General features: G+C 47.8%; 48 protein-coding genes, 1 pseudogene and 1 other annotated feature (2 of these 50 running past the window's edge). Of the genes and pseudogenes, 11 read left to right on the top strand and 38 right to left on the bottom strand.

Going from position 1 to position 57671, the window contains the following annotated elements:
• The 4 genes from C0Q44_RS12460 to C0Q44_RS12445 form a co-directional block, all read right to left on the bottom strand.
• Positions 1-1644: the 5' portion of a ComEC/Rec2 family competence protein gene (locus tag C0Q44_RS12460; protein ID WP_105407516.1), read on the bottom strand. It extends 537 nt beyond the left edge of the window; 1644 of the gene's 2181 nt are visible here — the first part of the coding sequence; it begins with the start codon at positions 1642-1644; the stop codon falls past the left edge of the window.
• Positions 1641-2327, bottom strand: a complete 687-nt coding sequence (locus C0Q44_RS12455) for a ComEC/Rec2 family competence protein (protein WP_181150963.1) — start codon at positions 2325-2327, stop codon at positions 1641-1643. The genes C0Q44_RS12460 and C0Q44_RS12455 overlap by 4 nt, the downstream gene beginning before the upstream one ends.
• 107 nt (positions 2328-2434) lie before the next feature.
• The gene (locus tag C0Q44_RS12450) at positions 2435-2956 is read right to left on the bottom strand and encodes a deoxycytidylate deaminase (RefSeq protein WP_105407514.1); all 522 of its coding nucleotides are present in this window, start codon (positions 2954-2956) and stop codon (positions 2435-2437) included.
• A 39-nt stretch (positions 2957-2995) separates the two neighbouring features.
• Entirely contained in the window at positions 2996-3577 is a 582-nt protein-coding gene (locus tag C0Q44_RS12445; protein WP_258166259.1) for a ComEA family DNA-binding protein, read from the bottom strand.
• 185 nt (positions 3578-3762) lie between these two features.
• Between C0Q44_RS12445 and comER the strand changes: the two genes are divergently transcribed.
• Entirely contained in the window at positions 3763-4608 is an 846-nt protein-coding gene (gene comER, locus C0Q44_RS12440) for a late competence protein ComER (RefSeq protein ID WP_105407513.1), read from the top strand.
• On the opposite strand, the gene leuS is transcribed toward comER, so the two are convergent.
• The 17 genes and pseudogenes from leuS to spoVAC form a co-directional block, all read right to left on the bottom strand.
• Positions 4589-7033, bottom strand: coding sequence for a leucine--tRNA ligase (gene leuS / locus C0Q44_RS12435; protein WP_105407512.1), 2445 nt, complete (start codon positions 7031-7033; stop codon positions 4589-4591). The two genes, comER and leuS, sit on opposite strands and share 20 nt — an antisense overlap.
• Positions 7034-7114: 81 nt before the next feature.
• Positions 7115-7383: a binding site (T-box leader), on the bottom strand.
• A gap of 111 nt (positions 7384-7494) precedes the next feature.
• Positions 7495-8451 (bottom strand): phosphotransferase family protein, encoded by a 957-nt coding sequence (locus C0Q44_RS12430; protein WP_105407511.1) that lies wholly within the window; start codon positions 8449-8451, stop codon positions 7495-7497.
• Between the two features lie 200 nt (positions 8452-8651).
• Positions 8652-9421: pseudogene (locus C0Q44_RS12425) on the bottom strand (class I SAM-dependent DNA methyltransferase).
• Between the two features lie 320 nt (positions 9422-9741).
• Entirely contained in the window at positions 9742-10647 is a 906-nt protein-coding gene (locus C0Q44_RS12420; protein WP_105407510.1) for a CvfB family protein, read from the bottom strand.
• Positions 10644-10991 carry a ribosome silencing factor gene (rsfS, locus tag C0Q44_RS12415; RefSeq protein WP_024628517.1) on the bottom strand — a complete coding sequence of 116 codons (348 nt, stop codon included), beginning with the start codon at positions 10989-10991 and terminating at the stop codon, positions 10644-10646. Before rsfS ends, C0Q44_RS12420 begins: the two co-directional genes overlap by 4 nt.
• A gap of 17 nt (positions 10992-11008) precedes the next feature.
• Positions 11009-11575, bottom strand: a complete 567-nt coding sequence (gene yqeK / locus C0Q44_RS12410) for a bis(5'-nucleosyl)-tetraphosphatase (symmetrical) YqeK (RefSeq protein WP_105407509.1) — start codon at positions 11573-11575, stop codon at positions 11009-11011.
• Positions 11559-12149, bottom strand: a complete 591-nt coding sequence (locus C0Q44_RS12405; protein WP_105407508.1) for a nicotinate-nucleotide adenylyltransferase — start codon at positions 12147-12149, stop codon at positions 11559-11561. The genes yqeK and C0Q44_RS12405 overlap by 17 nt, the downstream gene beginning before the upstream one ends.
• Before the next feature lie 15 nt (positions 12150-12164).
• The gene (gene yhbY, locus C0Q44_RS12400; RefSeq protein WP_105407507.1) at positions 12165-12458 is read right to left on the bottom strand and encodes a ribosome assembly RNA-binding protein YhbY; all 294 of its coding nucleotides are present in this window, start codon (positions 12456-12458) and stop codon (positions 12165-12167) included.
• Between the two features lie 84 nt (positions 12459-12542).
• Positions 12543-13412, bottom strand: coding sequence for a shikimate dehydrogenase (gene aroE / locus C0Q44_RS12395; protein WP_105407506.1), 870 nt, complete (start codon positions 13410-13412; stop codon positions 12543-12545).
• A gap of 45 nt (positions 13413-13457) precedes the next feature.
• Positions 13458-14585, bottom strand: a complete 1128-nt coding sequence (gene yqeH / locus C0Q44_RS12390; RefSeq protein WP_105407505.1) for a ribosome biogenesis GTPase YqeH — start codon at positions 14583-14585, stop codon at positions 13458-13460.
• Positions 14582-15109: a YqeG family HAD IIIA-type phosphatase gene (locus tag C0Q44_RS12385; protein WP_105407504.1), complete on the bottom strand. Its 528-nt coding sequence runs from the start codon at positions 15107-15109 to the stop codon at positions 14582-14584. The genes yqeH and C0Q44_RS12385 overlap by 4 nt, the downstream gene beginning before the upstream one ends.
• A 110-nt stretch (positions 15110-15219) precedes the next feature.
• A complete protein-coding gene (locus C0Q44_RS12380; RefSeq protein ID WP_105407503.1) occupies positions 15220-17433 on the bottom strand; it encodes a DUF4129 domain-containing transglutaminase family protein in 2214 nt (737 codons plus the stop codon).
• On the bottom strand, positions 17430-18677 hold the full coding sequence (locus C0Q44_RS12375; protein WP_181150962.1) for a DUF58 domain-containing protein: 1248 nt from the start codon (positions 18675-18677) through the stop codon (positions 17430-17432). Before C0Q44_RS12375 ends, C0Q44_RS12380 begins: the two co-directional genes overlap by 4 nt.
• Positions 18678-18680: 3 nt before the next feature.
• Positions 18681-19637, bottom strand: a complete 957-nt coding sequence (locus C0Q44_RS12370; RefSeq protein WP_105407502.1) for an AAA family ATPase — start codon at positions 19635-19637, stop codon at positions 18681-18683.
• Between the two features lie 205 nt (positions 19638-19842).
• Positions 19843-20193 carry a stage V sporulation protein AE gene (gene spoVAE, locus C0Q44_RS12365; protein WP_105407501.1) on the bottom strand — a complete coding sequence of 117 codons (351 nt, stop codon included), beginning with the start codon at positions 20191-20193 and terminating at the stop codon, positions 19843-19845.
• 4 nt (positions 20194-20197) lie between these two features.
• Positions 20198-21214, bottom strand: coding sequence for a stage V sporulation protein AD (spoVAD, locus tag C0Q44_RS12360; protein WP_105407500.1), 1017 nt, complete (start codon positions 21212-21214; stop codon positions 20198-20200).
• Positions 21211-21714, bottom strand: a complete 504-nt coding sequence (gene spoVAC, locus C0Q44_RS12355; RefSeq protein ID WP_105407499.1) for a stage V sporulation protein AC — start codon at positions 21712-21714, stop codon at positions 21211-21213. Before spoVAC ends, spoVAD begins: the two co-directional genes overlap by 4 nt.
• On the opposite strand from spoVAC, the gene C0Q44_RS30195 reads away from it, so the two are divergent.
• From C0Q44_RS30195 to C0Q44_RS12345, 3 genes are all read left to right on the top strand, one after another.
• Positions 21703-21897 (top strand): hypothetical protein, encoded by a 195-nt coding sequence (locus C0Q44_RS30195; RefSeq protein ID WP_181150961.1) that lies wholly within the window; start codon positions 21703-21705, stop codon positions 21895-21897. The two genes, spoVAC and C0Q44_RS30195, sit on opposite strands and share 12 nt — an antisense overlap.
• A 645-nt stretch (positions 21898-22542) precedes the next feature.
• Positions 22543-23616, top strand: a complete 1074-nt coding sequence (locus C0Q44_RS12350) for a M42 family metallopeptidase (RefSeq protein ID WP_105407498.1) — start codon at positions 22543-22545, stop codon at positions 23614-23616.
• Between the two features lie 237 nt (positions 23617-23853).
• A complete protein-coding gene (locus tag C0Q44_RS12345) occupies positions 23854-24174 on the top strand; it encodes a hypothetical protein (RefSeq protein ID WP_105407497.1) in 321 nt (106 codons plus the stop codon).
• 229 nt (positions 24175-24403) lie between these two features.
• Here C0Q44_RS12345 and C0Q44_RS12340 read toward each other — a convergent pair whose 3' ends face one another.
• On the bottom strand, positions 24404-25111 hold the full coding sequence (locus C0Q44_RS12340) for a metal-dependent hydrolase (RefSeq protein ID WP_105407496.1): 708 nt from the start codon (positions 25109-25111) through the stop codon (positions 24404-24406).
• A 275-nt stretch (positions 25112-25386) separates the two neighbouring features.
• Here C0Q44_RS12340 and nirB point away from each other — a divergent pair, with 275 nt between their 5' ends.
• The 4 genes from nirB to C0Q44_RS12320 all read left to right on the top strand — a co-directional run bounded on the left by nirB (position 25387) and on the right by C0Q44_RS12320 (position 29947).
• Entirely contained in the window at positions 25387-27816 is a 2430-nt protein-coding gene (gene nirB / locus C0Q44_RS12335; protein ID WP_105407495.1) for a nitrite reductase large subunit NirB, read from the top strand.
• A gap of 57 nt (positions 27817-27873) precedes the next feature.
• Positions 27874-28200, top strand: a complete 327-nt coding sequence (nirD, locus tag C0Q44_RS12330) for a nitrite reductase small subunit NirD (RefSeq protein ID WP_105407494.1) — start codon at positions 27874-27876, stop codon at positions 28198-28200.
• A 48-nt stretch (positions 28201-28248) separates the two neighbouring features.
• Positions 28249-29031 (top strand): formate/nitrite transporter family protein, encoded by a 783-nt coding sequence (locus C0Q44_RS12325; protein WP_105407493.1) that lies wholly within the window; start codon positions 28249-28251, stop codon positions 29029-29031.
• 286 nt (positions 29032-29317) lie between these two features.
• Positions 29318-29947 carry a YfbR-like 5'-deoxynucleotidase gene (locus C0Q44_RS12320; protein WP_105407492.1) on the top strand — a complete coding sequence of 210 codons (630 nt, stop codon included), beginning with the start codon at positions 29318-29320 and terminating at the stop codon, positions 29945-29947.
• Here the strand turns inward: C0Q44_RS12320 and C0Q44_RS12315 are convergent, their stop codons facing one another.
• Entirely contained in the window at positions 29948-30757 is an 810-nt protein-coding gene (locus C0Q44_RS12315) for a response regulator transcription factor (protein ID WP_105407491.1), read from the bottom strand. It abuts the gene before it with no gap.
• Positions 30758-30761: 4 nt separating this feature from the next.
• Positions 30762-32651: a cache domain-containing sensor histidine kinase gene (locus tag C0Q44_RS12310; RefSeq protein WP_258166297.1), complete on the bottom strand. Its 1890-nt coding sequence runs from the start codon at positions 32649-32651 to the stop codon at positions 30762-30764.
• Between the two features lie 171 nt (positions 32652-32822).
• On the opposite strand from C0Q44_RS12310, the gene C0Q44_RS12305 reads away from it, so the two are divergent.
• The 3 genes from C0Q44_RS12305 to C0Q44_RS12295 all read left to right on the top strand — a co-directional run bounded on the left by C0Q44_RS12305 (position 32823) and on the right by C0Q44_RS12295 (position 35924).
• Positions 32823-34124: an ABC transporter substrate-binding protein gene (locus C0Q44_RS12305; RefSeq protein ID WP_105407489.1), complete on the top strand. Its 1302-nt coding sequence runs from the start codon at positions 32823-32825 to the stop codon at positions 34122-34124.
• Positions 34125-34225: 101 nt separating this feature from the next.
• Positions 34226-35098, top strand: coding sequence for a carbohydrate ABC transporter permease (locus C0Q44_RS12300; protein ID WP_105407488.1), 873 nt, complete (start codon positions 34226-34228; stop codon positions 35096-35098).
• 1 nt (position 35099) lies between these two features.
• Positions 35100-35924 (top strand): carbohydrate ABC transporter permease, encoded by an 825-nt coding sequence (locus C0Q44_RS12295; RefSeq protein WP_105407487.1) that lies wholly within the window; start codon positions 35100-35102, stop codon positions 35922-35924.
• Positions 35925-36098: 174 nt separating this feature from the next.
• Here C0Q44_RS12295 and C0Q44_RS12290 read toward each other — a convergent pair whose 3' ends face one another.
• The 14 genes from C0Q44_RS12290 to C0Q44_RS12225 all read right to left on the bottom strand — a co-directional run.
• A complete protein-coding gene (locus C0Q44_RS12290) occupies positions 36099-37427 on the bottom strand; it encodes an MFS transporter (protein ID WP_105407486.1) in 1329 nt (442 codons plus the stop codon).
• A gap of 20 nt (positions 37428-37447) precedes the next feature.
• Complete coding sequence (locus C0Q44_RS12285) at positions 37448-38083, bottom strand: TetR/AcrR family transcriptional regulator (RefSeq protein ID WP_105407485.1); 636 nt, start codon at positions 38081-38083, stop codon at positions 37448-37450.
• A 60-nt stretch (positions 38084-38143) separates the two neighbouring features.
• Positions 38144-38911, bottom strand: a complete 768-nt coding sequence (locus C0Q44_RS12280) for an ABC transporter ATP-binding protein (RefSeq protein WP_105407484.1) — start codon at positions 38909-38911, stop codon at positions 38144-38146.
• A 12-nt stretch (positions 38912-38923) separates the two neighbouring features.
• A complete protein-coding gene (locus tag C0Q44_RS12275) occupies positions 38924-41257 on the bottom strand; it encodes an ABC transporter permease (RefSeq protein WP_105407483.1) in 2334 nt (777 codons plus the stop codon).
• Positions 41258-41292: 35 nt separating this feature from the next.
• Positions 41293-42042 (bottom strand): thioesterase II family protein, encoded by a 750-nt coding sequence (locus C0Q44_RS12270; RefSeq protein WP_105407482.1) that lies wholly within the window; start codon positions 42040-42042, stop codon positions 41293-41295.
• Between the two features lie 24 nt (positions 42043-42066).
• Positions 42067-42951, bottom strand: a complete 885-nt coding sequence (locus tag C0Q44_RS30190; RefSeq protein ID WP_181150960.1) for a hypothetical protein — start codon at positions 42949-42951, stop codon at positions 42067-42069.
• A complete protein-coding gene (locus tag C0Q44_RS12260) occupies positions 42948-43211 on the bottom strand; it encodes an acyl carrier protein (RefSeq protein ID WP_105407481.1) in 264 nt (87 codons plus the stop codon). Before C0Q44_RS12260 ends, C0Q44_RS30190 begins: the two co-directional genes overlap by 4 nt.
• 105 nt (positions 43212-43316) lie before the next feature.
• Positions 43317-44168, bottom strand: coding sequence for a 3-hydroxyacyl-CoA dehydrogenase family protein (locus tag C0Q44_RS12255; RefSeq protein ID WP_105407480.1), 852 nt, complete (start codon positions 44166-44168; stop codon positions 43317-43319).
• Between the two features lie 28 nt (positions 44169-44196).
• The gene (locus tag C0Q44_RS12250) at positions 44197-45516 is read right to left on the bottom strand and encodes an aspartate aminotransferase family protein (protein ID WP_105407479.1); all 1320 of its coding nucleotides are present in this window, start codon (positions 45514-45516) and stop codon (positions 44197-44199) included.
• Positions 45513-46493, bottom strand: coding sequence for an ACP S-malonyltransferase (locus C0Q44_RS12245; protein ID WP_105407478.1), 981 nt, complete (start codon positions 46491-46493; stop codon positions 45513-45515). The genes C0Q44_RS12250 and C0Q44_RS12245 overlap by 4 nt, the downstream gene beginning before the upstream one ends.
• Positions 46490-47641: an acyl-CoA dehydrogenase family protein gene (locus C0Q44_RS12240; RefSeq protein ID WP_105407477.1), complete on the bottom strand. Its 1152-nt coding sequence runs from the start codon at positions 47639-47641 to the stop codon at positions 46490-46492. Before C0Q44_RS12240 ends, C0Q44_RS12245 begins: the two co-directional genes overlap by 4 nt.
• On the bottom strand, positions 47638-47895 hold the full coding sequence (locus C0Q44_RS12235) for an acyl carrier protein (RefSeq protein ID WP_105407476.1): 258 nt from the start codon (positions 47893-47895) through the stop codon (positions 47638-47640). Before C0Q44_RS12235 ends, C0Q44_RS12240 begins: the two co-directional genes overlap by 4 nt.
• Positions 47892-51815: a beta-ketoacyl synthase N-terminal-like domain-containing protein gene (locus C0Q44_RS12230; RefSeq protein WP_105407475.1), complete on the bottom strand. Its 3924-nt coding sequence runs from the start codon at positions 51813-51815 to the stop codon at positions 47892-47894. The genes C0Q44_RS12235 and C0Q44_RS12230 overlap by 4 nt, the downstream gene beginning before the upstream one ends.
• Positions 51816-52073: 258 nt before the next feature.
• Positions 52074-57671, bottom strand: the final stretch of a protein-coding gene (locus C0Q44_RS12225) for a hybrid non-ribosomal peptide synthetase/type I polyketide synthase (protein WP_105407474.1). 11100 nt of this gene lie beyond the right edge of the window; the window shows 5598 of its 16698 coding nt (coding positions 11101-16698); its start codon lies off the right edge, out of view; it ends in the stop codon at positions 52074-52076.

Here is a 57671-nt window from a genome sequence, read left to right as displayed (position 1 = left end):
ATCCGGCGAAATAAAATGCAGCGTTGTCTCCCGATCTGCCTTATATGACATACCCTGCTTAATAGCATATAATGGGATTTTCCGTGCGATAGCAGTATCTACTAATTTATCAAAGTTATCTTTTCCACTGGTTGTACCATTAAACATGAATCGTTTAACAGGGATCTGTTCCAGTACGGCCTGCAACCCTCCAGCATGATCTTGGTCAGCATGCGTCACAATGACAGCATCCAGTTGATGGATACCTCTTTTTTTCAGTAAAGGAACGACGACCTTTGCACCTACTTCATAGGGGTCGCGCCTTGCTTTCCATGATTGTTCGATATTGCCAAAGTTAACCGTTCCTCCGCCGTCCACCAGAATATGTTTACCTTCCGGCGTTGTAATTAATGTGCTGTCGCCTTGTCCAATGTCCAAAAATTGTACGATACCGGTTCCCGCAGACTGGGGAGTCTGGTATGCCCACCACAATCCAGCCAAAAAGCTGAACGCGAGCAACCCGCACAACCATCGCTGGATTTTACTCAGTCGCGGATTGGCATAGTATCCGGCACCTCTTGCAGTGAATGCACTGGTATACTCCGGCCAGGCTATGCTGGCTCCTAATGTTGTTAACGATGTTTCTTTTCCTCCTGAACGAGGGTCACCCTGACGCTGTGTTACAGTTGACATTGAAGCACCAATGCCCATAATCCCCATCGCAACGGAAGGTTGTCGTCGGACAAGAGGAGCCGTATCTTCCTCTACCAACCCTGATTCTCTTTGTGCACCATTGCCCCGATTCAACAGGTGAAGTAAGGCATATAACACTGCATAATATGAAGCAATCCATAACAAACTAGGTGTCGCCCAGATCATTACAAAACCTGGCAGGCTGTTCATCCATTCCACGCTTACAAATGTCAGTTGATTCAGTTGAATCGCAATCCACGCGAGGGGTTTTGCCAAGGGAATCCACACGAATGACAACAGCATGGCGACCGTCCCCACAGGTAATACTATGGCACTAATCAACGATACGAGCAGAAAGTTGGCTACAAAAGAGAGCAACGAAAACTGGTTGAAATACAGAATAGTCACCGGAAAAGAAATTAACTGTGCGGTCACCGTAACGGATGCGGTTGCGGCCAGAGATTTGGGCCAGCTGCTAAACAATCGGTTAATTAGAGGCATATAGATCATCAAACCTGCGGTCACCAGAAAAGATAACTGAAAGCTGACGCTCAGCAAAAAGTACGGGTCCCACCACATCATCAGCAATGCTGCTGCACTGATCATCTGAAGACCATCTCTGGCAAGGCCACGACGTGCTAGGTATAAACCAATCATAGACATGATCCCTGCTCGAATCACGGATGGTGAACCACCGGATAGCAGTACATAAGCTGGCACCAGTACCAGGACAATCGTAAGTGCCGTCTCTCTCGTAAGTCTTAACCAGGATAGAAGAAGGAGTAGCGATGCCACATAGACTGCCACATGGGTTCCGGAGATTGCCAGAATATGCGTTAAACCCAGTTGTGAGAACTGACCATAGGTACCCGGATCGATATCCTTTGCCATACCGATAATAAGCCCTTTCATATAACCTGCATGAGGTTCGGGAAATAATCGCTCAACCGTTGAACCCAACGTATGTCTCATCCAGTCAGTCCACCGAAGAATGCCGAATTGCCCAAGCCCTTCTGGGGAGCGGCCGTTACCGAGCTGGCTCCCTTCACTTTGAACAGCCAATGGATATGCAATGTCCGCAAATAACTGCGATAGTCAAACCCACCAAAGTTTCTAGCCTCACCAGGAGAGGCAAATGAACCCTTGAGCGTGATTGCATCTCCCCTCTTCCAGCCTGCGGCCACCTGTTGTTCTTCTTCCTCCACCAATCTGACTTGTACCATCAGAGTTTCACTACCATTAAACAAAGATACAGCTGCCGTCTCGGTATCTGTGGGTGAATCCGAAATCGGCAGTAACGAGGACATCTGTATCTTAAAGTCCGCCCGATCTCCATCAATGCGTACATCTGACATAAGCTCACCCTGAATTTCGGCAGCCATTCCGTCCATCTCATCAGCAGCAATATGGATGGTCTCAGGCAAACTACTATGATTGCGTATGTCATTCCACTCCCAATGTACAGTGCCTCCAACAAAGGCAGCGAGTAAAAATAAGATAGACCATCCACGTACATCCATGAAACGCAGTAGAAGTGGCAGACATGCCAGCGCTCCCACCATCCCCCAGATTAACGTCCAGCCTGTTAAAGCACATGCCAAGCCGCTACCGCATAACCAGCAGATCGTAAAACTTAGCAAAGGTCTGCCTTTCATTTGTATTCCTCCTTCATTTCCACCCATTGAACACAGAAAAACCCCCGGAAAGCCGTTTCAGGCTTGCCGGAGGTTCTTCCCCGCTCATTCTTTGGAACATATTCATATTAGTTACTCACAGTCATCATCGTTTCCCGCGGGGGCTGGTAACTCTCCAGCCTACGGAACGTTATGCCCTTCTGTTGCATCATGTTGGTAACCTTGCCAGTATCTTTGGGATAAGAACGATGAAAGACGATTTCTGTAATACCACTATTTGCGAGCATATTGGCACATGTCCAGCAAGGTTCGTCGGTCACATACACAGACGAACCTTCGCGGTCAATTCGATCGGTGAATAAAAGCAAATTTTGCTCCGCATGGATTGTGCGAATGCAGCGTTGCTTTTTGACCATATCTTCTTGTCCATCGGTTACGACCAACTCATACTCTTCCGATATCATGCAACCTGCTTCAGAACAGTCCGGGACGCCTGAGGGTGCACCATTATAGGCTGTCCCCAGCAGTTTCTTTCCCTGAACTAGCACGGCACCCACATGACGACGCGAACAGCGAGAACGGGTTGAGACCATATATGCGATGTCCATAAAATACGTGTCCCAGTCCTTGCGTACCTCTACTGTACTCATGCTGCTTTCCTCCCGCTCAACACAATTTTCATTCTAATATTACCGGATCTGCACATACGGTGCCATCTTCTCCAGCATCTTCATCCCGATTCCTTTGACCTTCGTCAGATCGCTAACTTTGGCAAAAGGACCATGTGCATTCCGATAGTCCACAATAGCCTGAGCTTTCTTCTCCCCGATTCCGGGAAGCTCTGTAAGCTTGGAGACAGGTGCGGTATTCACATCAATCTTGCCATTGTCACTAGCTTCCTCACGAACTACAGATGCATTCCTGCTTGATGCTGTCTCGGAGGTAACGGAAGGATTGGAATTCGTACCTTGCACGACCGGCTCAATCGAAGTTGATGAAACCCCAACGCTCGAAAGCTCTTTAGACTCTCCTGCCTTTGCATCATTCCCCGTCTGCTCGGCCCTTGCATCCGTTGCGGAAGTTGCTCCTATATTGCCCTGAACCGAATTAGCCGACTGTACAGCAGGAAGTTCCTGCTCTATCGTCGGCTTCTCGGTGCCGAGCTGCATGGATTCCCAGCCACTAGGTGGCTGTTCACTTTTGCCCGACCATAATATGAGTATACTCCCAACCACCGCAGCAGCAATGGTCATGCCCTTATTCCATCTCATTCTTCCACACCTCTCCCTGAATTCAAAATCATTCATTTCGAACACGGGCGGTGCTTCCGAACCGTTGAATATCTCTGATAAAACAAGTTGTGCATTTTTCATGTCATGTGAAACAGGTCCTTACGCATAGAATAGAGGGAATGAACTGCGCCAGTACCGTAAAGCATGAAAGGAGGCCTGAAACAATGAAGGTTGGATTTATCGGAACCGGCAGCATGGGCAGCCTGCTGATCTATGCCCTGATCCAATCGGGTGCACTCGAGCCCCGGCAGATCGCTGCAAGCAATAGAACCCCGTCCAAAGTACGTCAGTTATCCCTCCGTTACCCTGGTCTACATGAATCCCAGAGCAATCGGGAAACGGTTATCCGAAGCAATATCATCTTCCTGTGCGTGAAGCCGCTTGAATTCAAACATGTCATTGACGACATCCTGCCTGTCGTGAATCCCAATCATATGATTGTATCGATCACCAGTCCCGTGCAGCTGCGCCATCTGGAATCTTCACTTCCTTGCAAAGTCTCCAAGGTTATTCCCAGCGTCACACACCAGGTCGGCAGTGGAGCGTCCCTGTGCATACACGGCGAACGCATGACTACCGAAGACCGCGCTGTGCTGGAAGATCTGCTCAGCCATATAAGCAAACCATACCAAGTGGATGAAGCCTGTACCCGGATCACATCCGACTTCTCCAGCTGCGGACCTGCATTCATATCGTTCTTTTTGGAGCAATGGATTGAAAGTGCCGTGAAGCTTACAGGTATCAAACGGGCAGATGCCTGCGCTCTGGCTGGCGAAATGCTCCTTGGAACAGGCAAGTTGCTTACCGAAGGAGGATACACTCCGCAAGAGCTTCAGGCTCGCGTCGCTGTACCCGGCGGTATTACCGCTCAGGCACTTGCACTGCTAAAGGTTAGTCTGAATGGAGTGTTCGACAGCCTGATCCACACGACACATGACAAATATGATGAAGATTTGTTGAAACTGGATGAACTATTCCGAGCTAGTGAGATTAACCGGCAACAATATTAACCAGTTTGCCTGGAACGGCAATGACCTTGCGAATGGTCTTGCCTTCCAGCGCCTGCTTAACAGGATCCAGTTCCATCGTATAGTCCTGCATCCCCTGCGCATCCAGATCCTTCGCGATCGTAGCACGAGTTACAATTTTACCGTTGACCTGAACAACAATTTCCACTTCAGCGTCCACTGTCATGGACTCATCATATTCAGGCCAAGCCACGTAAGAGATTCCACCTTCATGACCCAGACGACTCCACAATTCCTCTGCCATATGCGGTGCCAGCGGTGACAACAGCTGTACAAAGTTCTCCATGGCTTCACGAGGCAATGTATCCGCTTTGTATGCATCATTGATGAAGATCATCAGCTGGCTGATGGATGTATTGAAACGCAGATGCTCCAGATCATCCGTAACTTTTTTGATCGTTTTGTGAGCAGTCCGCTTGAACTCGTCCGTTCCACCGTCCACCGTAATCTTGTCATTGATTGCTCCTGTGTCTTCGTTGATGAAGAGACGCCATACGCGTGAAAGGAAACGATGCATGCCTTCAACTCCGTTAGCGTTCCACGGTTTGGTCGCTTCCAATGGCCCCATGAACATCTCGTACAGACGTAATGTATCTGCACCGAATTCATTGACGATTACATCCGGATTAATGACATTACCACGGGATTTACTCATTTTTTCATTATTGGTACCCAGGATCATCCCTTGGTTTACCAGTTTGTGGAAAGGCTCTTTGGTATGCACAACACCCAGATCATACAGCACTTTGTGCCAGAAACGAGCGTACAGCAAGTGAAGCACCGCGTGCTCTGCTCCTCCAATGTACAGATCAACGGGCAGCCACTGCTGCTGTTTCTCCTTAGAGATCAGTTCCTTGTCATTGTGCGGATCGATAAAGCGCAGGTAATACCAGCAGCTCCCCGCCCATTGTGGCATGGTGTTGGTCTCACGACGTGCCTTCATTCCCGTTTCCGGATCTACCGTATTCACCCACTCTGTAACATTCGCAAGTGGCGATTCTCCAGTACCTGAAGGTTTGATCTGGTCGATATCAGGCAGCAACAGCGGAAGTTGATCCTCCGGCACCGTCTTCATCGTTCCGTCTTCCAGATGCAGAATCGGGATTGGCTCACCCCAATAACGCTGACGGCTGAACAGCCAATCGCGCAGACGATAGGTTACTTTTCCTTGTCCCTTGCCGTTCTCTTCCAGCCAAGCAATCATCTTGGCAACCGATTCTTCATTGTTCAGTCCGTTCAGGAAATCAGAATTCACATGTGCGCCATCACCCGAGTACGCCTCTTGTGTAATGTCTCCACCTTGAATAACTTCGATGATATCCAGACCGAACTGCTTCGCAAATTCCCAGTCACGTGCATCATGACCCGGAACAGCCATAACCGCACCTGTACCGTAGCCGGCCAGGACATAATCGGCAATCCAGATTGGCAACTTCGCGCCATTCACCGGATTAATGGCATAGGTTCCAGTGAATACACCTGTTTTGTCTTTGGCCAGATCCGTACGTTCCAGATCACTCTTACGTGCAGCCTGCTCCTGATAAGCTTTGATCGCTTCACGTTGGTCATCGGTTGTAATCGCTGCTACCAATTCATGCTCGGGAGCAAGAACTGCAAAGCTAGCACCGAACAATGTGTCTGCACGGGTTGTGAACACCTTGATGACTTCTTCACGACCTTCAATGGCAAAAACAACTTCTGCTCCTGTCGATTTACCGATCCAGTTGCGTTGCATATCCTTAATGCTCTCAGACCAATCCAGCTCTTCCAGGTCTTCCAACAGACGCTCCGCATACTCAGTAATTCTCAGTACCCACTGGCGCATCGGTTTGCGCACAACCGGATGTCCACCACGTTCACTCTTACCATCAATAACTTCTTCGTTAGCCAATACCGTTCCAAGTGCTTCACACCAGTTGACTGCCACTTCATCAACATAAGCCAAGCCTTTATTGTACAGTTGGATAAAGATCCACTGCGTCCATTTATAATAATCCGGGTCCGTTGTGCTGATCTCACGATCCCAGTCATATGAGAATCCGAGCGATTTGATCTGGCGACGGAAATTGTCAATATTGCGGAATGTAATGTGCCGTGGATGCTCACCCGTATCCAGTGCATGCTGCTCCGCAGGCAGACCGAAAGCATCCCAGCCCATCGGATGCAATACATTATAACCACGCATACGTTTGTAACGGGAGATGATATCCGTAGCCGTATATCCTTCCGGGTGGCCTACATGCAGACCTGAACCGGACGGATAAGGGAACATATCCAATGCATAAAACTTCGGTTTAACCGGGTCCTCACCTGTTTTAAACGTTTTATTTGCATCCCAATATTGCTGCCAACTTTTTTCCATGACTTGTGGCTGATAGCCGTGTTTCGGCTGATGGTTCTCACTCATCTATGTTCCTCCTCAAGATTAATCGCTTTTATTCGCTTTAATTGCAACAAAAAAACCTCAGCATCCCGTAGCGTTTGCAGCGCTAGGGACGAGAGGTTGAATTCCCGTGGTACCACCCTAGTTAGCGGACGAACGTGCTTCGTCATCCACTCCCTTTGGACCTGTAACGGCGGTTAACCGATGCGGATTTCCATGCCCTTACCCATAGTTTGTACAAGCGAGTTAAGAGGATGGTGTAATCACCGCATTTCTCCAAGGCGAGTTCGTGAACTACTGTCAATCGGCTTGCACCAACCGCCGACTCTCTGTCATGTACAGAAATCACTACTGATCCTTATCATCGAAATATGTATACAATATTGGAAACATTATATTAGAAAGCACGCTCAAAGTCAATATGACGCATGGTAATCACCCTTTTGATACATAAGGTTCTTACCTTCTATAACACCCCTTGCTGTTCAGGATAATCTGAAACGTTCGATGCCTTCCTCCAAATTATGAATTGTCCGATTCACATGTTCCTGATTATCATATTGGCGATAAGCGCACTCAATGCGCAGCACCAGATCAAAATACAAGTCATAAAGGCTTCTTCTTCTCAGCTCACTTGGGGTGGTAATCGAATGCCCATAACCTTCCACAAAACCGGGTGTATAGTTAAAATGACTAAAGTAATGCTCCATTAAAGGGTCTGCCCACAGAGATCGTTCAAAGTCAATAATAGCCGTGATGCGACCCGCATCCACTAAAACATTGCCATCCCACAAATCCCAACTGACAAGAACCGGTTCTTTTACATCATCCAGCACTTCCGATTTCTCTGCAATCAAACGTCTCAGTTCTGCGTATCCGATTGTGAATTCAATACCAACTTCTTGCCCATCGATAAGAATATCATCCATCAGATTCATAAATGCTTCTTTCCATGAGGAGTAATGCTGTTTTTTCTCTGAGAAATATCCGAACTTTTCTCCCTTAATTTCGTTAATCCGGCGATTGTAACGACCCAACTCATGTTCAATGTTTGCCTGCTCTTCCGCAGCGTATTGATCCTTGACCTGATTATAAGGTGTCCCAGACATGTACTCCATGACAAAATAACGTGCAGGCGCAATGGTTAAGGAATCATCATACGCCAGCACACGGGGCACGGGAACATCCTGCAATTCCGCGATGAGGCGCAGTGCCTCGACCTCGGCAAGCATAAGATCCTGTTCACAGCGCATCAGATTTGTTGAAGCCGAAGGAGCAATTTTGAGTACAACCCGCTGTGCGTCACTTAGTGTAATCAGATATGCTTGATTGGCCCATCCATCCACCATTTCCTTGTAGTCCTGTATACTTGCAGAGAAGTGCTGATCTATTATGGCATTCAACTGTTCTGACGAGAGTCTTGTTTTATATGTACTTTCCACTTCTGCACCTCACCTTGGCATTTTATCTTCTTAGAAAACGCTTTCTATCCAACCATTATGGCCTCCTTTACTTGAACTGGCAATACTTTTTGTCACGTCAATATGTATTTCTCCCCTCTTATAGCTGTTTGTCATCCCCCTTGAAAAATACGCAAAAAACTGCCCTTATGCACCATAAGGACAGTTCTCATCATTCGCTCCTACTTCACAGCAACGTAGAACAAGCGCTGTGCGCTGTCTCCCGCCTCTTTCCACTCAAAATCCGCATATACCTTCACATCTCGAAAGCCTGCCTTGGACAACTCCAGCTTCATCCAGTCCGGGTCATATGCACGCTGCACATGAACTTCTTCAAATCGCTGGTACATATCCTTGCTACCATCATCCACACGCGAAAAGATACTGAGATGATGCTCGATCTCACACCGATCCTGATCCAGACCACAAGTCCAAATATAGGATACGGAACGTTCATCCAGCACAAAGGGTTGCTCATCATCATAACGAATAAGGGTATCGGGATGATGAACATCAAACAGGAACGTCCCCCCGGTTTCAGCATCTCATATGTGCGCAGGAATGTTCGAATGACATCTTCCTGTTCCAGCAGATAATTGACACAGTCACAGAAAGAGATCACCGAATCCACAGGCTCCGGCACTCGCCAGTCCCGCATATCCTGCTGCACCCAACGGACGCTGCCTTCCCGGTACAAACGATGGCCCTGAGGCGTAGCCTCCATCTTGCTGCGTGCAACCGACAGCATATCTGCAGAGAGGTCAATGCCTGTAACTTCGAAGCCGGAGTTCACGAGCGGAATCGTAATGGAGCCCGTTCCACAGCCAAGTTCAGCGACACTTTTGGGCATTCCATGCTGTTCCCACGCTGTTCTTGCAAACCTTATCCAGTCCGGATAAGGCATATCTTCCATTAATTCATCATAGACATAGGCAAATTTCCGGTAAGACATGTCAGGCACCGCACTTTCAATTTCATTTTCCAATCTGGATCTAATCAAAGAAAAAGCAGGGGCATCCGGTGTTTACCCAGTCTGGCCCTGCTTTATCCGAGTTCTATATAAGTTCAACTAAAGAATATTTACACTTGCCACTCCGATGACAGAATAACCTTCCGATCGCTGTTAGCCCCAGATTTTTTTGATTCCCTTCTTCAGAAGGAAAAATCCGGGGATAAAGGCGAACGCTTCGCTTCTTCACGTTATTTCTGTCCTCTACGTTCTCGTGTAAAAAGTTTAGTTGAACCTATATATATTACATGCATTTGGTTCAATTAGTTACCTTCAGTCTGATCCGCAGGCGCAGACTCGGACAGATACGTCCAGCTTTCTTTTTGCACAACCAGTCCGTCTTTCATCAGCTTGCCCAAAGCACGCTTGAAGGCAGATTTACTGATGCCAAAACGCTGCTTAATGATATCCGGTGGAGTTGCATCCGAGTATGGCATGCCGCCCATCGGACGCTCTTTCATGAATGCAAGCAGCTTGTCTGCGTCTTCGTTACGTCCGACTTCTTTTAATTGAGTCATGGCCAGGTTGACACGTCCGTCTTCACGTACCAGCGTCACCCGACATTTAACTTTCTCACCGAGACGCAGCATATGGCTACGTTCGGATGAATGAATCATACCAATCGCACCAAAGCCCAGTACACCGCCCTCTACAAGGACAAAAGTACCCATCTGCAATGGCTTGTATACCGTCGCTTCAACCCATTCGTTCAACCATGAAGATGGGGCATGGAAAGACAAAGGTGAAAGTTCACGTTCCCCGGCCAACTTGGCACGCAGACGTCCTTGCTTGTCATGTTCCATCATCACAAAGACTTCATCCCCAACTTGGGGACGCAGCTCAGCCAGTTCAGGCAATTCACGAATAGGAAGCAACAATTGCCGTCCAAGTCCCATCTCCAGGAAACAGCCCAGGCGTGGATGGACATCAGCCACAACCAGTCGTGCCATTTCGCCCAACATGAGATAAGGCTTTTTCATCGTTACAGCCAGACGATCTTCTGTATCAAAGAATACAAAGACTTCCAACGTCTCGCCGATTTTGACATCCCGCGTTAGCTCGGTATAGTGAAGCAGTACATCTTCCGATCCTGTCGTCAAAAAATAACCAAACGGAGACACTTCACGTGAAACCGGTAGAGAGACGACTGTTCCAGCGATCAAACTCATACCGTTTCCACCACTTTAGCATCAGACCATAGACGCTCAATGTTGTAGTATTCACGCTCGTCGCGGTGGAAGATATGAACAACTACATCGCCCATGTCCATCAGTACCCAACGTGCAGAATCCATGCCTTCAATACCTTTAATATTCACACCGGCTGCGTGAGCCTGTTTGCGAATTTCAGTGGCAATCGCCTGTACCTGTGTATCGGAATTACCGTGACAGATAACAAAATAGTCCGCCACCAAGGAAATGTTAATTAGATCCAAAGCTACAATATTGGATGCCTTTTTGTCGTCAGCGGCAGCAACTGCCATATTCATAAGTTCTTTCGATGATACTGTCATGAACCAACCTCCATAATCTATATTTGTGCAATCAAGTCATTCCGGGCCAACATGGTCAAAGGATAAATGACACGGCGCTGCGAGATCAGCAAGCTGATCGTCGAGTCGAATCCGGCAATTAAACCTTCCTCCAGACTATGTTCAGCCTGTTCGCGAATGTGATCCACTCCCGGAAAATCTCGTCCCGGTTCGATGTAATCGGCAAGACATACCACTTTGTCCAGCAAGCTCATGCCCACCCGACCCGAGGTATGCCACCGGATGGCATTCATAATTTCGGAATCGTCTACACCGTAATCACGCTGGGCTACAAAAGCACCGACTTCGGAATGCCAGAGCTGCTTGTCATGCTGCAGAAGTTCCTGATTCAATCCGTTATCACGGATGACCGCTTTCATCTCTGCAACGGGCCAATACTTCGCCACATCATGCAATATTGCTGCCAAATCTGCTTTCACAGGATCAGCACCGTATTTACCAGCCAAAATTACTGCCGATTCCATCACGCCCAGTGTATGCTTCCAGCGCTTCTCCGGCATTTGCCCGGATACAGCTTGAATCAGTTCCTCACGGCTTAGTCCCATATAAACCGCTCCTTACAATGTATTGGTGCACCTCATCAGGAATCATGAAGCGGACCGAATGTCCCTTGGCCAGACGTCTACGTATGGCTGTCGATGAAATATCCACCAGGGGCATCTCGGCCAACAGCACCCGATCCTGTAACTCGTCCGGCAGATCATCCAGATGTAACTGGAAGCCCGGACGACCAACCCCGATAAAAATTAAACGTTCCGCAAGTTCCTCAATCTGCTCCCATTTGGGAAGATAGTTCACCATATCCGCTCCGATAATGAAATAGAACTCATGTTCAGGATGGCGACGCCACAGTTCCTTCATGGTGTCAATTGTATAGGACACTCCGCCAAGTTCCATCTCGATATCGAGCACCTCATATTGCTGCACACCCTTCACAGCCGCTTCCGTCATGTCGAGACGTTGCTGTCCCGAAGCTCCGGCACCGCGTTTGTGAGGTGGAACATGGGAAGGCATGAACCAGATTTCATCCAGTGCATGCGAATCCCTTGCCGTTTCGGCTGCAAGGAGGTGCCCCATGTGGATCGGATCAAACGTACCACCCATGATGCCGATCTTCACCTGCGTCACGCTCCCTTATCTAGGTAGTTCGATTTGTTTGTTATCGCGCGATTCTTTGTACAGGATGATCGTGTTACCGATGACTTGCACAAGTTCGCTTTTCGTTTCACGGGCAACTTCTTCTGCCATCTCTTTTCTGTCATCATCATTGTTGTTCAACACTTGCACTTTCATCAATTCGCGTTTCTCAATCGCATCTTCGATGTGACGGAACAGGTGCTCATTCGTTCCACCTTTACCAATCTGAAATACAGGGGTCAGATGATGTGCCTGTGACCGCAAAAAGCGCTTTTGTTTACCGTTTAACATGAATACTCCATACTCCTTATATTGAGCAGGTCCTAATCGACAGTTCAAAGAATGTCTGGACCTGACCATTCAATTATTGTTTTTTCACACTTTAAAACTGTTTAATACCGCACGTCTCATGGTGTCCACAGGAGCCGGAATGCCGAGCCAATGTTCGAAGGCTACAGCCCCTTGGTATACAAACATCCCCAGACCACCATGCACAATGCATCCGCGTAACCGCGACTCACGAAGCAGACGGGTCTCCAGCGGATTGTAGATCAGATCACTCACAGCAGTTCCTTCACGAATCAGTGCAGGATCAACAGGTACGTCATGCATATGAGGATGCATTCCGGCAGCCGTTGTATTAATGACAATATCAGCCGTTGCCAGAACTGCCGCAGCTTCTTCCATGCCACTGCCTGAGATTTCACCCAGACCATGGCTCCGCAGATCGGAAGCAAGTGCACTAGCCCTGTCTGCTGTGCGATTCAGAATGCTGATTCGCTCCGGCTTCTCCAGTGCAAGCGCATATATGACACCTCTAGCTGCTCCGCCCGCTCCAAGTACAGCTATACGTTTGCCCGCAAGCTCCGGCACAGCCTCTTCCCTCAGCGATCGAACATAACCGATACCATCCGTGTTGTACCCTGTCAGTGTTCCACTTTCATTGACGATGGTATTCACCGCACCAATCAGGCGAGCACTTTCATCGATGACATCGAGGTACTGCATCACCTGCTCTTTGTGCGGGATGGTGACATTAACACCACGATAGCCCAGTGCCACAATTCCCCGAACCGCCGCATCTAATTGATTCGGATGAACGTGCAGTGGCATATACATTCCGTTCACTCCGGCAGCCTGCAGAGCCGCATTGTGCATTGCCGGTGACTTGGAATGAGCAATAGGGTCACCCATAACGCCAAGCAACACGGGGAGTGATGGGTTGATTTTTTTCTGCTCAGACATAGGTCCGCCTCCGATCCGATCTGATGTACAGGTGCTAAGTTTACACTAGATCAAAGATGGACGGATCTGTACACGAATGCCTTTTGGAGCATGGATAGCAACCAGGGCACCGTTATTGCCATTCACTTTAATCCAGCCCAGACCAGAGATGAACACATCCGATTGACTGCCACGTTTGATGCGGAACTCATGTCTGGTCCATTCAGCCATCTCTGCTGCGTCCTCACGGGTTGGAGGAGATAATAATTCTCCCAGGTGGTCACGATACAGATCATCTGCACGCTCCAGCTTCGTCCGGTGAATATCCAGTGCCGTGCTGATGAAGCAAGTGAACGACTGACGGTCACCTTCGACAAAATCAAATCGAGCCATGCCGCCGAAGAACAGCGTCTGACCAGAATTCAACTGATAAACAGCCGGTTTAAGCGGCTTGTCCGGCATAATGGCAGCGAGATCCTTACGGGATACAATCTCGCTGAAACGCCATGGATATACGATTCCAGGCGTATCAATAATATATTTGCCATCATCTAGCGGGATGTTCACCATATCCAGAGTGGTTCCCGGATAACGGGATGTGGTCAGTTCCTGCTCCAGATCGCTGTAATCCCGGATCAAACGGTTAATCAGTGTGGATTTACCCACATTGGTCCCGCCAACCACATATACGTCACGATCTTCGCGATAGGTTCCGACAAGCTCAAGCAGTCGGTCAAAGCCCTGATTTTGCTTCGCACTGCACAAAACCACATCCACGGTGCGCAAACCTTGTTCTTTGGCTTGCATCTGCACCCAATTGCGAATCTTGTTCCAGTTCGTTACTTTTGGAAGCAAGTCTGTTTTGTTCACAGCAAGCAATACCGGATTATTGCCTACAAACCGTTGCAGACCCGAGATAATGCTGCCATCAAAGTCAAACAAATCAACGATATGGATGACAAGTGCATCCTTATCCCCGATTTTGCTTAGCAGAGCCAGGAATTCGTCCTGATCCACCGTAACGGATGATGACTCATTGTAGTTTTTGATCCGGAAACAACGCTGGCAGATGACCGGTTCACGATCGAGTGCCTTTTCGGGAATAAACCCTGGTATTTCCGAATTTTCTGTTTGCAGATGCACGCCGCATCCGCTGCACCTTACGGCAAGGTTGCCGTTATGCGTTTCTGTCATTTCTTCTTTTCCTCCTCAAGCCATAAGCCTTTCTTGCGCAAACTCGTTAGAGCAATCCGTTCCACGCGTCGATTGAAGCGGGTCATGAATCCTTCGTCCCTAATGGAGATCGGCAGTACCAGAACGGTATATAGACCCATTCGGTTCCCTCCATAGACGTCCGTAAGCATCTGATCACCTACTACAATCGTTTTATCCGGAGATAACTCCAACATTTTCATTGCTCTACGAAACGGTACATTCGATGGTTTGCGTGCACTATGCACAAACTGGATATCCAGCGGGGTCGCAAACAGGGATACACGATTCAAATTGTTATTGGACACAATCATCAGCTTGAAACCGGCCGCTTTCACACGTGCAAACCATTCAATCAGTTCGGGCGTAGCGTCAGGGGCTTTGGCTCCAACGAGTGTGTTGTCCAGATCAGTTATAATTCCACGGTAGCCTTGAGCGTACAGCTCTTCCAGATTAATGTCAAAAACCGTGTCTACACGCAGCTTGGGCATTAACATTTTAAACAAAGAAGTCACCTCAGTTTCATACGACACACTATATCACAAATCCGTCTTTCCTGAAAATGCATACAGCGCCTGATGGCATCGAAAAAAAGGAAAAACGGGACGGGCAGCAACTATGCCCGTTCCGCTTTGAGTTCCTTCCGCAGCTTCAAGGCTGTCTGATAGACACCCTTCCAGTCGTCGGCAGTTACGGACGCCGGACTGTAGCGAGTCTGTTCGAACTTCGTGAGAAGCTCATGCAATGTGCCTTCTGCAGAAGGATTTACCTGGCTCCAGCGGGTGACCGATTCACGAAGTGTCTCGTCTCCGCTCCGGGTCAGACCTTTGCGTTTCACATAACGTATCCAACGCTCGGTCTCCGCCACCACTTTCTGTTCAGGGGTAAGCGGTCCTCCTGTTCGCAGTCGAAGCAGGAAAAATCTCAGGGAGAAGCGATTACGCCAGAACATGTACGCTATCCACAATACGATGATCGCTCCTGCAGCCCAGATGACAAAAGTCGGGATTACGGAAGAAGTCTGCTCAGGTGAAGGAGTCTGCTCTTCCTCTTGTACCGGCTCCTCTTCAGGCTGGTCTTCGGGTTGATCTACAGGCTGTACATCCGGCTGTTCTGTAAGCAGGGGCATATCAAAGCCCGGAGTCGCTTCAACGGGAATCCAGCCATACTCACCAAAGTAGACCTCTGCCCAGGAGTGTGCATCTGCATTTGTAACCGTGTAGGTCGTCTCAATCTCCGCACCAGGTTGACGTGGAGCCTGCATGTCCGAATTCAGCGACATCTGTCCAGGGGCATAACCTTTAACCCATCTTGCAGGAATGCCTTCCGAACGCGCCATCATCACGAGTGCAGTAGAGAAGTAATCACAGTAGCCTTCCATAACATCAAACAGGAAGCCTTCCACAAAGTCACTGCTTGCTTTTCGGGATAAATCGGGATTGTTCGTGTATTCGAAATTGGTTTGTAAATAGTTTTGTAGTAATGCCACTTTTTCATACGGCGTATTTGCAGATGCCGTTATCTCGGCGGCCAGATCTGTGACCCGATCAGGGAAACGGGATGGTAACTGCAAATACATATCGTCTGCCGGATTACTGTTATACAGATCTTCAAAAGACTTCGTGCGAAGCTCATCTTCCACAATCACAGGTGCTTCAGATACAATGGTGTATGTCTTGGGATACTGTGGTTGCTGACGGTCTGTCACCACATGAAGTTCAGCCTGTTCCGCATTCCACAGCATGCGTTCCGTACTGGCCTCACCATTAATCGTACTCACTTCCGAGATCGAGTAAGCACCAAAGAGAATGGGATAGACATTGTCATTCAGCATCGTTACGTTCTGAGTCACTTGCTTGGTATTCACGTTACCGGATTCGTCATTCTCCAGAGACTGTCCTGCTTCAACGTTCTCCGTCGCACCGCGTCCACGATCATCCCAGCCTGTGCCTGTGTACTCCGCACGTGTCTCACCCCGCCAGTAACTTCGCTCATTCGTGGTGACAGACATCACCGGTGTATAGTCGAAGTTGAATCCTCCGCCAAGCTGGTTGTCTTCCCTGCTGTACCCCGATTCGGTAGCCGCAGGAATGTCCAGGTTACCGTTCCCTGCCTGAGTTGTGGAAGTTCCGGTGTAGTTACGCCACGCCGTGTAGGGGTCGGTCAACGTTGGCGGAATCTCCGGCATGTTCACACTGGCTACAATAATCAAAGAAAAGATAATGGCAATATTGGCCAGGATTTTATAAGGATACCGGATGATTCGTTTCCAACCTTGTGGATACTGTAGCTGATAATTGCGAAAATGCTGACACACGAGCCATCCCATACCCGCAAACATAACCCACGCAATCTCAATCCAGAGTGGAATCTGGGTAAAGGAGTCAAGAATGCCCATCGATATGATGTTGATACCCAGAAAAACAAGAATGCGACGTGTAGTGGTTACGAGGCGAAGGGCAGCCTCAAGCATCACCCATGCACACAGGGAGAACCAGATGTACGGCGTCATATGCAGTATGAATTGCTCTGCTCGCTCCGTTAACGTGCCATAAGGGATATAGACCGAATAATCAATCAGGGTTTTATGCAAAATGTAACCAATGACACCCGCCTTAACAAGGGTACGGTATATCATCTTGAAGGGCAGAATGACCTCCAGAATACTAACTGCTGCAATTGTCCATAACACCAAAGAAGTCGTCTCTGTGTACCACGATTCCTGCGTAAATGAGATCCATTGCATCCCTATCAGGAAAATCCAGAGCAAGGATGCTGCATGATACCAGGATCTTTTGCCCACAACACTCTCATTTACTTTGATACTCATACAGAACCTCCCCCCATCACTGTTGGAAGCTCCTGCAGATGAGAAGCGGTGAATGCTCTGGTGCCTCTTCCACGCAACATGGCATTCCATTCCGTACTCCGGCGGGATTCACTGGTATCAATCAGTATATGGCACGGAGTCATGCCCCGCGTATCGGCCCAGCGCAGCAGTTCCAATATGCGCTCGTCCTTCTGTGGAGATATGACAACAAAGTATGCACCCTGCGGCAATTGACGCGCTATTCTCTCAACACCGGGCAATAGCGAGGAATCCTGCCCGTTATACTGAATATCTACCAGATGGTGCATCATCTTCTGCCGTTCCATCAAGCTTTCACTTGGAGCCATGTAGGTTGTCTTCTCAGACAATGTTAACAACCCCATCCCCATCCGTTCCCTTGTACCATATTCCAGCAAAGATGCAGCAGTCGAAACGGCCAGTTCAAACGCTTCTCCGTGTTCAAAACTTGCTGCCAGCCCGTCAAGAACGAGAATGGTTTTGGGTACAGACTCATGTTCAAATTCCTTGGATTTCCAGGTCCCCGTCTTCGCCGTTGCATTCCAGTGAATGCGGGAAAGTCGATCTCCATATACGTAATCACGTACACCATTAATCTGGGTGGTTTCTCTCCGGGTGCGGGTTAGAGCCGTCTGCGGACCAGACAACCGGGATTTGCGGTCATAGAGCTGCCAATATGGAATAAATACCGTTCTTGGCAGTACTCGAAACTCGCCCTTGGCCTTAAACGTTCCCCGATGTTCAATCAATCCAAATATGTCCTCACTGGCACATTCCGTTTCCGAAAAGACATACTTCCCCCGCTCAAGTGGCGGTGTTTGGAAAGACAGTTCACCATTTCCTCGCAGATTCGGAATCAAACTTTCCTTGAATGACCAGGATTCCCCGTTATGACGATGCAACATTTCGCGCACAACAACATACGGGAGCGGGAGAAATCCCGGAATCGTCAGACTCAATTGCACTTGAACCTGGTCACCCGCATGCAACAATTCTTCGTGATCCTGCCCGGAAGATAGCCTCCGTACTCCCTGGGTTCGCCTTACTCCGCTAAATCCAGCAATGGCAAGATACACACAGAGCAGGGTCACCATCGATAACAGCATGAGGGACGTTTTCCCGCCTTGGAACAAAACATAAGCCAAACAGCACATCCACACCATTGCGATGCTCCATACGCGGGGGTGGCGAAGTCCTCGATTAATTGTACTCAAAAGCGGCTTCATGAACTATTGCCCCATGGAGACAGGCACGCGTACCTGTTGGAGCACGGCATTCAGGACAGCCTCGGAACTCATGCTGTCCAGTCTGGATTCGGGACGAAGCACGATACGATGTGAGATCACATAGGGGGCCATCGTCTTCACATCATCAGGAAGCACATAATCACGTTCCTGCAAGAAAGCAAAGGCCTTCACGGCCATCATGAAGGATATGGCTGCCCGTGGGCTGGCACCGAGCAATACAGATGGATGGGAGCGGGTTTGACGAACAATATCCAGCAGATAGTCCATGACCGGATCACCGATAAAGACTTCCTTGATCTCCTGCTGTATGATCGAGATCTGATCGATATGGGTTACAGATTCAAGACGATCCACAGGCTGACCCAACTGATGCTGTTTCAGCAAGATTTTCTCGATCTCCTTGTCTGGATAACCCAGACTTATTTTCAACATAAACCGGTCAAGCTGTGCTTCCGGCAATGTGTACGTACCTTCAAAATCAATCGGATTCTGGGTTGCACATAGCATAAACGGATGCGGCAGATCATACGTATCGCCATCAACGGTTACACTGCGCTCCTCCATAACTTCGAGCAAAGCAGACTGCGTTTTCGTTGTTGCCCGGTTGATCTCGTCTGCTAACAAAATGTTGGTCATCACTGGACCTGGGCGGAAATAAAAACGCTCTTCCTTAGGATGGAACACGGATACGCCCGTAATATCACTTGGTAAAATATCAGGATTACATTGAATGCGTCGGTATTCTCCGCGCATGGATTTCGATAACGCTTTAATCAACTGCGTCTTGCCTGTTCCCGGTACATCTTCAATCAGAACGTGTCCGCCTGCAAGCAAAGCTGTAAGTAAAAGTTGAATTTCAAAGGATTTCCCCATGATGCAGGATTCCAGATTCGAACGAACTGCGGATATGATTTGGATCGACTCTTTGCGCACAGGCATGTGGTCTAACCTCCTAAAAAAGCATACAGATTTCCTTTTATTGTACATGATCCAGGGTCGCGAGTACACTCGAAGGAACTCACAATTTGTTTCCAGCCGTCAGATTTACCGCAGTTCACGCATGAAGACGACAAAAAGGCCCGGATAGAAGTTATCCGAAGCCTTTGCTGAATCACACGATGTTCAATGGCTCTGCCATGCCATGTTATCCTTTGGGCCTTACCACCAATGCTGCGAGAAAAGAAAAGATGATCGCTGACGAGATTCCCGCCGCAGTCAGATCAAAAATCCCTGTAATTACACCGATCCATCCCTCTTTCTCCAATTCAGTTAATGCCCCATGTACCAAAGAGTTACCGAAACTTGTAATGGGTACAGAAGCACCAGCACCTGCGAACTTAACCAATGGATCATACAGGCCAAACGCATCTGCAACTGCACCTGCGACAACAAGCGTGCTCATTGTATGTGCCGGGGTCAGTTTGACACCATCCATTAATAATTGCCCTACAACACAGATCAAACCGCCAACGATAAATGCCCATAAGAACTGCATGGCTTTACCCCTCCCTTTCTATGGCTACCGCATGAGCAATACAGGGAATACTTTCACCTTGCTGGTACGAGAGCGGAGAGAGCAGTGCTCCGGTAGCCACAACGAGCACCCTTTTCAGGTCACCCTGCTGCATCCGATTCAGAATATGACCATACGTAACAGTTGCAGAACATCCACATCCACTTCCCCCGGCCACAACGTAGGGCTGTTTCTCACGATCATAGATCATCAGCCCGCAGTCATTAAAAACAGTCTGTTCCATCGGAATGCCTTCTTTTTGCAGAAGCTCTTTCGTAATCGGCAAACCAACGGAAGCCAGATCTCCGGTAACAATAAGATCATAATAACCAGGCTCGCGCCCCGTATCCCTGAAATGCGAGATCAGCGTATCGGCTGCGGCTGGCGCCATAGCTGAACCCATGTTAAAGGGGTCTTTGATTCCCAAATCCATAATGCGTCCAATCGTTGCTGTGGTGACGACCGGACCATCACCGGTACGGGAGACCACACCACACCCTGAACCCGTGACGGTATACTGTGCATAAGGCGGCTTCTGAGAACCATACTCTGTCGGATAACGAAACTGTTTCTCCACCGTACAATTGTGACTTACAGTCCCTGCAAGGACATAATCACCAGCTCCCGAGTCAACAATCATGGAAGCTAAAGCTAACGTTTCCATTGATGTAGAGCATGCTCCAAAAACACCGAGGTAAGGTACACCCAGTTTGCGCGCCGAAAAGGAACTGCTGATAATCTGGTTCATTAGATCTCCACCAACAAAAAAATGAAGTTCTTCCTTGGTAATATTCGCATTGACCAATGCGAGTTGGGATGCCTGTTCGAGCAGTTTTCGTTCTGCCTTCTCCCACGTTTTCTCGCCAATCTCAAGGTTGTCATAGATGTAATCAAAATCAGATGATAAGGGGCCTTTCCCTTCATCAGGTCCACCGACTGCCGCCTTGCCGATAATTCGCGGACGATTCTCGAACTGCCACGTCTGGCGACCCAGTCGCTTCATAGATGTCCACCTCCGAATCCCAAAAAGGCGTAAACGATGCCCACAACAAAAGCAGCAACGACCCCAAATACGATGACAGAACCCGCAAGTTTGAACATGTTCGCCCCTACACCGAGCACCAAACCTTCAGAACGGTGTTCCAATGCAGCTGAACACATGGAATTGGCGAATCCGGTAACGGGCACAGCAGTCCCTGCTCCTGCCCACTGGGCCATTTTATCGTAAACGCCGAGACAGGTCAGAATAACCGATATAAGAATCATGACAGCCACCGTTGGACTGGAGGCCTCCTTCGAAGTCATGTCGAACCCGGCCATGAAAGCCTCCTGAATAGCCTGTCCGATCAAGCAGACAGTTCCACCAACCAGAAAAGCCTTGAGGCAATTTTTCAGGATTGGCCTGGGTGGCTCATGTTTTTTGGCGACTTTTTTATACTCCTTTTCATTTATGGACAGAGAAGATGATTTTTTTTCATTTCCGGATGCAGAATGAGCTGGCAAAATACAAGACCTCCTTTATGTGAAAATGAGTCAACAGCTTCAGCTGAATGCCAATGGTGTGTAATCCTCTATTCATTGTTTGTCAATGATCGGAAGGTTATGTATCCGGCGACAGACAGCATATGTTTCCAACAGCATGAAGCCGTGGAAGCAGGATTGAATTACGCCGGATTTGCAGACTAATTTAAGTACGTCTTATAAATAAAGAAGTACGATCACGAGCAAGATAAAAAGAACGATAAACAGTACTTTTTCGGTTCCCTCTTCCGGAGGCTTCATCGGATATACCGGCTCCTTTCTGTGAACAGACGAGTGAAGAATGAGCATGAAGAACCTGAAAAATGACGACATCTCCTCCGTATATTCATATTCACTGGAGCGGGATCAGGATTGCGACTACAGCGGACAAAACGATAAAAATCGAATAGGATACAAGCCCAAAACATGCCTTATATACGTGACATAAACATGGACAATCACTTGCGCAAGGTTCATACTGTAATGTGACCAGTGGTTAAATAACAAGTCCTCAGCATTTTAAAGTACGTGTTCAAAAAGTCTGGTTTTCAGTACCGAGAAGATGAGATGAAGATAGAAATGGAGTAGCGGAGCGTAGGAAAACTATGTGAGCAACTACAATGTTTCCGAAGGAAACATACCTCGTAAGCGTCTGCTTATTCGGCTGAATTTCATATTCGATGCTGATCATGCCGCTAGGCATGATTCGTAATCAAAAGTGACTTTTTGAACTACATCTTAAAGGACAAACAGGCGGGTAGCCGTTCTACTGTGACCTGGGTATACATAAAACAGAGGAGTTGTTCATACATGAATGAAAAAACAATCGAAATGTTCCGCACATTAACGGAATTTCCTTCCGCATCCGGTTTTGAACGTGAGCTTCGCGGCTGGATGAAAGAGCAACTTTCCGCTTATACCGATGAATTCGTTCAGGATCGTCTGGGAAGTCTTTTTGGCGTATTGCGCGGGGAGGAATCCGGTCCCAAAGTTATGGTAGCCGGACACTTTGACGAAGTCGGTTTCATGACAACAGGCATCACGGAAACAGGCATGATCAAATTCCGCCCACTGGGCGGATGGTGGAGTCAGGCTGTACTATCTCAACGTCTTGAAATTATCACACCTGATCGACGGATTACCGGGGTTGTAGGTTCTACACCTACTCATTTGCTGGAAGAATCACAGCGGAACAAACCTGTTGATCTGAATTCCATGTATCTTGATATTGGAGCGGACAACAAGGCGGAGGCAGAATCCTGGGGCATTCATCCGGGCATGCAGATCGTGCCAATCTGTGAATTCACACCGATGGCAAACCCGAAGAAAATCATGGCAAAAGCATGGGATAACCGTTACGGGGTAGGTCTTGCACTCGAACTTGTTGAAGCGCTGCACAAAGAAAAACTGCCCAATACGCTCTATGCTGGTGCAACGGTTCAGGAAGAACTGGGGCTTCGAGGTGCACGTACTGCTGCCAATCTGATCCAACCTGATATCTTCTTTGCACTCGACTGTAGCGCAGCGAATGATATGACAGGGGACAAACAATCCTTCGGACATATTGGACAAGGAGCATTACTTCGTATATTTGACCCGGGCATGTTCACTCATCGCGGAATGGTGGAATATGTTCAAGATACAGCTTCCTCCAACCAGATCAAAATGCAATATTTCATCTCGCCAGGCGGTACGGATGCAGGTCAAGTTCACTTGAGTGGAATTGGTGTACCGTCAACCGTAATTGGCATCTGTGCCCGTTATATCCACACCTCTTCTTCCATCATTCACACAGACGACTATGATGCAGCCAAGGAACTGATTGTGAAGCTGGTTAAAGGTCTGGATCGGACAACAATGAATACAATGATCAATAACGCTTAATATCTGAATGGATCTTCAAATGGACTAGAGACCTCCTGACTATATCAGGAGGTCTCTTTTTCTATATGCACGACTATATCCGTTGAACTATACAATTACACGAGAACGTAGAGGACAGAAATAGGTTGCGATGCGTAGTTCCACATAAATAGATTAATAGGTCGAACATTATAAGGAGTAATACATAAGATACAATAACGGAAGATGAATTAAACACCACGCAGCGGAGGACCTGTTATGGCAGTGAGAAGGAATGGAAAATCGAATAAAGGTTCCAAAAAACCAAATGCTGCAAACACCCTTCTCAATGGCAACCTTAAAGGAAGAAATTTGGAACTTATCGTTGCAGCATTACTGGTGAGCGGAAAGTTACGAGTGGATGCGGTTACGTTGTTTCGCGAAGCTACACTGGTCGTTGAATTAGTTGGACAATATAAAACACTCCAAAAAATCACACCGTCGAATCAAGACAAACTGGTTCAATTCCTGGATGAGATGGGCGATGATATGACTTTAAATGACGTTATAGGTGCCTTCCAGCAGAGAATAAATTCCTAGATCGGATGAAATGAGGTTGGAATGATGTCTGACTTTGATGGAATAGGCTTCGCTGAACTGTTGATTGTGGCGATCCTGGTATTATTGTTTGTATTTGGTTCAACGGACATAGAAGGTTTGTCCAGTACGCCAACAACGAGTTAAAGCACATAATCCTTCACGTTGAACATAGCCATAATTAAAATAAGGAAATACCAGTCCTCATGCAGGACTGGCGTTTTTTTTGAAATTACAGAAATAACGGTGAGAACGCAAACCAGGCCAAAATAAGAGTAAGCACTATGCAGACATTCTCCACAACAGCTCCACGCTTGGTTCCTGTACTCATCAGATTGACCCGTATGCGCCACTTGAACGGCGGTAACGGACGGATACCCCGATTGGTCAGAGAATCAGCCAATAGATGCATGGCATATGCTGTACCTCCCGCTACCCAAATCTCAGGTCCCTGCTGCTGGCTCGTGCTATAGAGCAAGCCAGTCCATATGGCAGTTCCATATAGGGTGTGTGTCAATCCCCTATGAGTTAGCGTAGTGCAAAGCATCAACAAACTGCCTGCGATCAGATTCCATGGTGCAAACGCATGACCATAGAAGACAAGCCCCAACCCAATCACAAACATCAGCACTTTGCGAAGTGAGCGTGAGGGCAGAAAGGATACCAGACCAATCAGAACGGCGAGCAACAGATTCCAGGGCTTGACCGGAACATAGAAATAAACAAACACAGCTGTTGGTAACAGAATTGTCTGTAACAGCCTGATCAGACTGTTCGGCAAGGCCTTGGATACCAGTAATGAATTAGGCTCATCGATATCCGGTAGCAAAGAACCAATCAATGCCACAGTAACTGCTGGTGCAGTGACGGGTATACCCGCCAACTGAAGAACAGAGAGCGATACGCCTGTCCCAATAATCAGGTGGGATCTTCCCATCATGATGCCAAAACTTCCTTTCGAAGACATAGGGAATATAAACGCCTACTTCCGATATTACAACGAAAATAAAACAAGAACAATAGTTCGTATTTCTTATTTGTATATAAATATAATTTATATTCAGTGATGGGTATCACACTAATTTATTTATAACTACACTATCGTTATTAGTGAAATAAATCACATAAATAGTTAGTAACTACTTGTATAATTTCAAATATAAACTACTAAAATTGTTGGTAATGTACAGCGTCTATCCAAGGAGGCATACACACATGAACGGAAAAAAAGAGAAACTCGTTATCATTGGTAATGGTATGGCAGGAATCAGTACAGTTGAACAAATTTTGAAATTAACTTCGCGATTTGATATTACCGTTTTTGGCACAGAGCCCTACCCTAACTACAACCGCATTATGTTGTCCTATGTACTGGAAGGTAGCAAAACACTGGATGACATCGTGCTTAATGATCTTCACTGGTATAAGGATTATGGTATCACTCTCCATACAAGCACGACTGTATCCCGAATTGATGCGGATACCCGTGAAGTCGTGACAGAGGATGGAAATCGCTTCCCTTATGACAAAATCATCATTGCAACCGGCTCCAACTCCTTCATTCTCCCGGTACCGGGACATGACAAAGAGGGTGTCGTCGGTTTCCGGGATATCGCCGATTGCAATATCATGCTGGAGGCTGCAAAAGAGTACAAAAAGGCAGCTGTCATTGGAGGCGGGCTTCTTGGCCTTGAAGCTGCCAAAGGGCTGGTACAACTCGGCATGGAAGTTACCGTAGTGCATCTGATGGAGGATCTGATGGAGCGCCAGCTTGATCCGCAGGCATCAGCTATGTTAAAAACCGAGTTGAAACGTCAGGGCATCCGATTCAAAATGGGTGCACAGACAGCCGAATTGCTTGGCGGCGAACGGGTTGAAGGCATTCGTTTTGCCGATGACACCGTGCTGCATGTCGATTTTGTTGTCATGGCTGTGGGGATCAAACCCAATACGGCTGTAGCGCGTGAAAGCGGTATGGAAGTTAATCGGGGTATTGTCGTGGATGACTACATGCAGACTTCACTGGAGAATGTGTATTCAGTCGGTGAATGTACAGAACATCGCGGGGTATGTTACGGCCTCGTTGCCCCATTGTTTGAGCAAGGCATGATTCTGGCGAAACATATCTGCGGTGTCGAGACAGCTCCTTATGAAGGCTCGGTTGTATCCACGAAATTGAAAATTTCGGGTGTGGACGTCTTTTCAACAGGTGAATTCATCGACAGTCCAGATCATTCGGTCATCTCCCAGAAGGACGACTGGAAACGGACATACAAAAAAATTCTGCTTCGCGACAATAAAATGGTCGGTGCCGTTCTCTTTGGAGACATTACGGACTCGGCTGAACTGCAGAAGCTTATTAAACAGCAAACCGAAATGACGGATGAACTGTACGGATCACTCATGGGAACAGGCTGTGGTGGTCATAAAAAAACAACATCTGTAGAGACGATGTCCGAGGACGAAATTGTCTGTGGGTGTAACGGCGTAACCAAAGGAACCATTGTGGATGTCATTACGAATCAGGGGCTCACAAGCGTAGATGAAATCAAAGCCTGCACCGGTGCAACCCGCTCTTGTGGCGGATGTAAGCCGGTTGTGGAACAAATCCTGCAATATGTACTTGGTGACAATTTCACCAGTGGAGCCAAACAGGGAATATGCGGTTGTACTCCTCTCAGCCGGGATGAGATCGTAGCTGAGATTAGACAAAAAGGAATGCAGACGACTAAAGAGGTCATGAATGTACTTGGATGGAGTCAGCCTGAAGGTTGTTCCAAATGTCGTCCGGCAATCAACTATTACCTTGGCATGATTGCCCCGGACACTCATGAGGATGAGAAAGAATCCCGTTTTGTAAATGAACGTATGAACGCGAATATTCAAAAAGATGGAACCTACACGGTTGTACCTCGGATGTATGGCGGGGTGACGACACCAGCGGACCTCAAACGAATTGCTGATGTTTCGGTCAAATATGATGTTAAAGCCGTCAAAGTTACGGGCGGTCAACGACTGGACTTGATCGGCGTCAAAAAAGAAGACCTGCCTAAAGTGTGGGCTGAGCTGGATATGCCTTCAGGTTACGCATACGCCAAATCGCTGCGGACAGTTAAAACCTGTGTTGGTTCCCAATTCTGTCGATTCGGCACACAGGATTCCATGGCTATGGGCGCCCTGCTCGAACGTAAATTTGAACGTCTCGATCTGCCTGCCAAATTCAAATACGCGGTGAACGGCTGTCCACGTAACTGTGCAGAGGCATGTACCAAAGATATCGGTATCGTAGGCAACGACGGTGGCTGGGAGATCTTTATTGGCGGCAACGGTGGTATTAAGGCACGACTGGCTGACCCTCTCTGCAAGGTGAAGACAGACGAAGAATTAATCGAGCTATGCGGCGCCATCATGCAATATTATCGGGAGACAGGTAACTACCTTGAACGGACTTCCGAATGGGTGGAACGTATGGGTCTGGAGCATATCAAGTCGGTTGTAGTAGACAATCTGGAGGAACGCAAAGCACTTATGACACGAATTGAGTTCGCACTCGGGCACCTGGAAGAACCTTGGAAAAAAGCGCTTCGTGATGAAGAAGGCGAAAGCAAACTGTTCCGTGGGATCGAAGTATCGGCTCGTCCATAAGTAAGCTCGCAAGACCAAATACAGGATGAATGTTCAATAGATAAGGAGTGGTTTAAGATGACGACCAAACAATCAGGTACCTACTTCCCTGCCGGAGTAGTTGAAGAATTCCTGCCACGAATCGGAAGAGTAGTTGAGATCCAAGGCCATCAGTTAGCTGTATTTCGGGCATCGGATGGCACCATCTTCGCGGCGGATAATCGTAGCCCCCACCCCAAGGGTGGGCCGCTGGCTGAAGGAATCGTGTCCGGACATTATCTGTACGATCCGCTGTATGATTGGAAAATTGACCTGACAACCGGTCTGGTGCAAGCACCGGATACCGGTCAGGTGCAGATGTATCCGGTGAAGGTCGAGAATGCCCAGGTCTGGATCGCTATGTAGCTTGATTGCAACTTTAAAGATCGATGTTAAATAATGGGGGAAACCGTGATGTATACACCAAGTGTTGAGGGAATTATTGAAGCTGCGGTTAAAAAACGGGATCAGATGAATTCAAGCCTGCCACGATATATGGTTGCTGCTCTGATGGCTGGTGCCTATGTAGGACTGGGTATCATTCTGATCTTCAGTATTGGTGCTCCGCTCCTGGCGGCACAGTCGCCATTGCAAACCATGTTGATGGGCATGTCCTTCGGGCTCGCCCTCACCCTGGTCATCTTTGCCGGATCGGAACTGTTCACAGGTAACAATATGTTTTTCACTATGAGCACGCTCGCAGGCCGGACCACGGTTAAAGATACACTGAAAAACTGGGGACTTGTTTTCCTCGGCAACTTGCTCGGTGCGATCCTGCTCAGCCTACTTATTGTCGGCAGCGGCCTGTTCAAAACGGCTGCACCCGAACATCTGTTATTCGTTGCTTCTGCCAAAAAGATGGCCGCTCCCGTGTCTGAGTTGTTCTTCCGCGGCATTCTCTGTAACTGGCTTGTCTGTCTGGCGATCTGGATGGCAGCTCGCACGAAAGAGGATATCGCCAAAATTGCTCTCATCTGGTGGTGTCTGTACGCTTTTATCGCAAGTGGGTATGAGCATAGTGTCGCCAATATGACCTTGCTGTCCTTATCCTGGCTATTGCCGAACCACCCGGATACAATTACGCTGGCAGGCTGGTTCCATAACATGATTCCGGTGACGCTTGGTAACATCATTGGCGGTGCCCTATTTGTTGGTATGGCTTACTGGTACACTTCATCGGTACGCAAAAAAGCGTAATTCTTGATCCAACTGCACTTATGTACGTTAGGTAGCACAACATCTACACAACTAATCCACGATGGATGCCGAACTCACGTTCAGTCATACATCGTGGATTTTTTAATAATTGTCGATTCGTTGCGCACTTTCTCCAACGCCTCTCTTTGCTCCTCTCGTCCTTCGGAAGAGAATAAAAATTCATTTTACCTTCGTCGCTATCCGCGTTAATCCACAGTTGACATAACTGGCGTATAGTCGATGGATACTCACACTTATACTCAACCAGCAAAGGATGAACGCTTATATGGGAATTCACACGTACTTCAGGTCACTAAACGATCTTGAACGTATTATTCGTACACCTGGCAAATTCAAATTCGAAGAACACAGCGTATCCGCCCATTCCTGGAAAGTGGTACAGTACGCCAAAACGCTCGCAGATATTGAGGAGCAACATGGAGTCACCATCGATTGGAAGAAGTTATACGAAATCACCAGCAGTCATGATTATGGCGAAATCTTTATCGGTGATATCAAAACACCCGTCAAACATTATTCACTGGAGCTGCGTTCGATGCTGCAAAAGGTGGAAGAAGGCATGGTTGAACATTTTATTAATGAAAATATTCCTGAAGAGTTCCAGCCTATTTTCCGCAGACAGCTGCGTGAGGGAAAAGACCTATCGGTTGAAGGACTGATTCTCGAAGTCGCAGACAAGATGGATCAGGTATATGAAGCCTTTGCTGAGCTCCAACGTGGCAATACGGAGAAAGAATTTATCGTTATGTACCGTTATGCCTTGGTCAAAATCAAAAATATCGACCTCCACTGTGTGCAGTATTTCCTGGAACAGATTCTCCCCGACATGATCGAAGAAGGTATCCGCTCCCCGTTTGATATTCGCAAAATAACAGAAGAAGCTCTGGCCCAGTAATCAGCTCAAGTCAACATGGTTCTCATCATCCATGGACAGGGCTTTTTTTCGTTCCTGCAATTGCAGTCGGTACTCGCTAGGGTACATGCCCGTTTTGTTTTTGAAGATCCGGCTGAAATAGTGGGAATCACTATACCCTACTGCTCCACCAATGGTCTTGATATCCATATTCTCATGAGTAACGAGCATGCGTTTTGCTTCATTAATCCGCAGACCTGTCATATATTTCAGTGGAGTCTCACCCGTTACTTTCTTAAAGCACTTTCCCAGATAGTCCACACTAAAATGCATCTGTCCCGCCATGTCCTGGAGTGTAATCTCATGCATGTAATTCTGCTTCAAATACAACTTAACGGCCTCTGCGATATCCTCCGGCTTCACCTGCTCATCCAGCACAGCACTGACATGCGCAAGCGAATCCACAGCGCTCCCAAGCTTCAATTCCATCGCATCCAGCAGTGTACGAAGCTGTTCTTCCGATAATGGTTTGAGCAGATAATCCTCAACCTTGTAACTGATCGCCTGCCGTGCATATTCGAATTCATGATAACCACTCAGAATGACAATTTTCACATGCGGATAGGCAAAATACAGATGTTTGGCGAGTTCCAATCCACTCATTACCGGCATCTGTATATCAGTTACAACCAGATCAGGTACGGAATGTTCGATCAGCTGTAACGCTTCCTGACCGTTCCTCGCCTCACCGATCACCTCGAACCGGGTGTCCAACTCTCTGAATTTGCGCGAGACATTCCGGCGAATCAGGGCTTCATCTTCCACAATAATCGTTCTATATTTGATTGTCATGGGTTCAGTCATGCTCCTTTCGAATGGAACCACCTATGGTAATCTGGACACCGCCGGAAGGCTTGTTCGTAATCTGCATGTGGGCTGCTGTGCCATACCATAATTTCAATCGGACCCATATATTCTTGAGTCCCATGCCGTTAATTTCGAGGTCGGGCATACGCTCCCACTCCTGTGACTGTTCAATGTAATGCATGATCTTGGCAAGTGCCTCGGGTTCCATGCCTGGTCCGTTGTCTTCCACGTGGATCTGCCAGGTCTGCTGTACCGCATCCAACTCTCCAGTAATATTCAGTTTCCATGGAGGGGTATCACCCAGTCCATATTTCATGGCATTTTCCAGTAGTGGTTGTACCATCAGCATCGGAACCTGGATATACTTCATCTCTTCCGGAATATGAAACTCGTAGTGTAGATCATCCTCAAACCGGATCTTCATACACTCCAGATACCGCTCACAATAATCCAGTTCTTGAGACAATGGAACCCCGTTTTTACCCGGAGTAGAGATATAACGGAGCATGGATGCAATATTGGCGCAGAACGCGACAATCTGCTCATTCATGCCTTCTTCCGCCATGATGCTAATATTAGTGATGTTGTTATAGAGAAAATGCGGGTTCATCTGGGATTGCAGCGCCAGTAATCTCGCTTCTGTCTCCTGAGATTTCATCGCCAGCCTATCCTGAAACGATTGCACAAGCTGTTGATTCAACCGGATAAACGTATCATTCAGCTCATCCATCTCCCGGATGGAACCGGGATGTTCCAGCTTGAACAACAACTGGCCTGAATCCGGATTCGTTACCAGGTCGTTCTCTCCCGTTTTCTGTATAATCCGTTGGAGACGGTGCAGGGGCAAGGTGACTCTTTTCGAGATCAGATACGAGAGAATCAGAATGAGCATCAGGGTGGCCAATGTCGCACCGATAAACATCAGAGCCAACCGGTTCAGGTTAGCAAAAAGCGACTGCTTGGACTGCATCACAACAACGGTCCATCCGGTCTCCTGCGAAGTCATGTACGTCATCATTTGCTTCGATTTCATGAGGGGATCGGTAACTTCCTGCATGGTTTCAGATGGGAACGCACGATGTACAATCACATCCATGACTTCGGAATGGTCCATTCTGGAACCAGATTTAGCCGAAGTAAGCGGATATAACAATGTATTGCGTTCATCCATCACATAGATGCGAAGGTCCTCGTTGCTCGCCTGCAACTCATTCAAATGCTGGAACAGATCTGTGGCACTTTGCAAAATCTCAACCACGCCCTGACTGACGTAATTGCCGTCTTTATATACCCGGGTAAGAGAAATGTAGGGTTGATCCGACTTCCCCTCCCCTGTTGGCATGGGCAAAGCTCCGCCCTCCAGCAGACGGATCACGCGCCAGCCACTCCGCTCCCACGTTTCCTGATACCAGGGACGCTCCTTCAGGTTCACTGACCGTTGACCGTTGAATGCGCCCGCTCCAAGCATCTTGCCGTTCACATCATAGATATTCGCTTGCTTCGCCGTATTGGAGCTGCTGATAATCGCCAGAATGACGTCAATCAGTGTCGTGGTATCCTTGTACAATGTCGGATCATTGCTCAGTGCCTGTTCATTGCCCTCCGCAGGTGCCAAGTAGTGACTGAAGTGTTCCTTGACCAGATTGGAATACACGATGTTCATGGAAAAATTGTTCATTTTCACCACTTCCTGATCCAGATTGCCAACGATCGATACCCCCAGTTGTCTCTGCTGTTCTTCACTTCGATTACGAATATCACTCGCGAGAAAGGCATACAGAAGCCCAGCCACAATGAGCGAAAAGATAATAAATACCGCAGAGTAATAGGCAAATAAACTTTGCTGAAGTGTTCCAAACCGATACCGCAATCCCCACACACCTCGTCCTGTGTTGATATCTGTGACACTCTTCGAAAATGTCCACCCAATAGAACGCTTTTGTCTATTGAGCACATCCGTTGTTCACAGTAAAGTTATCCACATAAGAATACGCTTACATGAAGCGTTTCGGCAAGTAAGAATATGATTGATATTTCGGGAGGTTCAATGATGGGAAAACGATTTCTATTTGGCTTGGCAAGTGTACTAGTGCTCTCCACCCTGCTGCTTGCCGGATGCAACTCCGGTGACAGTGCTTCAGGCACGGGCAAGGTAACACTCACTTTTGGAACAAGTCAGTCCGGTATTCCGCGTACAGGCATCATGCAGACCATGGCCAAGGAATATGAGCAGGAGACCGGTGTGAAAATTGACTTTCAAGTCGTACCTGACGCACAGTGGCGTGACCTGATCAAGGTGAAGCTGGCGTCTGGCGAAGCACCTGACATTTTCAATGTCGATGTGGACCCTCTCAGCATGCCGGCCAACGTTAGACCGGAAGAAAATGCAATCGACCTGACCAATGAAGAATTCACGGACCGAATGTCGGAAGAGATTCTACCAACCGTCAGTCACAATGACAAGGTGTACGGGGTTTCTTTTGCCCCTTCGAAAATCTGGTATGTGTACTATAACAAACGGATCTTCGCAGAACTCGGCATAGCACCTCCTACATCCTATGCAGAATTCAAGGCGATCAGCCAGAAAATCAAGAATAAGGACATCATTCCGTTCTATCAGGCTCCTGCCAGCGGATGGTATCAGGTTCTGCCCCTGTTCGAAACGGGACCTAACTATGAGCAAACGACGGCAGGTACCTATGAGAAACTGAACAACAATGAGATGAAAGTCGCAGATATGACGCAGTTGAAGTCCGTCATTGAACAGTTGAAGGAATTCGCGGATCTTGGCTATTTCGGTAAAGACTTCTTATCCAACACGGTAGAAGCGGGAATCGAAGCCTTTGGTCAGGAGAAAGCAGCCATGCTATTACGGGTTCCAGGTACGGAAAAAGAAGTGTCCGAAGCATATCCAGCCATGGAAGACAATATGGGATTCTTCGTTATGCCTTGGGCAGACAATCAGACGATTGGTGTAAATCCGGGCGGTTCAGCTGCGATGTTCGGCAACAAAAACAGTAAACACCCCGAAGAAGTTCTGAAATTCTTCCGCTGGATTACGGAGCATGATCATCTGCAACGGGTGTTCGATGAAGGTGAGGGTAATCTGACGATCTGCTGGCCAGAGATCGAACCTAAGCTGACGCAAGATTATATCGATTATGAGAAAAATCATGAAAAAGGTACGGTCATGCAGGCCGCTGTGAAATATATTGATCCACAATGGATGGATATCGGGAAGGACTTGTCGGGCATGTTCGCCGGGGCAATGACACCGGATCAGATTCTGCAAAACATTGACAAACGCCGGGCTGAACAAGCCAAAGTGCTGAAGGATGAGGCGTGGAAGTAAAAGTGGATCGTTTAAGGTACACATAAACGCTAAACAGCGTTACATGCAGCGGGCATTTGCCCGCTCATGTATTTTGGCAGGAAGGACAGGTGTTACGGGTTATGAATGCGAACAAAATCTATCCCTGGTATTTCTCATCCGGAGCGATTGTGCTGTATATGCTGTTCATCGTCGCTCCCGCCCTGCTGGGCATCTATTACTCCTTCACCGACTGGAACAGTTATAGTTCGGAGAAGAATTTTATTGGATTGGAGCACTTCCGTACCATTCTGGCGGGTGATCCGACCTATCTGCTTTTTATCAAAAATACAGTACTCTTCACCCTGGTTACATCCATCGCCAAGACTGTTCTGGGCTTGTTCCTGGCCCTGCTTCTGGTCAGCGGTGTGAAAGCCGCCAATCTGCATCGAATGATCATCTTCTCTCCACAGGTGTTATCCTTCCTGATTGTTGGGCTTGTGTTCAAAAGTCTGCTTGATCCGAATAACGGATTCGTCAACGTAACCCTGCGTTCATTGGGACTGGACGTTCTCGCCCAGAACTGGCTGGGCTCCCTAACTTGGGCTATGCCATCCATTATGGCGGTGGATACGTGGAAAGGCATGGGGTACATCATGGTGCTGTTCATCGCCGGATTGCTCGCTATCCCTCGCGATTATTACGAGGCAGCTTCCATTGACGGCGCCGGATTCGGGCAGAAGCTATTCCGAATCACGCTTCCGATGCTGATGCCTACGATCACCATCGCCACGGTGCTGAACATTACCTACGGCCTAAGAGTATTCGATGCCGTATACGTGCTGACGAATGGTGGGCCCGGCAACGCCACGGACGTGATTAACACCGCGGTATATTCCTCCTTTGCCAAAGGGTACTGGGGACTCGGCAGTGCGCTATCCACCATTTTGTTTGTCATCATGGCGATTATCTCCTTCTTCATCATTCGCTTGATGAACCGAAAGGTGGAATACTAACATGCGACTGAGAAAAAGACTGGCTTCCATCGGGTTAAATGCCCTCGCCTGGCTGCTTAGCCTGGTTGTCCTGATTCCTTTTGTGGTCATTGTCCTGAATTCATTCAAGTCCGATGCCGAAGCCAAAGTGCTGAAACTGACGCTGCCTGAGAAGTTTATCTTTGAAAATTACAAAATCGTCTATGAGCAGGGACATTTGGGAAGTTCCTTTTTCAATAGTCTGCTGCACTCCGGGACCTCTTCTCTGTTGCTCGTATTTGTGGTGGCCTTCTCGGCCTTCACGTTATCACGCAACCATTCGAGGCTCAGCAAGTTCCTGTACTTCTTCCTGATTCTTGGCATTACGCTTCCGCTCAACTATATTCCGCTGATGGAAGTGATGAAATCGATGGGCATGATCAATTCACATCTCGGTATGATCCTGCTCTATACGGCCATGGGCATTCCGATCTCCCTGTTCATTACGTATGCGTTCGTATCCAACATCCCGAAGGAGCTGGATGAAGCGGCCATCATGGACGGATGCAACGGGATCAAGTTGTTCCTGCGAATTATCGTTCCTTTGTTAACTTCGGTGCTGGTGACGGTATTTGTCCTGAATTTCCTGAGTGTCTGGAATGAATTTACCGCACCGCTCTACATGTTGAATACGGTGGAGATGTGGCCGATGACCCTTGCTGTATACAATTTCTTCGGACAATTCAGCGCCCAGTGGAATCTGGTCAGTGCCGATATTGTGCTTACGTCCTTGCCTGTATTAATCGTGTTCCTGATTGGGCAGAAGTATATTGTAGGCGGTCTGACTTCTGGGGCCGTGAAAGGGTAATCCCCCGAAGACTTCACAGCCCAAAAGCCCTTGTCTGCAAATCATGCAAATGGCTCTTCGTACAGAACCGTTCACATGCTGCGAACAAGGGCTTTCTCTATTGGCACATCGGTCTATGACCTATATCCACATCTCGTACCAAGGAAGATGACTGTCTTGTGGCTCATCCTTTGATTAATCGTGGGCGAGCCCGCCAACATCGGGAGGTGTTGCGATATCAGAACTTTCCTCCAGCGCTTTTATCATTTTCAGACGGGATGTGATAATGGCGATCAGAATAACGAATAGACCGGCAATAATGAACAGCAGGGCAATCCCTCTTCCCGGTCCCGTTCCAATGATCTGACCCACCGAAGATGCCAGCGCTCCACCCTCCATCATCATCGGGTTAAACACATGGTCGGCCAGAAATCCTGCCAGGCTGTATGCAATGATGAAACCGAGCTGTGACAGAATTCCAATGATGCCCCATACCCTGCCCTGCTTTTCGTTGGCAATATTGTTTCGAACCAGTACATCTGCGCTCATATTGACAAACGGCAGCGATGACAGGAACAGGAAGCCTGCGAAGATGATAAAATAAATATTGGTGGATACCCCCAGCAGCGAGAAGGATAGTCCACACAAAATCAATCCCATGACCAGCACACTTGCGTATTTCTTCGTCATTGTAAATATACCGATGCACAAGCTGCTGATCAGCATACCAATGGCGCTAACGGACTGGAACGTCCCGAGTGTCTTCGCATCCGTGAAGGACAAGAGCATTGGGCCAATCAGCGTCTCCAGGAATCCCAGATAGAAGGTGACCAAGGAAATAATAATAACCAACAGCAGTACTCCCTTGTTCGTTACAACTTCCCTCCATCCCTCCTGAATATCGGTCATCCAGTTTTTGTCTTCTTTATCCTCTCGTTCCACCTTCATGCTCTTCCGAATAACCAGCACAGCCAGAATGGCAACCAGGAAGGTCGCAATATTAATGACCAGGATAATTTCGATGGTTGTAATACTGAGCAGAATGCCCGCTATAATCGGTGAAAATAAAAATTTGGATGATTCAGCCAATTGCACGAGTCCGCTTCCTTTGGAGAATTGATCTTTATCCAGCAAATCTGTGGCAGAAGCCTTATATGCCGGACTTTGCAATGCCGAAAAAACGGAGCTGAATGACACTCCCACGTAGATATGCCATAACTGGATATCCCCCGTGAGCATGATGAACAAGATGAAAATCAGACCAGCTGCAGAACCCAGATCACCGATGATCATCATCGTTCGACGGTCGAATCGGTCCGCCAGTACGCCTCCAATAGGTCGAAGCAGAATGTTCGGCAGGAAAGTAAACAGGGTAATGAGGGCAACACTTGTTGCCGTATTGGTTTTCTCGAAGGCATATACCCCCAGTGAGAAAGCGGTAAGCCCAATTCCGATCATGGAGATCAGCTGACCGAACCATACAACCAGAAACTTGCCAAATGATTTTTGAACCGTGTGTTCCATGGATACTACTCCTTTCTCGTTCAGAATTGATGTGGAAAATACAGACGAATTACGTAGGCGAAGCTACCTGCTTCCGCTCCCAGGACACGTTCCATGATACGAGTGAAAGCTTCAACCTTCTTGAGAAGCTCTTCCTCTTTCCATTCAAAGATGCCTCGATCCAGTAAAAATTGAGAGGATACGAGCAAAAATTCGATGGCTTCCTGGGGATCAGGTGTATCAAATACTCCCTCCTGAATCCCCTGCTCTACCACTTCAGCCAAGATGGGGCTTAACCGGAGGACCGTCTCGACAAGGCTCTTTTGGTGCATCTCGACATTGTGCACACTGTGCAATTGCTCAATCAGACCGAGCTTTCTGTCTTCAGGCTGATTCTGCGCCATCATGATTTGGAGAATTTTATCATGGGCACTCCGTTTGGGATCGGACAGCACACGCTTGGCGGATGCTTCCCCGTTCAGAATAAAGCGCATGACAATGGCGTTCATAACCTCTTCCTTGGACTGAAAATAATAATAAAATGTACCCTTGGCAATGTTACATGCCTGAAGGATATCCATGACCGTCGCTTTCGTATATCCCTTTGTCACGAACAGAATTTCGGCTGCATCCAAAATCTCGTTTCTGCGTTCTTCCGGATTTTTCATTAATCTCATATTCTGTTCTCCGATCCGTTAGACCGACTGTCGGTCTATTCTAGTCATGAAGTTCTCTTTTTAGAACCCCATTTCAGTTAACCATTGCCCCAGATGGCTTTCCCTGTTTTTCAGATCCTGACGTTCGCTCACATATTTTCCGATATTTTTGTCTGCCACCAATTTGCCATCCATCATAAACAGCACTCGTTCCGATCTGGCAGCCACTTTAACATCATGAGTTACGAGCAGAATGGTTGTACCTGCGGCATTGATGCCACCCAGAATATCCATGATCTCGTATGTGGATTTCGAATTCAGTGCCCCCGTCGGTTCATCGCCAAACAGAATATCCGGATTATTGATAAGCGCACGGCAAATGGCGATTCGCTGTAATTGTCCTCCCGAAGCCTGTGTGATGTTATGCTGGGCCAGCCCGTCAATTCCCATCTTTTTCATCAGGGACAGCGCTCGTGTATTAATAGTATCCCTACTGCTGTTCTTGGCGAGATAGGCGGAAAGGACGATATTGTCAAGCAAATTCAGATTCTTGAGCAGATGAATGTTCTGAAATATGAACCCCATCTTGGTTAAACGCAGACTTGCCAGGTCACTCTCCTGAAAAGCCGATATTTTTTTGCCATTAAAGTAGACACTGCCAGCACTAATCTGATCCATGCCGCTAATATTGTACAATAACGTAGATTTGCCTGAGCCGGACGGGCCCATAATGGATACGAACTCTCCTTTTTTTAACTGGAGGTTGATATCTTTCAGAATATTATGTTCTTCATTCTCGCCGATTGCCACGGATTTATTCACGTCTCTGGCTTCAAGTATGGTTGTCATCGTTAATCCTCCCTATTCCGCGATCATTTTGGATATGCTAGTTTCCTTGATAGACTGTATGCTGACCAGCGCCGTCAGTATGATGGTTCCTGCAAGCAACAATGGACACAGAATGTACGCCTGTACCGGATTAATTACAAATACAATATTGGAAGCACCAAACGATGACATAATGCTGCTGACGAGCAGCGGTCCAAGCGTATTGGACAGTACCGTTCCAGTCACAACTCCGACGATTAATATGACAAGTGACATGACTACATATTTCAACTTGATCTTGGATAATCCAAAACCGAGGCTTCTGAGTACAGCAATATCGTTGTTGTCTTTGGCTACTAACATCTGAAGGAACAGGGATGTGATCAAAATGGATATGAACACACCGATAGCCAAGGCCAGCATCGTGACCATTTTCAATTGCTGAATGGTTCCTCCGAGTGTCTGATCCAGATACCCTTGAAGATCGGTTACTTTAGCTGGTGAGAAGGACGTCTCATATTCAGCAATTTTGGCCGCCATTTGCCCGCGGTCTTTCAGATCGAGGCTAACCACATACCACAGTACGCTATCCTTGTTATATGGCAGCAATGCCTTCGCCGTTTTCCCGCCATTCGTAACATCTTGATAGATACCACTAACGGTCATGACCTGGTCTTTTCCATTCACTAGCAGACTAAGCTGTTCTCCGGTCTTCAGACCCAACTCTTTGCTATTCGCATCCGACAGTGCAATTTCATTCGCGGTCGTTGGTGCATTACCGCTGACGTAAGACAATGGGAAAATACTGAAGTCCCCGGTTTCCACACTCAGATTGTCATAGCTGCCTTCCGCATTCCGAACCTTGAACTGGCTTGTTACCAGTGGGGAATATTTTTGGATAGCTTCATCATTTTTGATCTGGGCAACCAGTGTGTCATAACGTTGCTCTACATCGTCAGTGTGCCTCAAGTCAATGCGGATATCACTTTGTCCTACACCCATATAGGAAATAAAGCTTGGCGCCTGCAAGGTGTTCAGAAAATTGATAGGCACAATCATGATAAATGAACTGACTACAAAGACGAACAATAACAGGCGGAACATCTTGATTCGCTGTACAACTTCCTTCAGACCCAGAAATACAGGTACGGAAGACCAGCGATTGCTGGACAGACTGAGCCTATTGCGAATGACCTGTGTGTCTCCCAAACTTCCTGTCCGAAGGGCATCCACCGCAGAGATGGAACGAAACCGCCGCAACACCGTCCGACAGAAGAGAACCACCATTGTAAATATTAATCCGGAAGCCAATAAAGGTATGGCAAAATGCAGCAAGGTTGCAGGTGCTTTCCCCATGTACAACATGATATTGGAAACGAAAAGTCTATTCACGCCCAATGAGGCAACATAACCTAGCAGAGAAGCTAATCCGGCCATAAATACATACTTCATGAGATACAGTTTCTTAATATCCTTCTCCGCGATACCAATCGCTTTCATGACACTGATCTCACGATAATCCTCTTCTATGGTAGCCAGCATCGTGAACCTTATACAGAGCATTGCAATCAGAATGAGCACAAGGCTGACCATGATTATAACGGCTGCAATAACTCCATCGGTCATGCCGTTCAGTAACTGGAACAGACCATATGTCACGACTGGACCAGCATTGGGAAGTCCAGCATTCTGATAGGCTTGAGTGAACTCACCAGTCAATGCGGGATCCTTCAATCGAAACTCAATGAGATATTCGATCTCCCCGATCCCTCGCTTCAATTCCTCCAGGTTACCTGAACTCACAATGAAACGTTTGGAGTGAACAACCGACGGATTCATCTGAGCATCGCGGACAAAGTCAACAATAGTATAGGAACGTTCAAATTGACCGTTACCTATTCGAACCTGGTCCCCAACGTTTAACTTGTTTTGCTGCATGTAATATACCGGAACAGCGATCTCACCATCATTAACCTGAATCATTTCACTGTTCAGGTTCAGTAAATAGTCGAAGTTCTGGTTCTGTGTCACAAAATCGATATCCATTACACTATTCTTCTCGGACTCTGCTCCGAGAAACAGATTAGAGCCATCAATGTTGACCATTTCTACAATCTGATGCTGGGCAACCATGGGATGATCCTCAGCCCATGTGTTCACTTTGGCCTGGTCCAGCTCCCCGGCATGCATTTGTACAAAGTGTGGTGTCTTGGATTCAGAGAACAAATATTGAATGGAGCTCGTCAGTTCCATAATCATCCGTGACCCCGAAGATACCAGCAAGGCAGCTAACAGTACAAAAATAAATAAAGCAGCCGTGATCCCTTTCTTTCTCGTTATATCGTTTCTCAGCATTCGTAGCAGCATAAACGAACAGGGCTCCTCTCATCTACATATCGTTCCTATACATCTGGAGTCATAAAGCTTGTCAGATAATGCGCCACCATTGAAGGTTGGTGCATCATAAACATGTGACTACCCTCTCTGATGGTCTGAAGCTTCATCGGTGTGTGAAAATATCGGCCCCACTTCAATGCTGACTGAAGGGAAACCGTACGATCACGTTCACCCCACAGATACAGTACCGGCAATGATAGCGGCTGATATTCCAGTGTTGCTGCAGATTCCAGCATTCTGAAATCCGCTCGAATGACGGGCAGGAAATAATACAATAATTCTTTTTCATTCATCAAATCTTGCGGAAGCCCTTCATAGGAAAACAGTTGATCAATCAGTTGATCGTCTGACATCCGATCATAATTCTGCATCCCGCACTCCACTGGCGTGTTGCAGGCAGAGAGCACAATCCGCAGCGTCCTCGCTACATCTGGAACTTCCTGAAATAAACGATGCGCAACGAAGTAGGCTGAGATCCCTCCGAGACTATGTCCGAACAACACACTGCCAGGTCGTATCACGTTCATCAGCTGGCTGGTATACAACTCTACCAGTTGCTGCATATGCTCCAGAGGAGCTTGCGTATTCAGACCATGGCCTGGGGACGTAAACGCCCACATCTCCACGCCGGGAAGCTCCCTCACAAGGGGCTGAAAGCTCTGGGAGTGACCTCCAAGATAAGGAAAACAGACAATCTGTCTGTTCCCCTCTCCCTTTTGCAACTGTTCAAGATACATCGGCTCTATCGGTTCCATCACGCAATCACCACCAGCACTGGCTTACTTCCTCTCCAGAACGTATGCAGGAAATGTCTGAAGTGGAACATCTACTTTTCTGCGCTTGAAGATGATATGAATCACGACTGCCGACGTTACAAAGAAGAAGAATTGCATAACTTGAACTTGCGGATTAAAGTAATACAAATCAATTTGGCTTCCTGTCGCCACAAGCCAGAATGCCAGCAGGTAAAACAGAAGCGTGCCTCTGGTTGCATTGAAAATGTAACTCTGGAAGACGATAAATGCCATAAGCTGAACAACATAGTATATGTAGGTGGTTGAGGTGCCAAAAGAGGAAATCAGGTATCCCGGAAGCACCCATAATCCAAACAACAGGCCTGTAATCAGACCACTTGTTACGTTGTTTTTTAACTTCCCTTGCAAAAACGGAAGCAAAAACCCGATCCAGCCAAACAATCCGCCAATTAACCCTGTCTCCTTGAACAGATTCACAATACCCAGCCAGATCATTTCCGGTACACTATATGTCAGCTCGGGAACAGGTATGCCGAACAATAGGGAACCAAAATGCATGGATGAAGCGAAGACGATTGAAATTCCTATAATGACCGGAATCCAGAACAGATCCTTTTTGCGAGGAACCATCTTCATAAACATGCCTTTTAATGCTTCCGTGCCACCCATCAAATAACATGTAATCAATCCGGCTATGGAAGGTGAATACAGGGCAATAATCGCTAGCGGATGCATCAGGGTTAATTCACCTGTTATGGGTACAATAAAGTCTGCAAAGAACATAAACAAACTTGCAATTCCGTAACATGTACCAAAGGAAATTCCCAAAAACAGATACATATATTTGTTGGATGGACTGGTTGCCGGGCTCGTGACTGGACGGATGGATGCCTGATTAGCTGAAATCATAATGCCGCCCCCTTCGTAGCCAGCTTTCTCTCAATGAGATCATGTAGCCGGTTAATGGTGCAGAAGTTGGCCAAATCCAGCTCTTCGTTTGCTATCTCAATCTGGAATTTCCGCTCCACAAAGTCCACCAAACGCATTGCAAAGAGTGAATTGACGAACCTCAGCTCGAAATAATTGTCATTATCATTAATGGGTCTGTCCTCATGCTCCATAGTAAGGTTATTTCCGATGAATTCCCGAATCTCCTGACGATAATCCACTGCCCTTCCCCCTTGTTATTGATGTTGCCCTTCAGGCACATAAACTTCAAACATACCTCATTGGTCCAGTTTTTCAATCACCTCCTTTATGCCTGCTTTCAGTTGTTAATAGGCATAGAATCCCTGACCCGTTTTCCGGCCCCATTGTCCTGCATCAACCATTTTTTGCAACATTGGACAGCATCGAAACTTCGGATCTTGATAACTGTCGTACAATACTTTGAGTGAATGCACGACCGTATCCAGACCAATCAGATCAGCTGTTTCCAGAGGACCCATCTGGTAATTAAAACCCTTCTTCATGATGGCATCTACCTGCTCGGATGTAGCAATACCATCCTGTACAATGTACGCTGCTTCATTCATTAACAGGTGGGAAAGACGATTGGAGACAAACCCCGGCAAATCCTCTATAACCACCGGATTTTTACCAAGGCTCTCCAGGAATTCCACCATCACTTGCTCCGTATCCTGTGTGGTATGATGGCCTTTGATCACCTCCACCATCGATTTAACAGGGACCGGATTCATCAAGTGCACCCCGATGGCTCGACCAGGGTCCGGCAAAAACGAAGCAAGCTTCGTTACGGAAATACAACTCGTATTCAGTGCATATATCACATCTGCACGAGCCTTGTGATTCAGACGTTCGTAGACTTCCTTTTTCAACTCCAGATTCTCTGTCACATTCTCAATAATGATATAAGCTTCTTCCACACCTTCATCCTGCGTCTGGAACGAGATCCGTTCCAAGATCAGGTTCAGCGGGACCTCACCATATCCTTGTTTCAGAAAACAAGCTGAACGATATTCACGGCGTATTGTTTCAGGTGCTTGAGCGATTGCTGATGCCGAAATATCCTGTAAAATCACCCGATATCCGGCTCTCGCTACATCCAGTGCCGTGGCGCACCCCATCACCCCTGCGCCGATTATTGCAATGAGTCGATTATGCAAACCTAATCACTCCCCTGTTGAGCTACCCTCAGATAAGTTCGTCGTAAATCTCTTTCATCTCCGCAAGTGCCGCAGGAACACGCTCACTGAACCACATCACATCCTCCATGTCCAGCATGATATTCGGATACATCCGCGAGAGCGTAGATACCAGAATTCCGTGTTCTGCCAGCTTGCTGTTTAACAAAATATCAAAGGACATTAATTCGAACGTATAATCTGCCGTGTCTATAAGCGGCTCTGAGCAGCAATGGTAAGAGGCACAGCCAAGTGGCCCCTGAACAATCAAGGGCAGACCTGCCTTCGCTGCTTCCCGGCAGAGCACATCATGAATCATCTTGGCATGGCGATTCATGCTGTCCATAGCCTGTCCCCCATTGCGGCCAAGCATTTCCAATGTAGCCTTCACCGCAGCAGTTCCTAACGGATAGCCATTGAAGGTGCCCGCATGGATCACTTTTTTGTCTACGAGCAGCTTCATAATGTCCGATCGCCCAACCAATGCGGATACAGGAACCCCTCCACCAGCAATAGCCTTGCCCAGAGTCGTAAGATCAGGGGTTATACCGAACAACTGTTGAGCACCGCCCAACCCCATACGAAATCCGGTTATAATCTCATCGAAAATGAGCACGACCTGATGATCGTCACATAACTGTCTGACTTTTTGCAGATAACCCGGGGCAGGCATCACTCCGCCTCCGTTCACGCATACAGGCTCCATAATTACCGCTGCAATATCATCTCCCTGCTGGTGAAACAGCTCCTCCAGACGGGCAGCGTCATTCCATGGAAGCAGGTAGGACTGCGATTCCATGGCATCTCTTGCCCTCCCCTTCGTTCCTTTCATGTCGCCAGGATAGTCAGAAGGTACGGGCGGACCGGTACGGGCAGATTTGCCGCCCATTATATTATCCGCATTGCCATGATAGTGGCCTTCAAAACGAACAAAACGATTCTTGCCTGTCCAGGCACGCGCTAGACGAAGTGCATTCTGGACAATCTCTGTTCCCGATAACCCAAAACGAATCATCTCTGCCGAAGGGACATATTGATGGATCAGTTCCAAAGCCTCTGCATCCAGATCGCAATGGCTCACGGAGAGAACACGGTCAATCGTATCCTTCAGACACTCGTTGTATTCCTCATTGCCATGGCCCACGACGAGAGCACCAAAGCGGGCATACAGATCCAAATACTCATTACCGTTCATGTCCGTCACTCTACTGCGGGAAGCATGGGTGAAATGGAGCGGGGTCTCTTCCCAAGGGAGATGAAAATTATAATGTACACCTCCAGGCAGCCTTTGCTTTACCCGCTGGTTATACTGAGACATTTCCGTAATCATCCCACTTCGCCCCCCTCATATTTCTGGTTTTTTGGTTCGTTTAATTCCGCCAACCGGGATCGATCTGAAGGAGTATCTAACGAATAGGCAGCAGGCAAGGCTGTATTCTCCGCCAGCATATTCCTGATTGTTTCGCCTGGACCGATGTCTACCCATACCGTGGCTCCTAATTGATGTACTCGTGTCAATGCCTGATTCCAGCGAATCGGCTGTAGCAACTGATTGCTCAGCAGCTTGGGAATGTCCTCAGGCCCTCGGATCAGCTCTCCATGGACAGTGGAGCATATAGGAAACGAAGGTGAAGTGAAGGGAATCTCTGCAAGCATTTCTTCAAGCTCAGGTTGGATAAACTGCATCAACTCGCTGTGATAAGGAGCATCTGCTTTCATAGGCATCATGCGAAAAGGAATAAACTCCCCGCCACAGTGATCCACTTTATCGTCCAGTAACCGGAGTGCATTTGCGGTCCCCGCGACGACAAACTGCCTAGGTGAATTGTAGCCGGAAATGGTCACATATTCGGTCTGACGAATGGTCTCAACCATCTCCTCAAGCTCTACCTGGGCTAAGTCAACCACAAGGCCTGCTCTGCCCTTTTGTTCCCGAATCGCGCGATGCATTAATGCACCCCTCTGTGCCGTGAATCGAACTCCATCGGTGAATCGTATCGCTCCCGCCGCCACCAAAGCCGAAATCTCACCCAAGCTGTGACCAATCGCGTAATCCGGGATATTTCCTGTCTGCCGAACGAATGAGTCAAAGAGCACGCAGCTTGCTGTCAGTACGGCAGGCTGCGCATGTACGGAGGCTGTCAATTGATCCAGCGCCCCTTCCATAATCAGCGTTCTCAGATCATACCCAAGAACCTCACTCGCCTCGGCAAAAATCCGATTTGCCTCCGGCTCACTGTTCAACAAATCACTGCACATTCCAATATACTGGCTCCCCTGTCCGGGAAATAAAGCACAGACGGTCATACCGTACCGCCACGCTTGTAATACGCCTTTAATCCGTAATGCGAGATCATCTCTTGCTGCATCTGAGACGAGCCTTCTATAATTTCAAGAATTTTCGCTTCTTTGTACAGCCTGGATACAGGATACTCACTGCTAATTCCATTCGCGCCATGAACCTGAAGCGCATCACTTGCCACTTCAACCGCAATCTTTGATGTGAAATATTTGGCAATCGTAGTTTCCATGGTAGCCTGTGGGTCCTTGGTTTCTCTCATCTCGGCTGCCCGCAGACATAATGCTCTTGCTGCATGGACTTTCGTTACCGCATCTCCAATCATGCCCCGAATGAGCTGAAAATGACTGAGCTTCTGATCAAACTGCTTCCGCTTTCGTGAATAGGTCACCATTGAATCAAGCGCTTCCTGCGCAATGGCCAATCCTGCCCAAGCGATGCTATATCTGCCTTGGTCTAATGCCCCGCTGACAATGTACTCAAAGCCTTCATTCAGACGCCCAATAACATGACTCTTGGGTACACGCACTTCATGAAGTTCGATCTCCGCCAAGCCTGTCTCGCCCCCAACCATGACACCTTCGATGGCTTTGGTATGCACACCAGCAAACTGGCGTTCGACCCAAAAGGCGGTGCTTTTCCCCTCCTTCGAGGCAATAATGATAAACACATCTGCCACATGTCCAAATGTAATCCATTTTTTCTTTCCATTTAGAACATAGTGATCCGCTTCTTCCCGCCACGCTGTCTTCACGTTTTTGGCATCCGAGCCAACTTCCGGCTCTGTCAGGCCAAAAGCTCCAATCCACTCTCCCTTCACCAACTTGGGCAGCCAGGAGGACTTCTGCTCATCCGTTCCAAAACGCACCAGCGTTTCACTTACGAGTGACGTATGTACCGTCAATAAACTGCGAACGGCTGGGAGCGCTTTGCCAAACACTTCGGTCAGCAATCCATAGGATGTAGGGCCGAGGCCAAGACCGCCATATTCAGTCGGGATGGAAGCAGAGAGGTATCCTTTTTCGGCCATTGCACAGATCAGTGATCTTGGGATGGCTTGCTCTTCCTGAATCTGCTTGGCATAGGGACGAATCTCACGTGCAGCAAATAACTCTGCCTCTTGAATAATCTCTTGTTGCAAGTCCAGTTCAATCATTCAGCGACCCCCTCTTGAAGAAGGGATTCGTTGAGGTAGGAGGCGAACTCGGCTATCGTTTTGTATTCGAACAACGCAACTGGACTGATATCAACCTGCAGGCGCTTGCGCGTACGGTTAATGATTTTGAGTGCCTGTACCGAGGAGACACCAATTTTCAAAAAGTTCATCTCTTCATCAATGTCCTCTGGTTCCTGATTCAGCGCAGTAGCAATCTCACTTTTGATAAACAGCTCAATTTCTTCTTTTGTCATATCATGACCTCCATTCCCTGATTCACACCTACCCAATGTTCATACGGCTCGAATGGATGCGCTGGCAGATGCACGATCTGACCCGAACCATCCGGATGTAGCTGTTCCCAATCCAGAGCAGCACCAAGTACATAGAGTTGTCCCAGCAACGATGCAAGCTGTTCCTCCATACCAACAGTCGGTTGGGCAGACAAACGGATCACTCTCTCCTTGCCACTGTACCCAGCCAATTGAACGGTCTGCTCTGTTGCGATCATAATGACAATGTCGGCAACTGCCACCTTGCTGGTCGGGTCTTGAAGACGGCCTGGTTTCATTCTGCTGTTTGCCGGAATCGACTTGCTGCCTTCACTGATGTGACTTTCCACATGATTGTTATTCAACCTGGAAACCATCTCTTCTCCCGCATCTATTCCCCGAATCTCTTGGATAGAAGGTACGAAACGTCTGAGTGTTTCCAGCACGGTTACCCAATAATTCATGTTCGTTACAGGTTGCTCGGCATCATCGGCTAACCTGGAAGTCGGCTCAACCGATGATGCTGTTTCTGGAAGGAACCCGTGCCCTCCCACCACAATATTTACACGAGCGGCCCGGTTTCTTGGCTTGAAGCCCAATTCCATACCTTCCATATCCCACTCTCCGGCTGAATTAACCGTTATGGCAGCACGATACCGGTAATGCTTTCTGTACCTGTTCCGGGTAATACACAGATCCGACGGTCGCATTTCCGCATGTTCCTTCACATATTGCTTCGTGTTATGGATCAACTTCTGCAGGGCCTGCTCAGTTTTGGCGGAAAATGTTAGTAATTGCCTACGTGCCGGATTATCTGCCCGAACTGAGGCTTTCCATTCTTCCAGTACAATGTGGGCATTCGTGCCTCCAAGACCAAACGAGCTAATGCCCGCCTTGCGAGTCTTTCCTTCCGGTACATCCCAAGTTCTATGCTCGTTAACGATATGAAAAGGCGATTGCTCCAGGCGAAGGGCTGGATTAGGATTATCCATATGCAGACTTGGAGCCAATTCCCCATGCTGCATGCTGAGCAGTACCTTTGCAAGACTGGCACCACTGGAAGCTGCGAATAGATGTCCTATATTAGTTTTGACCGAACCCAACCCAATGGAAGTGTCACCGTGATATCCCTTTTCCTGAAATAGGCGCAATAACGCATTAACCTCAATCGGATCACCAATTTTTGTCCCCGAACCATGTGCTTCAATATAAGAGATCTCGCTCGGGTTCAGATTGGCATCGCGATAAGCAGCACGGAGCACCTCATATTGCCCCTGAGGATTAGGTGCCATGATGCCCAGGGAATAGCCGTCGTTGTTTACCGCTGTCCCGCGAATCAGGCCATAGATATGCTTGTTGGCGCGAACTGCCTCTGTTAGCGGCTCCAGATATACAACAACAGCACCTTCCCCAATGACTGAACCATCTGCCTCCCGGTCAAAGACCTTCGTATGTTTCGTCGAGGAGCAGATTCCGGCATGGCGGGATAGCTGATGCACATGGGGTGTGGCCAGAATGGTTGCTCCACCTACGACCGCACCGGATATACGCTTGTCCTGAATAGCCGCGGCCGCTTGTGTCAGTGCCACCAGAAAGGAGGAGCATGCCGTATCTATCGAAAGAGCCGGGCCTGTAAAATTGTACTGGTGAGAGATGGAGGCTGCAGCAATATTGGACATATTACCTACCATAGCGTGGGAATGAATATCCTTCCCTTCACTCAGGTTCATATGGTCAACAACCAGATCAAAGTACGTACTTGGATTAATCCCCATATACACACCCACATTGCGCTTGTCTTCCCGATCCACAATCATGCCGGCATCCTCAAGTGCCTCGTAAGAAACTTCCAGCAGTTTGCGATGCTGCGGGTCCATAAATGTGGCTTGTTCAGACGGGATCTCAAAGAACTCATGATCAAAGGTATCCGGATGTTTGAGTTCCCCCATCCAGTCATCCCAATCCGGACGCTTCGAGCGTATTGCACGATCTGGACTAATTCGTTCCACACTATCGAGTCCCTGGACCAGATTGCTCCAGAACTGCTCCTGCGTATCGGCATCAGGAAGACGCAAGGACATTCCGGTAATGGCAATTGCTCGATGTACATTAAGATGGTTATCAGTTGGTACCCCCTGTTCAAGGGGCTTCGCTTCCGCCGGAAGTTCCTGCAGATATTCCACCATCTCACGCACGGTCCTGCAGAACACAAGCAATTCTTGGCCCAACTCGTGGCCCAAATGTGCGGAGAGCCTGTCGAGTAACTGATAGGACAGAATGGAGTTGCCTCCCAAAGCGAGAAAAGAAGTATCCATCGTAATCTGACCTATGGGTAATTGAAGTGTCTCAGCCCACGCTTCACGTACCGTTTGTTCCAGAGACGTCGAGGCAACCACCTCGGATTGCTGTTGTTGTCTGTTCTGGAGGATAAGCTCTTCAATAACCTTAATGTCCTTGTCAAATGCTCCGCTTTCATATTCGTTTCTCAACATGAAGCGCTGGACCTTGCCACTGGTCGTTTTGGGAATCACTTTGATCGGAAGAACATGGGTGATTTCAATGCCCAGTCCATCCCTCATCCGTTGGATCAAATCCTGCCGCACATCCAGAAACTGTGGAGCACCCGATTTGTATTTCACAAATACGAGCAGTTCCTCAACTTGTTTGAGGCTGTTGAAATGCCCTACTACCGTCAGATTCCCTCTCGGAATGCTGCGATTCTGGTATAAAATTTCTTCAAGGTCATGGGCGTAGTGATTCTGTCCCCGAATAAAAACGATATCCTTCATTCGTCCGCTGACGACCAGAGAGCCTTCCACCATAAATCCAAGGTCTCCTGTCCGAAGCCAACCGTCCACATAGATTTCACGGTTCAGATCGGGGAGCCTGTAGTACCCGGAGGTTACTGAATCTCCCCGGATCTGGATTTCGCCAACCATTCGCTCATCCAGCACTTCACCCTGTTCATTCGCAATTCGAATTTGAATTCCAGTCATGGGATATCCCTCGTGAACAAATTCGATCACATCCGAATTGTCGCTGTCCGGAAGTTGTACCGGAACTGCTATACTTTCTTGTACCAACTTCGTACGAGAGATCCGCTCAATTCGCGGCTCATCTCCCAGTATGGCGGTACATACACCTACAGTAGCTTCGGCCATGCCGTATGCAGGAAACATCATATTCGAGCGATAGCCACACGAGCTGAATTTCTGTACAAACCGCTCAATAACTGCTGTAGATATGGGCTCCGCTCCATTCAGTGTCATACGTAGTGAAGACAAATCAAGCGTGGAGAGCTTGGAATCAGGAATCTTCTGAACCATCCATTCAAAACCGAAGTTGGTGCAGCAGAACCATTTCCCTTGATGTTCCGTAATCTTGCGCAAGAACAGATACGGCGAACGTACAAAAGTGTAGGGGGACATTACCATGATGTTAGCGCCACTTAATATAGGTGTAAGATGCTGCCCGAACATGCCCATATCATGCGTATGCGGCAACCAGGTAAACACGTTGTCTCCTTCTTCCGCTCCAAGGAACGTCTTGCAGGCAATGCTGTTCGCGATAATATTGTGATTCGTCAACTGCACTCCTTTGGGAATGCCCGTACTTCCTGAAGAGAATTGCAGAAACACGATATCCTCAGGAGATGTCGTGCAGGGTTCTGCTGCACAATGACCTGATTGAAGCTTGCTCACACTGATCAGCGAAAGACCTTTGAATAGCTGGCTCGTTGCCAACTGCTTATACTTAGGCAGGTAGGCATCCTCAACGATGACCACCGGACGCCCCAGCACTTCCCACACGTTTGTGAATTTCTGCAGACCGGCTGATCCTGGTTCCCAGGCTGCTGGAGGACTAACGGGGGCAACAATAATCCCCCCAACATACAAGCCCAAAATGTCCGGTAAAATTCCTGTGATTGATCAATTTCCAACATAACGACCTGTCCTTGTATAAGCTCATGATCACGGAGACGTTGCAGATAAAGCCGTGCTTGATTTAGCAATTCGGGATAAGATTCAAACTGCTCCTCACCTGAAGAACTGATATATGTGATCCCCTTCTCCGGATGAACATTTGCAATATACATAAGAAGCTCAGCCACAGTCGAATACTGCTTAGGCACCATCAGCTCCGGCCCTCGTTGTATGGATTTACTGGACATGTTGCACCTCCACTGCCTCATTATGAACTTGCACTTTCACATCGCTGCCAATCCGGTCATCAATGAGTTGTTTCATACGCTCGATATCCAATCCTGCTCGACAAGCCAGATGAACATACAGGCACTCTTCGTCGCAGTGAATAACCCATTCGAATTGAGCGAGCCCTGTGTTCAAGCCTTGGTCGTCTGATGATTCCAACATGGGAACCGCCTCTCGGCTGGAGATATAGCCCTGATAATTGAACAAAATCAAATTTCGTGGCTCCTGTCCTGTCGCTTGACTGTAGGCTGATCCCAGCTGTTTCTGAATGACAGCATAGTCGGCTGAGAAGGAAGAATCCTGTGTAAGCGCCATAAAATTAATGTTATGACGTTTGGTCAGCTCCAGACGTTTCAACAGATCCTCCTGAGCAAAATCAGGGTCTACAAGCACTGGAATCAGATCAAGGAATTCACCTACATAGTCATAATAGGATTCCTCACCATATTCCCTTCCGTAATGCACCAGAGCTATAGGCAATTGGTTTACGTCCAGATACGTTGCAATAATGTTGGCGAAGGATTCAAAACAGGCCCACCAGTCTTCCGCAGCCTCGTTCCCTGCGCGGGATAACTGAACAGTGATCGCCGAAGGTTGCGGATTCTCTGGTTCTTTCAACTTCTTCATGACGATGCTGTTGCAGGCTTGCCAAGACTGAAGCGAGTATTCATTCTCCAGTTCATTCTCGGAAATGCCTACAGGCCCTTGAGATAACAACCGTACATAGTTCTCATAATTCAGCACGTTGTACAGACGTTCGCCTTCAAGCTCTTTCCCTTGCAGTATATTGGCTGTATCCATCTCAAGCTGTTGCCTGATAATGTCGGCACTCATGCCATCAAACGCCAGATGATCAAAACTCCATATTAATCTGTGCTCCCTGAATCCCGTACGCAAAATGCATAGACGCCAAGGCAATTCCCCTAACGCATATGTCTTGTGCAGCAGAGACCGAGTCAGCTTATACTCCAATTGCTTCATAGTAGCCGGAGCGTAATGACGCGTATCGAGATATGGAATTAGTTGTTGCAGCATGTCTGCTGCTAACGATAGATCACTCTGATGCCAGTTCAGGGCATCTTCCTCATATATGATGCTGTGCAGCAGCTGATGTCGGGCTACAACCCTAAGAATCAGCCCTTTTACAGCTTGTTCATTCAAGTTTCCTTCAAGGGTTGTTATACATCCGCTTGCTCGTGAAGTCGTAGAACGATGCGCTTGTTGGATTGGAGATAGTGGGAAACGACCAATGGGGGTCGTAGCCGCCATGAAGGATGAAACCTGATTACAGCTATTTAAGACATGCAGGACCAGGCTATCCAGTTGATTCTCATGAAGTGTAATGTCCTGTGGAATGGTTATGGGGGACTGAATATGCAGGCTATCTTCAGACAATATGGACGTTTGAGGAACGATATGCACCCGATTGGCAAGTCCTCTAACTGTCGGATATTGGAATAATTCGTTTACCTTGATGGCAATTCCTTCTTTTGACAAAATTTGAGTTAATGCGATCGCTTTAAGAGAATGCCCTCCGTTCTGGAAGAAGTGATCCTCCATGCCCATGCTCGGATTGCCCAGCACCTGACGCACGGCGGCAAGAATGACATGCTCCGTCTTCGTCCGTGGTGCGTTTACTTCCTGAGACAACGGTTGAGCATCGGGCAGATCAGACAATGCTTTTCGGTCCACTTTGCCATTCGCGTTGATTGGCAGATGGTCCATTCGTTGAATTCGCGATGGCACCATATACTCGGGTAGCCGTTGATGAAGTTCTCTTCGAATATCTTCGGCATGTACTGTAGTATGGAGCTCGCTTGTATAATAGGCAGCAACGTAGAGACTCCCCATAGCATCTGTCGCTGTCATAACATAGGCATCCCGGACCCCCGGAAGGCGTTCGATGCAGTTACCAATTTCCGATAGCTCAATGCGGAACCCTCGAATCTTGACCTGAAAATCAGAACGTTCTATAAAAATGAGTTTGCCGTCCATCAAGCGTTTGACGATATCCCCGGTACGATACATCCGATCTCCCTTACGGAAGGGATCTTCCAAAAAGTGTTTTTTCGTAAGATCCTCACGGTTGAGGTAACCAATACCTACCGCATCACCACTGATATACAATTCACCTGGAACATTAGGCGGCACAGGCTTCAGATCATCATCAAGAACATATAAGGCTGTGTTGGACAACGGATAGCCTATAGGTAGAGAGCCCGCATAGGGCTCTGTTTGTTCCAGTAAGTGATAGGAGGCAAAAAATGTTGCTTCCGTTGGTCCATATCCATTTAGCAACCTGCCTGGCCCCACACATGCGAGTGCCTTGTTGGCATGACTTGCCGAAGCAGCCTCACCTCCAAACATCACTCTACGCACATTCTTCAGGCACTCAGCATCCCAATCTACCAGCATATTGAACAACGATGTCGGAATGAAAAACACCGAAATCTGCTGTTGCCGGATAACATCTGCCAAACAAGCCATATCGAGAATGGTTTCCTTTGAAGTTAATACGAGTGTTGCCCCATTCATTAATGAAGCAAAAATATCAAAAATGGAACCATCAAATGCGTAGTTCGAAATTTGCAGAATACGATCCTCTGGCACCACGGTAACAAAGTTGCTCTTCTTCATCACTTTAATCACATTGCGATGGCTCATCACCGTGCCTTTTGGCGTTCCCGTTGATCCTGAAGTATAGATGATATAAGCCGGGTCTAAGGCTGTCGTCCCCATATCTCCCTTGAACTCCGTGATGTTCGCCGTACTGAACGTTGTCAGTTCATTAGCCGGCACGATATACGGGATCACCGATCGCCATGTGCTGACATACTCCTGTTCAGTTAACAGCACAGATGCACCACAATCTTGCAAAATAAACTCGATTCTCGCTGGTGGTGAAGCCGGATCAATCGGTACATAACTGCAACCCACCTTGAGTGTAGCAAGGATGCTGACCATTTGGATCGGTCCCCGGTCCAGGAGTAAAGCAATGCTGGAGCCTGATCTCACCCCATGTTCCAGCAACCTGGAAGTTAGCCATTGAACACGATCATACAAATCTGCATAACTCCATTCGTCTTCTTCCCAGATCAATGCTGTCTGCTGTCCATGTAACTGCACTTGTTCTTCAAATAATTGAGGAATGGTTGCATCCCGCCGATATGCAAGGCTATTATCGTTGACTTCGTACAGGAGCCATTCTTCCTCCTCCAGTGTGGTGAGTTTAATCTGACGAATCCGTTCCACATCTCCTGCTGTAATCTGGGACAAAATATACAGGAACTTATCCAGCATCCGTTTCATAGAGTCAGCCTTAAACAGATCCGAGCGATACTCCAATTCAACCGTGTAACGCTGCTCATGTTCGACCAAGGTCCAGGTCAGGTCAAACTTGGCATCCACCCTGCCCTCCATCCATGGCTCAAACGTCAGTTCCCCGGCTTCAGGATCATCCGTCCCCATATTGATGTAATTTAACACCACATCAAAAAGCGGATTGCGAGTTGTATCACCAAATACACCCAGTTGCTCCACCAATGCCTCGTACGGATAATGCTGATGCTCATAACAGGCTAACAGCTTGTCGCGTACCTCTTGCAAATACGCCTCAACGGACCGTTCTCTATCCACACTTGTACGAATAGCAAGCATGTTTACAAACATCCCTACAACGCTATTGAGCTCAGATTTTTCACGACCTGCAACCGCCGTACCTACAACAACATCATCTTGACCCGTATATTTCCAGATCAACACGTTCAAAGTTGCCATGAACAACATGTAGGGTGTAAGTCCTTGTCTTGCACAGCATTCGTTGACTTGTAAACTTAACGACTCATCCATTTCAATGCGGAGTCTTTCTCCACTGAAAGATAAGGCTTCGTGTCTTGGAAAATCCGTCAACCATTCAACCGGTGCGGGCATGTCCAAGAATTCCCGATTCCAAAACGCAGCGTCTTCAGCCCGATTCCCCTGTACTGCGCTCTCATCACGCCATTCCGCATAATCCTTATATTGGATGTCAAGTGGATCTAATGGCTCTCCTCTATACAGGTGAGCAAACTCCTGCATCAGAATGGCAATGGAGCTCTGATCCGAAATAATGTGATGCATGTCAATGAACAGGACGTGCTCCCCCGGCGAGAAACGAATGAGCTTAACCCGGACCAAAGGCGCGTGGTTCAGATCAAAAGGCTGTATCCATTCCAGCATATGTTCCATCTGTAGAGTCTCCGATTCCAGCAACTCTACGACGGTTGGAACCTGATCCTCCACAACCTGGTAAAGCTCACCGTCTATCATTTCAAACCGGGTACGGAACGACTCATGTCGCTGTATCAGTTCATCCATGATCGCCTGGAATCTGGCAGGGTCCAACAGACCTCGTATCTTGTAAAAGCTGGCGAGATTATAAGCCGTACTCTCACCTTTCATCCACTCATGCACCACATACATTCTTCTCTGTGCAGAAGTTGTCTTGTATCTATCCTTTTGGATCACAGGCAGGATGGGATCTGCTGAGTTATCGTTGTTCGCAGTCTGATGCTGATCAATCCATTCGACCATCTGGACAAAAGCCGAATGTTCAAAAACATCATCCAATTCTAAACTCAATCCAAAGGTTTCCTTTATTCTCGACGCCAACGATATTGCCTTCAGTGAATGCCCTCCAAGCTGAAAGAAATCATCTTCGGGACTAACTTCATCACAACCGAGCAGTTCCTGCCACAATTGCAACAAAACACTCTGTATTTCATTCTCTGTCATATGAGCTTTTGAATTACCCGACAAAGATCGCTCTGCGGCTGGAACTGAACCCACTGCTACCTGCGACATACCTGTCAGCTGATACAGTGCAACATCATGATTATGGGCAATTGGGTCAAAAGCATAGGTCGGTAAGGGGATTTTTTGTCCATGATCCGTTCCGTTCAGCTGTGCCCAATTCAATTCCATGCCGGAGCACCAGCAAAAGGCCAGTGACTTCATGAAATATATGTCCGCCTCAAGCGAACTTCCGTGATTATCAATAAGGGAAATGACATTGAGCCCTGTAAGTGCTGTTTGGATTAGTTGGTCTGTATTCTGCTGCTTATTGGCAGTCATCCAAAGCGTGCTTCCAGTATGCTCTGGAAGAGACTCCCGACGTAGCAATGGAAACCGCATATGGCCTAATAACAGCGGTCGAATACTCGACCAAAGATCTGCTACAGTTTCATCCATCCGACTGCCTGTTAATGCATCCGACAAGACTCCCTCCTGTAGAGACCAATCTTCCCGGCTGTATAAAAGAGCTACGGCATGAGTTGGTTCAAGCACACCACTAATGACCATCCCAACCAGTTCACCCACACCTTGTCCGCAAACAACATCCGGTGTGACGCCCAGCTGCATCACCGTCTTAAACAAAGCGTATTGCACAACATAGCACTGCATACGCTCAAGCCTGGAATCGCTTAATGGCCGCCCCATGCCCTGACGAATGGCATACTGCTCCCTTGACTCCAAAAGATTCAATGCCTCTTCAAAGTGCAGTTTGAA

Source organism: Paenibacillus sp. PCH8 (assembly GCF_002968835.1).
Lineage (GTDB): Bacteria > Bacillota > Bacilli > Paenibacillales > Paenibacillaceae > Paenibacillus.
The sequence above is the reverse complement of the archived record's forward strand: the minus strand, read 5'-3'. Positions and strand labels throughout refer to the sequence as shown.

What these genes read in the sequence shown, in the direction of transcription:
- C0Q44_RS12455 (WP_181150963.1), bottom strand. Translation starts at nt 2,327, where the DNA reads ATGAAAGGCAGACCTTTGCTAAGTTTTACGATCTGCTGGTTATGCGGT.
- C0Q44_RS12450 (WP_105407514.1), bottom strand. Translation starts at nt 2,956, where the DNA reads ATGAGTACAGTAGAGGTACGCAAGGACTGGGACACGTATTTTATGGAC.
- C0Q44_RS12445 (WP_258166259.1), bottom strand. Translation starts at nt 3,577, where the DNA reads ATGAGATGGAATAAGGGCATGACCATTGCTGCTGCGGTGGTTGGGAGT.
- comER (WP_105407513.1), top strand. Translation starts at nt 3,763, where the DNA reads ATGAAGGTTGGATTTATCGGAACCGGCAGCATGGGCAGCCTGCTGATC.
- leuS (WP_105407512.1), bottom strand. Translation starts at nt 7,033, where the DNA reads ATGAGTGAGAACCATCAGCCGAAACACGGCTATCAGCCACAAGTCATG.
- C0Q44_RS12420 (WP_105407510.1), bottom strand. Translation starts at nt 10,647, where the DNA reads ATGAGTTTGATCGCTGGAACAGTCGTCTCTCTACCGGTTTCACGTGAA.
- rsfS (WP_024628517.1), bottom strand. Translation starts at nt 10,991, where the DNA reads ATGACAGTATCATCGAAAGAACTTATGAATATGGCAGTTGCTGCCGCT.
- yqeK (WP_105407509.1), bottom strand. Translation starts at nt 11,575, where the DNA reads ATGGGACTAAGCCGTGAGGAACTGATTCAAGCTGTATCCGGGCAAATG.
- yhbY (WP_105407507.1), bottom strand. Translation starts at nt 12,458, where the DNA reads ATGTTAAACGGTAAACAAAAGCGCTTTTTGCGGTCACAGGCACATCAT.
- aroE (WP_105407506.1), bottom strand. Translation starts at nt 13,412, where the DNA reads ATGTCTGAGCAGAAAAAAATCAACCCATCACTCCCCGTGTTGCTTGGC.
- yqeH (WP_105407505.1), bottom strand. Translation starts at nt 14,585, where the DNA reads ATGACAGAAACGCATAACGGCAACCTTGCCGTAAGGTGCAGCGGATGC.
- C0Q44_RS12380 (WP_105407503.1), bottom strand. Translation starts at nt 17,433, where the DNA reads ATGAGTATCAAAGTAAATGAGAGTGTTGTGGGCAAAAGATCCTGGTAT.
- C0Q44_RS12375 (WP_181150962.1), bottom strand. Translation starts at nt 18,677, where the DNA reads ATGAAGCCGCTTTTGAGTACAATTAATCGAGGACTTCGCCACCCCCGC.
- C0Q44_RS12370 (WP_105407502.1), bottom strand. Translation starts at nt 19,637, where the DNA reads ATGCCTGTGCGCAAAGAGTCGATCCAAATCATATCCGCAGTTCGTTCG.
- spoVAE (WP_105407501.1), bottom strand. Translation starts at nt 20,193, where the DNA reads ATGCAGTTCTTATGGGCATTTATCGTTGGCGGTTTGATCTGTGTTGTA.
- spoVAD (WP_105407500.1), bottom strand. Translation starts at nt 21,214, where the DNA reads ATGAAGCGACTGGGTCGCCAGACGTGGCAGTTCGAGAATCGTCCGCGA.
- C0Q44_RS30195 (WP_181150961.1), top strand. Translation starts at nt 21,703, where the DNA reads ATGAGCTGGCAAAATACAAGACCTCCTTTATGTGAAAATGAGTCAACA.
- C0Q44_RS12350 (WP_105407498.1), top strand. Translation starts at nt 22,543, where the DNA reads ATGAATGAAAAAACAATCGAAATGTTCCGCACATTAACGGAATTTCCT.
- C0Q44_RS12345 (WP_105407497.1), top strand. Translation starts at nt 23,854, where the DNA reads ATGGCAGTGAGAAGGAATGGAAAATCGAATAAAGGTTCCAAAAAACCA.
- C0Q44_RS12340 (WP_105407496.1), bottom strand. Translation starts at nt 25,111, where the DNA reads ATGATGGGAAGATCCCACCTGATTATTGGGACAGGCGTATCGCTCTCT.
- nirB (WP_105407495.1), top strand. Translation starts at nt 25,387, where the DNA reads ATGAACGGAAAAAAAGAGAAACTCGTTATCATTGGTAATGGTATGGCA.
- nirD (WP_105407494.1), top strand. Translation starts at nt 27,874, where the DNA reads ATGACGACCAAACAATCAGGTACCTACTTCCCTGCCGGAGTAGTTGAA.
- C0Q44_RS12325 (WP_105407493.1), top strand. Translation starts at nt 28,249, where the DNA reads ATGTATACACCAAGTGTTGAGGGAATTATTGAAGCTGCGGTTAAAAAA.
- C0Q44_RS12320 (WP_105407492.1), top strand. Translation starts at nt 29,318, where the DNA reads ATGGGAATTCACACGTACTTCAGGTCACTAAACGATCTTGAACGTATT.
- C0Q44_RS12315 (WP_105407491.1), bottom strand. Translation starts at nt 30,757, where the DNA reads ATGACAATCAAATATAGAACGATTATTGTGGAAGATGAAGCCCTGATT.
- C0Q44_RS12305 (WP_105407489.1), top strand. Translation starts at nt 32,823, where the DNA reads ATGGGAAAACGATTTCTATTTGGCTTGGCAAGTGTACTAGTGCTCTCC.
- C0Q44_RS12300 (WP_105407488.1), top strand. Translation starts at nt 34,226, where the DNA reads ATGAATGCGAACAAAATCTATCCCTGGTATTTCTCATCCGGAGCGATT.
- C0Q44_RS12295 (WP_105407487.1), top strand. Translation starts at nt 35,100, where the DNA reads ATGCGACTGAGAAAAAGACTGGCTTCCATCGGGTTAAATGCCCTCGCC.
- C0Q44_RS12290 (WP_105407486.1), bottom strand. Translation starts at nt 37,427, where the DNA reads ATGGAACACACGGTTCAAAAATCATTTGGCAAGTTTCTGGTTGTATGG.
- C0Q44_RS12285 (WP_105407485.1), bottom strand. Translation starts at nt 38,083, where the DNA reads ATGAGATTAATGAAAAATCCGGAAGAACGCAGAAACGAGATTTTGGAT.
- C0Q44_RS12280 (WP_105407484.1), bottom strand. Translation starts at nt 38,911, where the DNA reads ATGACAACCATACTTGAAGCCAGAGACGTGAATAAATCCGTGGCAATC.
- C0Q44_RS12275 (WP_105407483.1), bottom strand. Translation starts at nt 41,257, where the DNA reads ATGCTGCTACGAATGCTGAGAAACGATATAACGAGAAAGAAAGGGATC.
- C0Q44_RS12270 (WP_105407482.1), bottom strand. Translation starts at nt 42,042, where the DNA reads ATGGAACCGATAGAGCCGATGTATCTTGAACAGTTGCAAAAGGGAGAG.
- C0Q44_RS30190 (WP_181150960.1), bottom strand. Translation starts at nt 42,951, where the DNA reads ATGATTTCAGCTAATCAGGCATCCATCCGTCCAGTCACGAGCCCGGCA.
- C0Q44_RS12250 (WP_105407479.1), bottom strand. Translation starts at nt 45,516, where the DNA reads ATGATTACGGAAATGTCTCAGTATAACCAGCGGGTAAAGCAAAGGCTG.
- C0Q44_RS12245 (WP_105407478.1), bottom strand. Translation starts at nt 46,493, where the DNA reads ATGACCGTCTGTGCTTTATTTCCCGGACAGGGGAGCCAGTATATTGGA.
- C0Q44_RS12240 (WP_105407477.1), bottom strand. Translation starts at nt 47,641, where the DNA reads ATGATTGAACTGGACTTGCAACAAGAGATTATTCAAGAGGCAGAGTTA.
- C0Q44_RS12235 (WP_105407476.1), bottom strand. Translation starts at nt 47,895, where the DNA reads ATGACAAAAGAAGAAATTGAGCTGTTTATCAAAAGTGAGATTGCTACT.